This is a genomic window from Pseudorhodoplanes sp. (assembly GCF_050250235.1).
In the GTDB taxonomy this organism is placed as follows: domain Bacteria; phylum Pseudomonadota; class Alphaproteobacteria; order Rhizobiales; family Xanthobacteraceae; genus Pseudorhodoplanes.
Map to the genome: position 1 here is coordinate 1 of NZ_JBFWPA010000042.1, position 54458 is coordinate 54458.

Here is a 54458-nt window from a genome sequence, read left to right on the forward strand (position 1 = left end):
TCGCGGCCCTCAGAATGCAGAAAGAGGCCGCTCTGTCGAGGCATTCCCTTGCCTTGACAAAGCGCGACCCCCATGCGCTTTTCCCGCGCCTCCAGCCCACATTTGCGCGCCCACACGACCCGAAAGAGCTGCCATGCACCGTTACCGCTCCCATACCTGTGGCGCGCTCCGCGAGAGCGACATCGGGGCCGAGGTGCGCCTGTCGGGCTGGGTCCACCGGGTCCGCGACCATGGCGGCGTGCTGTTCATCGACCTGCGCGACCATTACGGCCTGACGCAAGTTGTGGCCGACCCCGATAGCCCGGCCTTCAAGGACGCCGAGAAGCTGCGCTCCGAGTGGGTGGTGCGGGTAGACGGCAAGGTGCGGGCGCGTCCCGCCGGCACCGAGAACCCGGACCTGCCCACCGGGCTCGTCGAGGTGTTCGCCAACGAGATCGAGGTGCTGGGGCCCGCCGGCGAATTGCCGATGCCGGTATTCGGCGACCAAGAATATCCGGAGGACATCCGGCTTCGCTATCGCTTCCTCGATCTGCGCCGCGAGCGGCTGCATGCCAACATCATGAAGCGCGGCCAGATCATCGATTCGATCCGCCGCCGGATGAAGGAGGGCGGCTTCTTCGAATTCCAGACCCCGATCCTGACCGCGTCCTCGCCCGAAGGCGCGCGCGACTATCTCGTTCCCTCGCGCATCCATCCCGGCAAGTTCTATGCGCTGCCGCAGGCCCCGCAGCAATTCAAGCAGCTGATCATGGTGTCGGGCTTCGACCGCTATTTCCAGATCGCGCCATGCTTCCGCGACGAGGATGCGCGCGCCGACCGGTCTCCCGGCGAGTTCTATCAGCTCGACATCGAGATGAGCTTCGTCACCCAGGACGATGTTTTCAACGCGGTCGAGCCGGTGCTGCGCGGGGTGTTCGAGGAATTCGGCGGCGGCAGGCCGGTGACGCAGAAGTTTCCGCACATCGCCTATGCCGACGCGATGCGGCTCTATGGCACCGACAAGCCGGACCTGCGCAACCCGATCAGGATGGCGAATGTCACCGATGCGTTCCGCGGCTCGGGTTTCAAGATTTTCGCCAACATGATCGCGAACGATCCCGCGGTCGAGGTGTGGGCGATCCCCGCCAGGACCGGCGGCAACCGCGCCTTCTGCGACCGGATGAATTCATGGGCGCAGGGCGAAGGCCAGCCGGGGCTCGGCTATATCTTCTGGCGCGAAGGCGAGGAGGGTGGCGCTGGCCCGCTCGCCAAGAATATCGGGCCGGAGCGGACCAAGCAGATCGCGGATCAGCTCGGGCTCGGCGTCGGCGATGCCTGCTTCTTCGTCGCCGGCAAGCCGAAGGATTTCGTGAAGTTCTCAGGCCTCGCCCGCACCCGCGTCGGCGAGGAACTGAAGCTCATCGACACCGACCGCTTCGAATTCTGCTGGATCGTCGACTTCCCGATGTATGAGTGGAGCGAGGAGGACAAGAAGATCGACTTCTCGCACAATCCGTTTTCTATGCCGAACATGCCGGTCGAGGCGTTTCTGGCGCTCGACCCGAGCGATCACGACAAGATCCTCGGGATGAAGGCGATCCAGTACGACATCGTCTGCAACGGCATCGAGCTGTCGTCAGGGGCGATCAGAAACCACCGTCCCGACGTCATGAAGAAGGCCTTCGCGATCGCGGGCTACGACGAGAGCGTGCTGGAGGCGAAATTCGGCGGCATGCTGCGCGCACTCTCGCTCGGCGCGCCGCCGCATGGCGGCATCGCGCCCGGCATCGACCGCATCGTCATGCTGCTGTGCGGCGAGGAGAATCTCCGCGAGGTGGTGCTGTTCCCGATGAACCAGCGCGCCGAGGACCTCTTGATGGGCGCTCCGTCCGAGGTCACCCCGAAGCAGCTCAAGGAACTGCATATTCGGCTCAACCTGCCGCAGAAGTGACCCGCACCGCTCGCGGAATCCGGCTTTCCAGAACGGCGAGATCATTCGGCTCCGGTAGCGTGCGGCGGCCGGCGCGCAACACCATGTCGAGATGCCGCGCGATGTGCTTGCGCTGCGCCTCGTCGCCGAGTTCATAGAGATCGCCCAGCCGTTCCGCGAGCCGGATCAGCACGGAGGCGCTTCCCTCGCCATATTGACGGAGCATGTTGAAACTCGCGTCGATCAGACCTTCGAAATCCGAACGCGTGGCGATCAGGCGCAGGTCGCCGTTCTTGTCGCACCATTGCGTCTGCGCCGCCCCGCGCCGGCTGATGCGCGCAAGGGAGAGAGAGAGCCGGTCGATCGTCACCAGCGCCGTATAGGGATCGTTGACTCCGGGCGACAGCGCTCGCACCCCGACCTCGACAATCTGCCGGATCGAGAATTCGAGGTCCTGGACCGAGGTGCGTCCGCGCCCAAGTATGAAGCCGCCGGCGACAGCCTTCGCGAATTCTGCCGTGGCGGCTGTAGAGGGCCATACTTTGCCGACCGCGATATCCGGGATCAAAAGATGTCCGGCCCGCACACTGATCTCGACCACGGCTTCGGCTTCGCGCGCGGCCTCGACGATCTGCCCATGGTCCAGGGCCTGGATATAGCCTTCGCCGCTCAGCCGCAGGTCGGCCGGATCGCCGGACGGACGCGGCCGGTAACGGGCTTCATCATCGGTCATTTCCGGCAGCAGACGTGCGGCGCTGCCATCGATTTCCCTGCCGACATCGTCGATGACGTTGTCGGCGATGATCGAGCGTCCGAGATGATGCACGAAGATCAGCAGGACCACGGTGCTGAGGAGGACAAGGCCGGTGCCGATTGTCACCGCGAGGTTGGGCACGGTATCGCCATAGACGCTGCGCATTACGAGCAGCAGATAGACCACGGTCGCCACGAACAGGCCGAGCATGGCCTGGGTGCGAAGATCGCTCATGAAGATGCGGATGAGGCGGGGCCCGAGTTGCTGCGCCGCCAGCGTCAGTACAACCATGGTAATCGAGATCGCGAGCGTCGCCAGCGTGATCGTTCCAGTCACCAGATTGGACAGAAAGCCCGGTGCGTCCTTGGCGGCGCCGCTATAGAGGAACCAGACCGGATCCTCGCCGACCTCGATGGAAATCCCGGTCGCGAATACGGCCGCGACGGCGGCGACCGCGATCATGGTGATCGGGAGAGCCCAGAGGCTGGACCGGATGTTCTCCCAGATCGTCAACAGGCGCGGCAGCATGTTATTTCTCCCGCTGAATCGCAGCGTCCCAACTAACATTCGCATTCGCGCGATAAGTTCCATAGAAAGTTCGTGGGCGCCCCATCGCGTCGGGACGCCGGAGGAAGTCTGAAATGCCGTCCGTGATGTCCAACCTGTCCGACGACCTGAAAAATCAGGCGCTCGCCTATCACCGTTTCCCGAAGCCGGGAAAGCTCGAGATTGCAGCGACCAAGCCGCTCGGCACCCAGCACGATCTGGCGCTGGCCTATTCGCCGGGCGTCGCCGCCGCCTGCGAGGCGATCGCGGCCGATCCGCGCGAGGCCGCCGAACTGACCGCGCGGCAGAATCTCGTCGCCGTGATCTCGAACGGCAGTGCCGTGCTCGGGCTCGGCAATATTGGGCCGCTGGCCTCCAAGCCGGTCATGGAAGGCAAGGCGGTGCTGTTCAGGAAATTCGCAGGGATCGATGTGTTCGACATCGAGATCGACGCGCCGGATGTCGAGCGAATGGTCAGCGTGGTGTCGGCGCTGGAGCCGACCTTCGGCGGCATCAATCTCGAGGACATCAAGGCCCCGGAATGCTTCGACGTCGAGGCGAAGCTGAAGGAGCGGATGAAAATTCCGGTCTTCCACGACGACCAGCACGGCACCGCGATCATCGTCGCCGCCGCGGTCACGAATGCGCTTTATCTGGGCGGCAAGACCATCGAGAACGTGAAGATCGTCGCGTCGGGTGCCGGCGCGGCGGCGCTGGCCTGTCTCAATCTGCTGGTGGAGCTTGGTGCGAAGCGCGAGAACATCTTCATCTCCGACATCGAGGGCGTGGTCTACAAGGGCCGCCCGAAGCTGATGGACCGATGGAAGGATGTGTACGCGCAGGACACCGAAGCGCGCAAACTCGGCGACATCATCGGTGGAGCGGACATTTTCCTCGGCGTGTCGGCGGGCGGCGTGCTGTCCGCCGACATGGTCAAGCGCATGGCGGCTCGCCCGCTGATCATGGCGCTTGCCAATCCAACGCCGGAAATCATGCCGGACGAGGCGCGCGCGGTGCGGCCCGATGCCATGATCTGCACCGGCCGTTCGGATTACCCGAACCAGGTCAACAACGTCCTGTGCTTTCCCTATATCTTCCGCGGCGCGCTGGATGTCGGCGCCACCACGATCAACGAGCCGATGAAGCGCGCTGCGGTCGAAGCGATCGCAGCGCTGGCGCGCGAGGCGCCGTCCGAAGTGGCGGCGCGCGCCTATGGCGGCGAGGCGCCGACCTTCGGAACCGGATCGTTGATCCCCAATCCGTTCGATCCGCGGCTGATCCTGAGAATCGCACCTGCGGTCGCGCGGGCGGCGATCGAATCGGGGGCGGCGACGCGCCCCTTCGGCGATTTCGACGCCTATCACGAGCGGCTGAACCGCTTCGTATTCCGCTCCGGGTTCATCATGAAGCCGGTTTTCGCGCGCGCCAAGGAAGACCGCAAGCGCATCATCTATGCCGAGGGCGAGGATGAGCGCGTGCTGCGCGCCACGCAGGTCGTGGTGGAAGAGGGGCTTGCGCAGCCGCTGCTGATCGGACGGCCGAGCGTGATCGAGACGCGGCTCGAGCGCTACGGCCTGTCGATCCGGCCGGGCCGTGACTTCACGCTGATCAATCCCGACGACGATCCGCGCTACCGGGAATATGTACAGGCCTATGTCGAGGCTGCGGGCCGGCGCGGCATCACGCCCGATGCCGCGCGCACCATCGTGCGCACCAACGCGACGGTCATCGCCGCGCTTGCGGTGCGGCTGAAGCTTGCGGACGCCATGATCTGCGGGCTCGAGGGCCGCTACATGGCGCATCTGAAGAATATCCGCGACGTGATCGGGCTTGCGCCCGGCGTCGACGAGTTCGCCGCGCTGTCGCTCGTCATCACCAACAAGGGCGCCTATTTCCTCGCCGACACCCAGGTGACGCCGGAGCCGAGCGCAGAGGCGGTCGCAGACATGGCGGTATTGGCGGCGGCGCATGTGCGGCGCTTCGGACTCGATCCCAAGATTGCACTGCTGTCGCATTCGGACTTCGGCTCCTACGACACCGCGTCTGCTGCCAAGATGCGTGCCGCGCTGCGGCTGTTGCAGGATCGCAACCCGGAGCTCGAAGCCGAGGGCGAGATGAATGGCGACACGGCGTTGAACCCGACGATTCGCGAGCGGGTGTTTCCGCATTCGCGCCTGAAGGGCGAAGCCAATGTTCTGATCATGCCCAATCTCGACGCCGCCAACATCGCCTATCAGATGACCAAGGTGCTGGCGGATGCGCTGGCGGTCGGACCGATCCTGATCGGCGCGGCGATGCCGGCGCATATCCTCACGCCGTCGGTCACCGCGCGCGGCGTCATCAACATGACCGCGCTTGCGGTCGTGGAAGCGCAGGGTGCGCGGGCGTGAGCGTCATTGCGAGCGAAGCGACTCAATCCAGATGTTCAGGTGAGATGGATTTGCTTCGTCGCTGACGCTCCTCGCAATGACGATCACCGACTCGGATCGGCCGCGCCTCAGAACTGGTTCGCCAGAAACGTCTCCAACGTGACAGGATCGGCCTTGAGCAGCGGTTCGGCCGGTTCGACGCCTTCGAACAGCGTTGCGTCGAAGAACCAGCCGCGCGTTGCCGGCAATCCCCACAATTGCGAGCGGCTGGTATTGGTCAAATCCCACCGGATCGGCGGCACGTCCGGATCGATCGCCTGATAATGGGTGTTGAACAATTCGATCCGATGTCCATCCGGATCGCGGAAATAGACGAACAGCGCGTTGCCGATGCCATGCCGTCCGGGCCCCCGCTCCATGCGATTCGCGTAGCCCATGCTGGCCGCGACGTCGCAGGCGTGGATCAGGTCGCGCACTTCGGGAACGGTGTAGGCGAAATGGTGAAGCCGCGGCCCGCGCCCATTGCTGAATACGATGTCGTGCGGATTGCCCTTCCGTGCAAGCCACACGCCCCACAATTCGTCGGTGCCGTCTCTGGCGGTATACTCCGTCAGCCGGAAGCCAAGCGCCGCATAGAAATCGAACACGCGCTGGATGTCCGACGCTGCAACCTGCACGTGGTCAAGATGCTGCGGGCTGCCGCCATGAAACCTGTCGAAGGACTGCATCAGGCGCGGGACGATATCCATCTTCGCGCAAAGTTCGATCGGCGCGCCCGATCCGTCCGAAAAGCGCAGGGTGCGGCCCTGATATGGCACCTCGATCCAGTTGCTCTCCGCGCCCCGACGATCGAGCCAGTCCTTCGCCGTGTCGAGATCGGCGTCGGTGAGCACGCGAAAGCCGATTGTCTGACACACCGGCGTGCTGTCCGAACGGCGGATGACCAGCGAATGGTGGCTGGCCTCCTCCAGTCCGCGCAAATAGAGCGCGTCCTTGTCGGAATCACTCACCACGAGGCCAAGCACATCGCTGTAGAAGCGGCGGCTGGCATCGAGATCGCGGCTCGTCAGGACGACGTGGCTGACGCGGGTGATGTTGAACGGCGGATCGAGAACAGGCGCGGGCAGGGACATGATGAAAGTGTCTGGATGAAGGATCAGGCTCGGCCGCCGGAGCGGGCCATGCACCATATGGGTCGTGAGGCCTGCGTTCAATTCCCGCGCGGCTCCGTCATCGCATTGCGGTCATGGTTCGGTGTAAACTGAACTGACGGCCCAACGATGATTGGGCATTGAAAGTGGGACACCCGCACAGATGAGCTTCTTTCCAGGTCAGGATCCGGCACCGGGCGACCGCCAGTCCTGCGATGCGCTGGAGCGCGTGATCGTGCCGCGGACCACCGATCTCGGCGACTTCGAGGTGCGCCGAGCGCTGCCTTCCGCACAGCGGCGCATGGTCGGGCCGTTCGTATTCCTCGACGAGATGGGGCCGGCGGAATTTCGCGCCGGCAAAGGCGTCGATGTGCGGCCGCATCCGCATATCGGACTGGCCACCGTGACCTATCTGTTCGATGGCGAAATCACCCACCGCGACAGTCTCGGCACCTTCGTTGCGATCCGGCCGGGCGAGGTGAACTGGATGACGGCGGGGCGCGGCATCGTGCATTCCGAGCGCACCGCGCCGGAGCGCCGCGTCAACGGCGATACGCTGCATGGCCTGCAATGCTGGGTGGCGCTGCCGGCCGACAAGGAGGAGATCGATCCGTCGTTCTTTCATCGCAATGCGGAAGATTTGCCACTGGTCAGCGACAACGGCTTCACCGCGCGTGTGGTGGCGGGCCAGGCCTTCGGCGCGCGCTCGCCGGTGGTCACCGCATCCGACACGGTCTTTGCCGATGTCGTCATGGAGGCGGGTACCATGATCCCGCTCGATCCCGATTACGAGGAGCGCGCGATCTATATCGTGGACGGCGAGATCGAGATCGCGGGCGACCGCTTCACCGGGCCGCGGCTTCTGGTCTTCCGGCCGGGCGACCGCATTGCCGTGCGTGCCGTCACCGCGAGCCATATCGCGATCCTCGGCGGCGCGGCGCTCGAAGGGCCGCGGCACATCTGGTGGAATTTCGTGTCCTCGCGCAAGGAGCGGATCGAGCAGGCCAAGGAAGACTGGAAGGCCGCGCGCTTCGACATTGTGCCGGGCGACGAAGCGGAATTCATCCCGCTGCCCGAGCGCTAGGCCGGTGGCGCGTCAGAGCCCGAAAATCTCGATCCGCTCCGCCATGCCGGCCGGCAAGGCCGGGACATCCCGCCGCGACCAACTCAAAACATCGTGGGTTCGCTCGGCCTACGCCAATCCGTGATAATCTCGCGTCCGTTCTCGAAACGGGTCTGCACATGGCCTCCATGCGACTTCGGCGGTATTTGTGGCTTGCTGTCGCGTTCGCCGCTGCCGCGCCGGCGGCGGCGCAGGACCGCGTGGCGCTTGTTATCGGCAATGCGAACTATGTTCATGCCGGGGCGCTGGCCAATCCGGGCAACGATGCGCGCGCGATTGCCGGCGCGCTGCGCGAGGTCGGTTTCGAGGTGACGGAAGGCTTCGACCTCGGCCGCGCCGGCATGGAAGACCGCATCCGCATCTTCCTCAATCGCGCGGCTGCGGCGAAAATTGCGCTGCTGTTCTACGCCGGCCACGGCATGCAGATCGACGGCCGCAACTTCCTCGTCCCGGTCGATGCCAGGCTCGAAACCCACAACGACGTCGTATTCGGCACGGTCGATCTCGACCGGGTCATGAGCGGACTGAGCGATCCGGCGCGCGCCAGTATCGTTGTGCTTGACGCCTGCCGGGACAATCCACTGGCGCGCAGCTTTGCGGCTCGCACGCGCTCGTCGGCGGTCGGCACCGGCCTCGCGGCTTACAGCACGGTCGGCACCGGCACGCTAATCGCGTATTCCACGGCGCCCGGCAAGGTGGCAAGCGACGGCCCGCGGGGCAACAGTCCATTCGCCGAAGCGCTCGCGAAACACCTGCGAACGCCTGGACTAGAGGTGCGGCAGATGCTGACGCGGGTGCGCAACGACGTTGCCGAGGCGACGAAGGAGCAGCAGGTGCCGTGGGACAATTCCTCGCTCCGAGGCGACGTCTATCTTGCCGCGCGCCAAGACGATTCCGCGCGAGCCGATCCGCGTCGGATCGAAACCCGGCCAGTCCAGCCGCCGGTTGAAGCCGAGCCGGTCGATCAGGGCAGGCAGGCAATCGTGCCTCCGCCACGCGGGCGATGGACCGAGGACGCGATGCGCGAATCCTTCGCGGTCAGCGGACCAGGCACGATCATGACGGGACAGACCGTGGTCGTCACCGCCCGCGACGGCCGCAAGATGACATGCATCGGCGGCAGCATCGCGCAGAGGCTTCCGCGCCGCTGCGCGTGGCATTGACGCGACGCCGCGGCCGCATGCGGCGGTTCATCCTTTCACTGCCGGCCGGCGCGCCAGGATGGTCTGGTGCCAGGAATCGCGCAACAATCGTCCGCCCGGCAGTGGACCCCAGGCATGCTCGATGCGAAAGCCCGCCGCGCGCAGCATGGTTTTCAACTCGGCATGAGAATACACATTCTGCCTGAATCGTTGCCGCAGGACGCGTGTCTTCGCGCCGCGCGCATCGATGATGATCCATTCGGCGTTGGTTTCCTTGGTGACCTTGTCATAGCGCGCCCGGTCGATCATGAAGACATCCGGCACAGGTTCGCTGCCGCGCTCCATAGGAACACGCAAGCGTGCTGCGACGCCGCCGGCATGCAGCGTATTGATGACGAATGCGCCGCCGGGTCTGAGGATGCGGTAGACTTCCTTCAGTACGCGTTGGTCGTCGCTGCGTTTTGCGAAATATCCGAAGCTGTTGAACAGCGACACCACGAGATCGAAATGCTTGGTTTCGAAATGAGCCCGCAGATCGCGCATGTCGCCATGAACAAAGGCGACAGGAAGTTTTTCCCCGGCTGCCGCCCGCCGCGCCTCTCGCAGAAAATCGTCGGAATAATCGAGCCCGGTTACGGCAAAGCCGCGCCGCGCAAAAGCGATGCTGTGGCGCCCGGCGCCGCAGGCAAGGTCGAGAACACGCGCCGGTGGCCGCAGCTTCGAAGCCCTGAGGACGGTCAGGACCTCCTTTTCCGCGACCGGCTTTCGGGCGGCGAACATCACCTCTCCCACGAGCGGACCGAAAAATCTGCGCCACCAGGCGCCCGGAATTCGGGCTCTGCGTTTCCGGTTCGTCATGTCCGACCGCTTGCCGTCCGCTTGAACAGCCGCCTCGCGTTTCCATTCGCGATCCGCTCCGCCTGCTCGCGCGGGAGTTGACCGAGCCATCCGCGGTATCCCCTCATGATCGCGTCGTAGGAGAACCATCGTTCATTGATCCAGGTATCCGACCCGATCAGAAAGCGGTCGGAATGCCTGGCAAACAGGTCACGCCATTGCTCGCTGAGCCTGCCATCCTTGCCGGTGATGCCGCTGCGATAGGACAATTCGCCCCACAGATCGGGATAGGTCGCGAACAGTTCGAGAATCCGGGCGGGCGGGGTCGAAAAGCCGGTATGCGCCCAGATGATCTTGGTCTTCGGATTGTGCGAGAGCAGGATCAGGAGCGCCTCCTCGTCGCAATGGGCATGCAGATACAGATCGCGCTCGACGGCAAAATCCACGATTTTCTTCACCCATTCGCTCGCGGCGGTCTTACCGTAGATGTGGAATTCTCCGATCCCGCGATAGGCGCCACGCTCGTATTCGGTCTTCACGAGTTCGAAGATCGCCGGGTCATTGAACCAGGTCTGGATATCGGGACGGGTGCGGTAGGGCCGGATGAAGGGGACGACCCACAGGCCGGGCGCCCTGGCGTCGGTCAATTGGTGCGTGCCCTTGTTGGGCCGGCTGGTCGCCAGAATTCCGGTGACGCGGTTGCGCCGGAAAATCTCAAGGACCTGATCGAGCGAATAGAGCGGATTGGGCTCCTGATTGTAGTGCAGGTGCGCGTCGAAAATCTCCAGCGGCAGGGGCTCCTGGGCGCCGGCTGGCGCTTGTGCGAACAGCAGCAGCGCACCGCAGACGAGTGCGCCGATGTGTGGCGTTAACCTGCACTTAACCATCCGCCGCTTCCCTCGACCTTCGATCCTGCCAGTCATCGCGGTGCAAGTGTACGGTTAAACCACCCTTTACGCGAAACCGGCAACTTGGACGCAACTGCGTCGCTGAGGGGCGTCCTCCTTGTCTTCCAAGTCCAGAAAACTGATCGCAATCGCGGTCGGCCTCGTGCTTGCGGGTGCGCCGATCGCGGGCCTCAATTTCTGGGTCGACAGCCTGCTGGTGCGGCAGAGCGCGAACGATGTCGAAACGTTCGCGCGCCGCTCAATCCATCTCGCGGAGATCCGCCTCGATTCAGCGATGATGGAACTCGAACGCCTCGCCGAGCGGGGCGTCGATGGCTGCCGCCCGGACCAGGTGGAGGCGCTCAGAAAAGCCAGCCTGAGCGCGGCCTGGGTCAAGCAATTTTCGGTTGTGGGCGCTGCGGGACAGCCATTATGCGGCGATATCAACCTGCCCGGCCTGGTGAAGGTCCTTGCCGCGCGCCCGGTTCGCGGCAGCACCACGGAGCTCGAGGTCATCCAGCTCGGAGATCAGCCGGGGCGGCTGGTCCGATTGCGCCGGCCGGTCGGGCCCGGAGGCGCGACGAGCCTCTCGGCATTGCTGCTTCCGGACGTTCTCGTCGCAAGGCTCGGATTGATCAGCCGCGATCTGAAAGGCTACGGGCAGCTTGCGCTGGTCGACGGAACGATGATCACCGAGACCGGTACGCGCCCCTCCGACAGCGAGGGGCTGTCGGCCGTCAGCAACAATGCGCGCGTTGACGATCGTCTTGGACTGCGCGTCACCACCTCGCATCCGCAAACCGAGGGCGAAGTGTCAATCGGCGATCTGCGCGAGCTTGCGATCACGATGACCGGGATATTGTCACTTGCGCTTGTCGCTATTGCGCTGATCCTGCGCCAGCGGCGGGGCGACAATCCGGTCGCCGAGATCGAGCGCGGATTGCGGCACAAAGAGTTCGTGCCCTATTATCAGCCGATCGTCGACATCACGAGCGGGCGGCTGCGTGGTGCCGAAGTGCTGATGCGATGGAAAAAGAGCGACGGCACGGTATTGCCTCCCGCGGCATTTATTCCGCTCGCCGAATCGAGCGGCATGATCCTCGCGATGACCCGCAGCATGATGCGTCAGGTCGTAGCCGAAATGGGGCCGGCCTTTTCGCTACGTCCCAAGCTGAAGCTTGGCTTCAACATGACCGCCGAGCATTTCTCGAATGAGACCATCGTGCGCGACTTGCGGACCATTTTCGAACGCTCAAGCATACGGTATTCGCAGATTTTCCTCGAAGTGACCGAGCGCCAGCCGCTGGAAAACCTGAGCCGGACCCGCCGCGTAATCGCGACCCTTCAGGACCTTGGAGTGCGGATCGCGATCGACGATGTGGGCGCGGGACATGGCGGCCTTTCCTATATCCTGAAACTGGGTGCCGACATCATCAAGATCGACAAGATGTTCGTCGACGCGCTGGGCAGCGACAACCATTCGAGCACCATCATCGAAACGCTGGTCGATCTGGCCGAAAGCATGCGGATGGACATTATCGCGGAGGGTGTCGAGACCTTCGAACAGGTGGTCGCGCTGCGCGAGCGCGGCATCCGCACCGCGCAAGGATTTGTCTTCGCGCCGCCGCTTCCGGGATCGTCGTTCCTGAAACTGGTCGAGGCGATCGATCCGCAGAGGGGGCCGGAACTTGCGCTCAAGCCGGGCCCGCTGCGCGCCATAACGGGACGCAGACAACCATCGGCTGCCTGACTTCGTTGAAGCGTCGCGGCGACCGATGCTATGCTTCCTTTCGAGCATGGAGAGAGGGAGCATCACCATGATTCGCACCATGACCGGCACAGCGCTGCTTGTACTGGCCTTCGCCACCCCGCCCCAGCAGGCGGCATCCCAGGAAGGTCTGATCGGCGGCGCGATCTTCGGCGGCGCTGCAGGCGCGATCATCGGGGGCGCGGCGGGCGGACGCGGCGGTGCCGCAGCCGGAGCGATCATCGGTGCGGCCACAGGCGCCGCCCTCGGGGCGCAGATGGAACGGCGTCGAACCGGGTATTACTGGTACAATGGCCGCTGCTGGCGGCGCGATCCGGGCGGCAATTATCACCTGGTGTCGCGCGGTTTCTGCGGCTGACGGGGTCTTGCGAGACGATCAGGCACGGGTGTCTCTGCCTCACGATTGCCATCGCGGGCACGCAGGACGGCCGGGAAATCCACCGAGCGAACCTCATGAAAATTCCGGTCCTTGCCCTCGCGCTGTCAATCCTGCCGGCGTCAATCGCCTGCGCACAGAATGCGCCCGCAGCGCCGCCGCCGCTGCTCGAAAACGAGCAGATCAAGGTGCGCGAGATCCGTCTCGCGCCCGGCGCCAAGCAACCGGCGGTGCCGCGGCCAAACACGTTTCTTTATGCGCTGACCGACGGCTCCATCGTTTTTTCCCCGCCCGGGCGCAAGGCCTATGAATTGTCGTTCAAGGCCGGCGAAGCGCTGTGGTTGCCCTCGCAGGAGACCGCGACCTCAAATGAGAGCGACAAGGAAGTCCGCGCGCTGATCGTGGAGATCAAGTCGCGCGCGCCCGCAGCCCGGAAAGGTCGCCCGGCGAAGGGAAAGAAAAGTCCGAAAAAGGGTGCCAAGAGTTGAGCGCCCCAGACGCGCAATCACGATAGGCTGCCGATTCCGATGGCGGCGCCGTCAGGTTTTTTTGGGAGATTATTGTCATGAACGGTCTGCTGGTTCTCGGACGCATCCTGTTTGTGCTCGTATTCATTCTGTCGGGCGCGCAGAAGCTGATGGACATTCCGGGCACCGCCGATCAGATCGGGGCCAAGGTGCTGCTGCCGGAAATCGTCACCGCCTATACGCCACAGCTCGAGGCCGCGAGCGGAATGGCAACGCCGACCCTGCTTGCCATCCTGGTCGGCGTGATCGAGATTGGAGCCGCGCTGATGATCGCGGCCAATATCGGTGCCCGCGCCGGCGCGGTGCTGCTGATCCTGTTCACAATTGCGGCGACCTGGTATTTCCACCCATTCTGGACCATGAGCGGACCGGATCGCGACGCGAACATGATCCAGGCTTTGAAGAATCTTTCGCTGATTGGCGGCCTGCTGGTGATCTTTGCGGTCGGACGCTGGCGCCCCGGCTATGCCGACCCGTCAGCGCAGCGCGTATGATAGGTGCAGGAAAAGGAGACCTGGCATGAGGACGATACCGGGGCTGGCGCTCGCGATTGGCGTGCTGATCCTGCCGGCCTCGCCCGCGGCCGCGCAGCGCTACACTTACGACATCCAATATTGCTCGCGGATCGATGGAGCGATGGAATGCGCGTATTTCACGCTGCGGCAATGTTTGGCGGCGGTGTCTGCGACCGGTGGAGACTGCGCGGTCAATCCGCGGTTTTCCGGCGATCCGGTACCGCGCCGAAGGGGATATCGCGGTTTCCGCTGACCGTGCGGCGGCTCGCTCGTTTGCAAATCTCGCTTGCTTGCAAATAAAGGGGCGGCCAATCGAGCCGCCCCAAGTTTGATACGCCACGCGGGAGGAACCTCTGCGGAGTCGGCCCCCTCTACCGCCGGCCCCGCGTGACCAAAGAAAAGAATCGAATCGTCATTCGAGATACACATTGCCTGAAATTACGGCGGCGTCACCCGTATTGTCCTACCGGGGCGACGCATTGATCCCGGACGTTGCCAGCGGACCACACCAGGTCACGACGTGGACCCCGCGTTCCGCATCGAGCATGCGGGCTTCTCCGGGCTGAAGCCCCGTCGCGGCAAGCACCGCTTCCGGTGTCCGGTCCGGCACGCCGGGAAACACCGGCCGGCCGCCGGGGAGGCGTGCATCCGAGGCGCGGGTCAGGTGAAATACGTCGTATTTTGACAAGAACAGGCCGAAAATGTCGGTTCCGCCGATGATTGCCACATTGCCGTCCGCAACTCCCAGCCTGGCGAGAGCGGTCTCCACCGGCACACCCTGCGGGTTCCAGTGCAATGCATGCGGCTGGCCGGCAACCGGTTCCGCGGTTGCAACCTGACGCGTGGCGATCAGCCTGCGCCGCACGGGGGAGGTTGGCTGCTCCGCCGAGTTCCGGCCGTGCACAAGGGCTGCGGCTGCATCGAGGCCCCGCATGAAAAAGTCCTGATCCGCCTTCACGATCAGCGCAGGGGGGATCGTTCCGCCCGCATCGGCGAGCATGCCGTCTTCCGAGACAATGGCATAACCAATGAAGCGATAGGTCATACGCGCGGCGACAACGGCTAGGGTTGCGAAGAGGCGCGGAACATTGTCACGCTGCGACCGCGCCGGGCTGCACGGGGCCGAAAACGGAAATCGCCGGGGCATGGGGCCCCGGCGATTTCATCCCTGAACGATATCGTGTTGCGCGTCACTCGACGGTACGCACGACGCTGGCGGTCGGACGCTGATCGACGGTCGGAAGCTTGGCTTCCTTCTTCATCATCTCGTCGTATTTGGCCATCGACTTCACGGTGCCCTTTGCACGCATGTGCACCACCTTGTAGCCGCCCTCCTTGAGCTGCTTCAGCAGGTCCGGAACGGCGTCCGCAGTGTGGGCCTGGAAGTCGTGCATCAGCACGATGCCCTTGCCGAACTTCTTGAGCTTGTTCATCACCGCGTTGACGACCTGCTCGGGCCGGCGCGCCTTGAAGTCGAACGAGTCCATATCGGTCGAGAAAATCGCGATGTTGCGCTCGCCCAGATAGGTCACGAGTTCCGGCGGATGCCGCAATGCCACAAAGCGAAAGAACGGCGCCACCTCCGAGCCGAGCGAGATATTGGCCGCACTGATGCCCTTCTCGATTTCTTCCTTGGCCTGGTCGGGCGTGATGTTCTTTCGCCCCAGATCGGCATGACTCCAGGTGTGAGTGCCGATGGTGTGGCCGCCCTCCGCCACCTGCTTCAGGATTTCAGGATAATAGGTCGAGTGCTTTCCGATCACGAAGAAGGTTGCCTTCACGCATTCCTCGGCGAGCGCCGCCAGCACCTTCGGCGTGGTCGGCCACGGGCCGTCATCGAAGGTCAGGAGCACTTCCTTGTTGCGCAGGAAGTCGTGCTGCTTGAAATGCTCGAAGCCGAAACCGGGACCGCCGGTGGTGTCGATTTCGACGGTCCGGGATACGCCGAGCGCGTTGGGATTGGCGCATTTGGTAGCGGCCGGTGCGGTGCCCGGCGTCTGCGCAAAGGCCGCACCGCCCGCCAGCGATGCAGAAACCAAAATAGCGCACGCGAACGAGTGGCGCATGGTGAACCCCCTCATGAACCGCGGACCGGCACGGCCCGCATGACATTGGTATGGCATGGAAAACCCGCTCTGCCACAAGAGTCAACGAATCCTCCCATGGATACCGGTGGGGATCGGGGATTAAGGTTATCTGTGGTGACTGCGACACGCGAAAATGCGCCGCAAGTTAGGATTTGTGACGAAATCTGGCCGATTTCGGGACATCGCGGCTAAATCGCGGCGTTCGGCTTCAAGGCGGTCAGGCGCGAGGCAACTCGCGTTCGATCGCGGCGACGACAAGCTGATCGGTCGGTTCCACCGCGGAGGCGAAGCTCGCGACAAGCGTGCCATCCCGTCCGATCAGATATTTGTGGAAGTTCCAGCGCGGCGTTTCCGTCGGTTTCTGAACCGCGGCCCAGCGGAAGAAGGGATGCGCCGCGGCGCCCTTTACGGCGACCTTTTCCGTGAGCGGGAATGTGACGCCGTGCCGACTCGCGACGCTGTGAATCTCGGAGGCGCCGCCCGGCTCCTGGCCGCCGAAATCATTGGACGGGACCCCGATCACCAGAAGGCCGCGGTCCCGATAGCGGGTCCACAAGGTCTCGAGCCCTGAATATTGCGGTGTGTAGCCGCAGAGCGAGGCGGTGTTCACGATCAGCACCGGACGGCCGGACTGATCGGCGAGGCGAATGTCGGCGCCGTCCAAACTCCTGAATGAAAACAGATGCGCCGTGGCTCGGCTCATCGCCGTTTGTGCCCCCGCATCACGCAGGGCTATCGCCGCCGCCGCAGCGGCACCAATCCCGGTCAGCATGTGCCGTCGGTTCATCGGTGAATGGCTCCTTCGCTCTTCCTATCAGCGGATCGAAACGAGCCAAAGCCACATGGCTGTGAGGTGGCAGCTCCTGAAGAGGAACCGCGGCCGGGTTGCTTCGTTCTCCCTCCACAGGAGCCCGGATGACAAAATTCAACCCGTTTCGTGTGTCGTTCGACAAGCCCCTTGGTTCGGGCGAGCGTCGGCGCGCGCAGTTCGCGGCGACCGTGGTTGCCGGAACCGCCATCCTTCTCGGCGTGACCAGCGCGTTTGCATTGCTGAATGCCAGTTCCGAGAAACTGGGCGACTGGTCGAACGCAAGTGAGCCGCCGGACGTGCGCATGCTCGCACGTGAAGGCGAGGACCCGGCCGGCAAGCCCTGCGATGCTCAGACCTGGCCGTATATCGAGGCGCGCTGCCTGAAACTTGCCCATCCGAAGGCCACCGCGCGAACGACGCCGAAGCAGGGACTCGGCTCTCAGCAAGTTTCGTTGCCAAACCCTCCCGCGGCGCCAACGACGGCGACCGCGCCGGCAGCGACCGCGGGCACGACCGGAGCGGCATCGGACGACGCTCCGGCCGCGGACGTGACGACGCTGCGTCCCGCGCGCGAGCCGGTGCGAAACACGAGTTCGATTGTCTTGCCGGAACCGGATCCGCGAGGAGAGGTGGTCAAACCTCGTGATGAGGCCAAGCCCCGATTGTCGCCGCGCGAGCAACGCCGCCTTGATCGCGCCGAACGGATTCGCCTGCAGCGCGAGCGCCGTGCGGAAGCGAAACGCGCACGGCAGGAGCGCGCCAAGGCTCGCGCCAAGGCACGGGCCGAAGCGCGCGAAAATCGACGCCGGGCACGAAGTGGAGAGCGGATTGTCCGGCGCTGGACCGAATACACCTATGAATCGCCGTCCGGTGGCAGCCGCCGTGTCATCGTGATCCGACAGGGATCCCCCGACGACGAATTCTTCCGCACTATTCGCTGACAACTTCACCGCATCTTGCGGAAACGACGTCACCGGCCGCATCGCTGCGGCCGGTGATCATCCTCTGCGGGAAGCTTAGTGGCAGGTCGGGCCGCGTTTGCCGTACCCTGCATATCCGTACGCCTTGCGGACCGGGGGAGCGAATTTCGGCTCCACGAATTTCACCACCGGCTTGGCTTCGATTTTCGGAACCGCCACGATGATCTTCGGCTCCGGCTTCGGCGCAGCCTGGGGGGCCTCCGCCTCGGGGGCGGTGTCGGCAGCCGGCGCTTCGTTTGCCGGGGCTTCGCCTTCGACCTTGGCCGGAGCCGGATCGGCGGCAATCGCGGGAGCCTGCGCCTGCTTCACCGGCGCCGGCAGAACCTGGATTTGACGGGTCGGACCCTGCTGGGCCTGGGCGGACACGGCCATAACGGCCAGGATCGCGGCGGCGAGGGCGGTTTTCGTGATGGTCATGGCTCGTGTTCCCTGAAGGTGAATTGCTGATGGCCATTCGTCGCGCCGCCCGGAATGGTGGTTCAAAGGTGGCTGCAAGATTTTCCGGTCCGGCCGAGCGGCGAAGGTGGCGATCCAATCGCAGCCGGCTTTATTCAGGTCCGGTGACGCCCGGCTAACCAGTTCCAGACGCGCCCCCGAACGTCCCGATGGCCGGCGGCCACGAACCTCCGTGCGCAGCTTTCCACAAGGACTTTCGGCCATGCCTCCGGCGGAGCGCTTTGTTCTGATGACGGGGTTGTTACTGGCGCTGGCCGGCAGCCTCACGCTCTGCGGGATCGCCTATGATACAATTCGAACCGGAACCGCGGGGCGCGCGACCACAACGGGCTGCGTTTCGAAATGGAACGGTGCAGCCCGAACGCTGTTTGGGCAATGGTCTGCGGGCGGTCCCGGCGGCCGGGATTGCGGCCCGCAAGCGAGCAACCAAGTCGGAGAAATCAACATGAAATTCCTGACCGCCGCCGCCCTGATCGGCGCAACCCTGCTTACGGGCGTTGCCCCGGCGGCAGCCGAGGTCAACTACCCCTGGTGCGTCATCACCGGCGGGCGAGAAGGCGGCACCATGAGCTGCGGATTTGTCAGTTATGGGCAATGCATGCAGACCCGCATTGGTACCGACATGTGCGTGGTCAACCCGCGTTATCAGGGACCCCGGCGCTAAGGACGGCACATTCGGCCGTCAATCCCTACTGTCCGTCGCCCGCATCACTATCTCTTCGGCGAACCCGGAGGCAGGTGGATGCGAGCGGCGGCTTTGCGCGTTGTTTCGGTCGCGGTGGCGGCCATGGTCTCTCTTGCGGCTGCCGTTGCGGCGGACGATCCGGATCTGATCTTCAAGCGCTCCACGGTCTTCAAATGGATGTCGCCGAACGACAAGCTGGCGACCTACGGGCTTGATGATCCCGACGTTGAGGGGGTCGCCTGCCATTTCACGGTGCCCGAACGCGGCGGTTTCAAGGGCTGGCTCGGAGTCGCCGAGGAGGTGTCCGACATCTCGCTTTCCTGCCGGCAGATCGGTCCGATTCGTTTCAAGGCGAAATTCGAACAGGGCGAGGATGTTTTCCGCTCGCGCCGTTCGCTTCTTTTCAAGAAGATGCAGATCGTGCGCGGCTGCGACGCGAAGCGCAATGTGCTTGTCTATATGGTGTTTTCCGACCGCCTGATCGAAGGCTCGCCGAAAAATTCGACCTCCAGCGTCCCGATCATGCCCTGGGGCATGCAGGGCGACGTGCCTCGATGCGCGGACTATGTCGAGAAATGAGTGCTGGAAGGGCAACGGCGCTGCTCGTTGCAGCGCCGCCGCGCCTTCAGGCCGTCATTGATCAGTACCGGCCGTAGCCGCCACCGCCGTAGCCGCCACCGCCGTAGCCGCCACCGCCGTATCCACCACCGCCGTAGCCGCCACCGCCATAGCCACCTCCACCATAGCCGCGGCGGTAATAGCCATCGTAACGCGGACGGTAGCCGTATTCGCGGTGGTAGCGGGGCTTGGGCTTGTGGCGCACGACCGGTTTCTTCTCAAGCAGCACCGGTGGCGGCGGACCTTCCTTGACCAGCTTCTGCGGCCCGCCCTTGCCGGGTGGCGGTGCACCTGCGGGCGGTGGCGCGCCGGCGTTATCGTCGGCGGGAGGCGGGCCGGCATCCGGGGCAGGCGCGGCCTGCTGCAGCGGACGGCCCGGTCGTCGCCGCGGCGGAGCCGCCGGCTCCTGGGCCGGGGCCGCATTGGCATTTGCCGCATCTGCGTTTGCGCCGTCGGGCGCATCCACGGCTGGCGCTGCAGGTGCCGGCGCTCCTTCTCCGCCGGGAGCGGGCAGAACCTGGATTTGACGGGTGGGACCCTGCTGGGCCGATGCAACGCCGATCGAAGCCGCCATCAGGGCGACCGCGAGTGCGGACTTCAACGATATCGACATGGCCTTCTCCTTCGTGAACGGAAAGACGGTCCTTGTCAGTCGCGCGATGGACGGTTCGCGTTCAGGCTTCGTCGCGTGGGTTCTGACGCGTCCCCGACCGGTCCTGAATTCGTCACTGTCGGACCGGCCGGGCAGCAGCGCAACGCAAATCTTCTTCAGCGTGCCGTGATCAACGGCTCCGGCTCACGCTCCCGACGCTGCAGATAGAGCAGCCCAAGGCCCATCGCCGGGATCAGCAGATCGGTCCAGAAGATGATGCCGGCATTGCCGGGAGCGAAATTTCGCGCCGCGATCATCTGGTAGACGTGGCCTCCGGCGGCGCCGAGGAGAAAGAGCGACGGCCCGACCACGGCGGCTGTGCGCAGGCCACGGTCGCCGCGGAAGGCCAGCAATCCGACCACGGCAAATCCGAGGCTTGCGAAGCCGACCTCGGTCTGAAACGGGCTGTCGGCCCAGCCGATGAAGCGCGCGGCCATTTCCCCGAAGAACACATGCATCACGAAATTGTAGAAAAAACTGACGCCGATCGAGAACAGCAGGAAGTAGGCGAACAGCGCCTCGATCAGTTGGGCGCGTGTGCGCGGCGCAGGCCTCGCCGCGTAGGCGATGCCCGAGGCGATCAGTCCGATCAACAGGAAGGTGAGGGTGAAATTCGACAGCACGAAGCGGATCGTGGTCTCAATCATTGTGGCTCATCCGGATGCAGGGGCGGACAAGGAGGCGGACTTGGAGTGCGGACTTGGCAGACCGCGGCCGAGGGACCATATTTGACGCATGAACGACAGCGACACCAAGGTCTATCCGGTAACACGCAGCGATGCCGAATGGCGTGCGCTTCTTTCGCCGGAGCAATATTACATCATGCGGCAGCACGGCACCGAGCGGCCGGGAAGTTGTGCCCTGAATTACGAGAAGCGCGCCGGCTCGTTTGAATGCGCCGGCTGCGGGCAACCGCTGTTCCGGTCCGGCCGGAAGTTCGAAAGCGGCACCGGCTGGCCGAGTTTCAATGATCCCGAACCCGGTGCTGTCGAGACGACCGTCGACAGAAGCCTGGGCATGGTGCGCACCGAAGTGCATTGCAGCCGGTGCGGCAGCCATCTTGGTCACGTGTTTCCCGATGGTCCGCCGCCGACCGGCCTTCGCTACTGCATCAACGGCGTAGCGATGAACTTCAAGCCGGCCGCCTGACGCCGTTCCCAGCCTCGGTTTGGCACGCTATGCTTGTGCCTTCGATCGCTGACCGGAGGCCGCATCGATGCTGGACCAGGGCGCGCGTGAGGTCGGCCGCGTCTATGCCGCGCGCGGCCCGTGGATCGACGACGTGACGCCCGGCGATCCGGCCGACGACGCGCATTTCGAAAGCCGCCCGATTCCCGAAGATGCCTGGAGTGCGTTTGAAGGTTCGGCGCTGTGCGAGCGTCTGCACGGTCTGCCGCATGATGGCATCATCGGCAGTTACGAGGAATTTTCCTTCAGGCCCGAACAGCTTGCCGCTTTTGTCGCGCTGATCGAAACCGAAGGTCCGCGGGCGCCGGCCCCCGCGCGGGGCTGGCTCGCCGAGATGGTCCGCTTCTCGCGCCGGGCGCAGGAGCGGGGCGTCGGGGTGACGTTCATCGTCAGCGGGTGAGGCGGCACTGCCGAAACGAAGCGCGGGGCTTCTGATGTACCGGCGCGGCGACCGCGGCGCCGTGCAGGTGCTGCTGGTGCATCCGGGCGGGCCGTTCTGGGCAGGCCGGGACGCCGGAGCCTGGTCGATCCCGAAGGGCGAATACGGTGCTCACGAGGATGCGCTGACGGCGGCGCGTCGCGAGTTTGCGGAGGAACTCGGAAGCGTGCCGCTCGGCGAGTGTCTGCCGCTCGGCGAAGTGAAGCAGAAGGGCGGCAAGATCGTCACCGCTTTTGCGCTGGAAGGCGACCTTGATGTTCTGTCGATCGTCCCGGGCCGCTTCGAGATGGAATGGCCGCCGCGAAGCGGCCGCATGCAGCGGTTTGCCGAGGTGGACCGGGCGGAGTGGTTCCCGGTCGAGGTTGCGCGCGCGAAAATCCTGCCGTCGCAGGCCGCGTTGATCGACCGCCTGCTTGCGTTCCTGCCCCGCGCGAAACCGTGATCGCCGGCCGGGGTGCCGGTTCCGCTCTCGTTGCCGTATGATGGAGAAGTTCCGACCCGGGAGGCTGCGATGCCCGAGCCGATCGTCAAGACCCGCACGAAAACCAGGACCAGGACGGCGCGCCCGCCGCTCTACAAGGTGATCCTGCTCAACGACGATTTCACGCCGCGCGAATTCGTGGTGCAGGTGCTGAAGGCGGTGTTTCGCATGGGCGCCGAGCGGGCTTATGCGGTGATGATGACGGCGCACCGCCGCGGCGCCTGCGTGATCGCGGTCTATACGCGCGACGTGGCGGAGACCAAGGCGAAGGAGGCGACCGAACTCGGCAAGCAGAACGGCTATCCGCTGTTCTTCACCACCGAGCCGGAAACGTAAGCCGGGCGGACTTGAGGCGCGCTTGTGACGAGGCGGGCTTCCGGCGGGCTTGGCGCCCGCACGCCGCGGGCCTATAGACGGGCGAGCGGGTTCCGGGACACGGAGTTCCGATGGGGGCATGGATGCGTGCAGGGGGGATCGCTTTGGCAGCGGCATGGATCGCGGTGGTCGCCGTTGCGGCGCCCGCGCAGGGCTGCAACGCCATGTCCGGCAGTCTGAATTGCGACGGTCCCACCGGTTTCCTGCCGGGGGTCGGCGAGGGCGGATATCGCGACACCGGCACGCGCCGCGGCGGCTCGATTTCGCCGATGAGCACGCTCGGCGGCGACCTCACCGGCACATCGCAGCCCGGCACGTTCGGCGCCATCACGTTCGGGCGGGACGGCCGCAAATGCAGCGGCATGTTCCGTTCGGTGAATTGCTGACGGGGTTTCGAGCGGCGCGCGAACGATGGGTGGGAGACAATGACGATGACGGCTTATCGTTTGCGGCTGGTGGTGGCGGGCTGCGCGATGCTGATGACCGCGCCTGCCGTCGCGCAGGAGAACAAGGACAAGATGCCGGATTCGGGCGACCGCAGTGTCGAGCAATATGCCTGCAAGGACGTGATGCGCGAGAGCGGCGGCAATCGCGATGTCGCCATCGCCTTCCTGCACGGCTTCATTCTCGGGAAGACCGGCGGCAGCGGTTTCAATGTCGAGGCTCTGCGCAAACAGACCGACGCCTTCATCGAGCGCTGCCTGGACAATCCCGGCCTCAAGGCGATCGAGGCGATGACCGCGGCGAAGAAGTAAGCGCGAACAGCAGGGCACGCGGAACGCTGCGGCGCGGGATTTCGGCAAGGCTCCGCCGTCCCTGATTTTTTGGCCGGCGCGGGCGCGCCCGTATTCCAAGACCCGTGGCCCTTGTTTCGCTGGCATATCGGACAGGCCGATATGCCAAGGGGCGCGCGGAACGCCGGGCTTTCAGCCAGCCCATGGCCCCATGCGCGATGTATGAAAGCGCATGAGCGATAGTCACCACGGACCGCCGAAAACGTCGGCGTTCCGCGCGCGGTGTTTGAGGGTCTGCTCCATCGTCCCCGGTGGACGTTCCTCCACCGAAACGCCGGCAGCTAGCACGGCGGGACGCGGCTTGAACCTGCCGCTGCAGTTGCCACGTCTTGACGCCCGCAACGGCCACCGCATCCCGCCCCGCGTCTCATGACGCTGATCAGACGCCCCTTGGACGGGACGGGATGCGGTGGAATAGATCAGGGGAAGATGGCGGAAATGAGGAATTTGGTCCTATAAATGCGATGGCGATTATCGGACGATCGGATCCAACAACGACCCAGCGTCATAGCCGCGCAATCGCCCGTGCAGACCAACTGTTTCGCGCTCAGTCATAGAGCAAAGACAGTCAGCGATTGCTCTAACTTTCGAAGTTTGATCTTCGAAAAGATATGAAAATCTTTTGGGCAGATACGATTTCGCATCGAGGTCCCTTAAGTCCTCGAACAATTCGCGCAACATTCGAGCCTGACCGTGTTGCTGAGCTGCGAGCGCTGGAATGTCAATGATGTAGTCACGCGTGATTTGCTTGAGAATCGCAATCTGCGCTCTGACTTCTGGTGATATGTCGATACACGGCTCGGATTCATTCGAGGGCAATCGTAACCGAGTTGCTTGAACGAAGTGCCCGATAAACTGCGAAGTTACTACCCGGACGGTGACGCGTTGCTCGCGCGTACCTTCATACGGGTCGTATAATTCGGCTCCAACTACGCCTTCAATGAAGGCTCTCATTTGTTCATGTGCTACGATTAGTTCCGATCTGGACAAGTCCGATCCCTTTGAGATGACGTTTGACACAAGCTTGTCCCGCCCGGTTTCACTTAAGATTTCTCGCCACGGCAGCAGGCGGCAACGGTGAAAGTCTTCCAAGTCGTGAACGGAGTAAGCGATGTCATCTGCCCAGTCCATGAGCTCAGCTTCGGCAGTTTTCCTTATGGACTGAGACTTCATGCGAGCGAAGTCGAAGTCCTCTCGCTCAGATGCATAAACTCCCCATTTTTTGCTGTGAGTTGGGTGATCGGCGTCTCTTGGCCACGGATATTTTATGCATGCAGCCAGAGTTGCTCGAGTTAAATCGAGACCCATACAACTCTCGAATCTCGCGGCTAGCCGAGTCACCGTTCGAAAAGACTGCGCATTTCCTTCGAACCCGTCAGGATTATCCTGAATTACTAGTTCATTTAAAACCTTCTCTCCGTGGTGGCCGAAGGGAGGGTGTCCGAGATCGTGCGCGAGACATGCCGCCTCAACGACCTCTGGATGAACTCCTAATGTCGAAATTTCTTCGGGTTGACGGTCGATGACGAACTCGGCGACGCGTCGACCGACCTGGGCAACCTTTAATGTATGGGCAAGGCGTGTGTGAAAGACATCTGCCTCGCCCGCCCGCGCAATTTGCGTAATGCCAGCCAATCGCCTTAAAGCAGAACTGTAGAGGATCCTATCGCGATCACGCTGAAAGGCGCTACGCTGATCGCTCAAGGTAGCGTTGTGACGACGATCACTGCGTTCCGCAGCAGAGATGATCAAGCAATTCGAATCCTTATTGCGCGTGCAATTCGGTGGCCTTACGCAAATTCAAATCTGGGCCGACGGAGAACTTCCCTTTCTCCAACAATAATAGCAACAAACGTCTAACTACCGCCGGGTCCACATTTCGCTCTTGGGATATCTTCGTAACTAATTCCGTTGCCGTCATTCCACTCGGCCGCCCGTTTAGGACGCTAAGCACCAATGACTGCAGGTCATCATCGCCGACGGTCATTATGATTCTCGGTTCGGAACTGGAATCTAATCTCCAGACGGAGAAACGATGCCCCGCCACTGGACAGCTAACATTAGTTGGATAAAAAATTGAAAAATCAAGACTTGAAATATTGAAATGTTTTGTACGCGCGATACGCGACAAATGAGTCTTTGGACCTTTCGCGACCCACCATGGTTTCAATAAACGGAAATCAAGTGGCTTCGTGATGAGGCACGAAGCCACCCGAGCTAGCGGAACGATAACTTACTTCAGCGTCAGCGCCATGCCGTTGAGATCGAGGTTGACCATCAGGCCGGTCTGCGTGCCGGCGAGCGACATCACCGCGCCGCGCTGGTTGGTCAGCACCACGGCCTGCGGCCCGCGGATGATCGCGGCGCCCGCCGCGCCCGCGCCATAGACCCCCTCGATATCGCGCGGCGAATTGATGTTGCGCACGGTGCCGCGTAGGTTGATCGCCGCGCCCCCGAAGGTCAGCCCGTAGGACAGGCCGCCGATCGCGAGCGGATAGCGGCGGCCGCGGAACGTGAGCGTGCCTTCGCCGATGGTGCCGCCGATCACCCAGCCGCCCTTCAGGAAGCGGATATGCACGGTACCCTGGTCGGCATGGGCGGTGGGGGCGAAGGAAAGCGCGACAAGCGCGATGAGGGCAAGGGCAAGAACGCGAAGGCGGGTGAAGGTCATGTGTGTCCCCGGATGTTGGTGCTGCGATGCCGGGCGTCCCGGCCTAAGCGATGACGCGAACGGCGCTATCAGTATCTGATTCGGGGGGCGCCACCGGCAGCCATCCAACACCGCTCATGCCCGCGCAGGCGGGCATCCAGCAACCACTGATCATCGGCGCGATGACTGGATCGCCCGCCTTCGCGGGCGATGACAATATCGAGGGATAGCGGGGAGAGCAGTATTTGAAGCGTGCCCGGTGTGTTGCGAACACCTGCCGTGCAGCCACGTGTCGCACTTCAGCTAGAGCGGATCACCGTCTTGAAATCCATCGCCGATAAATCCGCAAGTATCACACAAGACCTTGTTGGCAATGGGCAAAAGCGTTTGCTGATGACAAGTCCCGCATAAACTATCCAAGTACACGACCTTTTTTGGGGTCGAATTTCCAGACAAGATTGCTCGGGTCTCATCGGCTAACTTTCTGACACGCTCCGCTGATTTGGAGCGCTCCAATTTCTTAGCTAGCCTTTCAAAGCATATTCTTGCTGCCTCAAGACTCACCAAAAATTCGACCGAAATTTCTTCGGCGCCGCGCATCTTGGCAGCATCGTCATCATGTATCAGAAATGCGGCCGCAAATATCTTTGCTTGATGCTCTGCCGACTCGTACGCTTTCTCTTCGGCTAGCTTCGTTGAACCAGTAGCGTTTAGAAGCCGAAACAGCGGTGTTCCATGATGAAACACTGCATGGCCGAGTTCGTGAGCTAGCGTCATGCGATCACGACCTGAGCCCGCTTGGGCTCTGTCGCGTACGCCGCGCTTTGCGGTGATCGTAACCACGCCCTTTGCAAACTCGGTCTTCGCGGCTGCGTCGCCCAACTCCGGGTCGTCGTCTTCGACGATTCGAAAGACAAGTTTCTTTCGACCGTAAATGGTGGGAACCGAGCCTGACTCAAGACACCGAACGATATTGACGGGACGGCGCCGTGAAACGCCGTACTCGCTCTTTGCGTTCTCAGCGATTCGGCGGACCTCCTCATCGGAGCGTCCAGTTACGCGCCTATCCTCTGACACTAACAAACTCCGCTTTTCTTACGAACACCCCGTCGTGCTTCCACACGTGTCGCATTTCATGCAGGTGCCGTTGCGCACCAGCGTGAAGTTCTGGCATTCGCCGCAGGCTTCGCCCTCGTAGCCGCGCGCCCTGGCTTCGGCGCGTCGCTCGGAGATCGCGGCCTTCGGCTGGAGCTGCACCTTCGGCTCGTCCAGCATCGCACGCATGCGCTCGGCCACCGGGTTGAGGTCGAGCGCGGGCGCCGCGCCGGACTTCAGCGCCACCGCACCCGCCGTATGGAAGGAGGTGACGTTGGTCGCGGCCTGCTGCGACGCCCCGCCGGTGGTGCCGCGGGCGTCGCCCGCGATCACGCCGAGCTTGTCGGTGCGCGAGCGGGTCAGGCCCTTCGACAGATATTTCGCGGCCGGCGGCACTTCCGGTGCCTTGCCTTCCTCCACGCCCTTGCCGAGCGCGTCGAACCCGCCTTCGCTTGGGTCGACATGGGCGAGATCGAAGCGCGAGAGATAGGACACCGCCAGTTCGCGGAACACGTAGTCGAGGATCGAGGTCGCGAACTTGATCGAGTCGTTGCCCTGCACCGGACCGGACGGCTCGAACCGCGTGAAGGTGAAGGCGTCGACATATTCCTCGAGCGGCACGCCATATTGCAGGCCGAGCGACACCGCGATCGCGAAATTGTTGATGAAGGAGCGCAGCGCCGCGCCTTCCTTGTGCATGTCGATGAATATCTCGCCGATCCGGCCGTCGTCATATTCGCCGGTGCGCAGATAGACCTTGTGGCCGCCGACCACCGCCTTCTGGGTATAGCCCTTGCGGCGGTCCGGAAGCTTCTCGCGCTCGCGGATCACGGTGATGCGCTCGACCACCTTCTCGATCACCCGCTCGGCCAGCTGCGCGGTGCGCGCCGCCTGCGGCTTGTCGAGGAAGGCCTCGAGTTCGTCGTCGTCCTCATCTTCATCCGCAATGAGCTGCGAATTGAGCGGCTGGGAGAGCTTGGAGCCGTCGCGATAGAGCGCGTTGGCCTTGAGCGCCAGCTTCCAGGAGAGGAGATAGGCGTTCTTGCAATCGTCGACCGAGGCCTCGTTCGGCATGTTGATGGTCTTGGAGATCGCGCCCGAGATGAAGGGCTGCGCCGCCGCCATCATGCGGATATGGCTCTCGACCGAGAGATAGCGCTTGCCGGTGCGGCCGCACGGATTGGCGCAGTCGAACACGGCATAATGCGCCGGCTTCAGATGCGGGGCGCCTTCCACCGTCATGGCGCCGCAGACATGGATGTTGGCGGCCTCGATCTCGCGCTTGCTGAAACCGAGATGGGCGAGAAGATCGAAGGTCGGATTGGCGAGGTCGGCCGGCGAGACCGACAGCGCATCCCGGCAGAACTGCTCGCCGAGCGTCCATTTGTTGAAGGCGAACTTGATGTCGAAGGCGGTCGGCAACGCCTTCTCCACCAGCGCGATGGCCTCATGGGTGAAGCCCTTCGCCTTGAGCGTCGAGTGGTTGATGCCCGGCGCCTGGGCAAGATTGCCATGGCCGACCGCATAGGCCTCGATCTCGGCGATCTCGGCTTCGCTGTAGCCGAGCGTGCGCAACGCTTCGGGCACGGCGCGGTTGATGATCTTGAAATAGCCGCCGCCCGCGAGCTTCTTGAATTTCACCAGCGCGAAGTCCGGCTCGATGCCGGTGGTGTCGCAATCCATCACGAGGCCGATGGTGCCGGTGGGCGCGATCACGGTCGCCTGCGCGTTGCGGTAGCCGTGCTGTTCGCCGAGCGCCAGCGCCTTGTCCCAGGCGAGCCTGGCATGTTTCACCAGGTTTTGGTCCGGGCAATGCGCGGCCTCGATCGGCACCGGATTGACGCCGAGCTGCTCATAGCCCGCAGCTTCCCCATAGGCCGCACGCCGGTGGTTGCGCATCACCCGCAGCATGGCCTCGCGGTTCCTGGCATAGCCCGGGAAGGCGCCGAGTTCGGCCGCCATCTCCGCCGAGGTGGCGTAGGAAATGCCGGTCATGATCGCGGTCAATGCTGCGCCGATGGCGCGGCCGGCATCGGAGTCATAGGGGATGCCGGACGACATCAGAAGGCCGCCGATATTGGCGTAGCCCAGGCCCAGCGTGCGGTATTCGTAGGACAGCTGCGCGATTTCCCTCGAGGGGAATTGCGCCATCATGACGGAGATTTCCAGTACCAATGTCCACAGCCGCACGGCGTGTTCGTAGGATGCGACGTCGAATTGCTTGGTGTCCTTGTCGCGGAAGGTGAGCAGGTTCAGCGACGCCAGATTGCAGGCGGTGTCGTCGAGGAACATGTATTCCGAGCACGGGTTGGACGCGCGGATTTCGCCCGAGGCCGGGCAGGTATGCCAGTCGTTCACCGTGGTGTGGAATTGCAGGCCGGGATCGGCGCAGGCCCAGGCGGCGTAGCCGATCTTCTCCCACAGATCGCGGGCCTTCAGCGATTTCGCGACCGTGCCGGTCTTGCGCCAGGTGAGATTCCAGTCGCCGTCGGTCTCGACCGCTTTCAGGAAATCGTCGGTGATGCGCACCGAATTGTTGGAATTCTGGCCGGAGACCGTGAGATAGGCCTCCGAATCCCAGTCGGTGTCGTAGATCGGGAAATCGATGTCGGTATAGCCCTGGCGCGCGAACTGGATCACGCGCTTGATCATGCTGTCCGGCACGAATGCCTTGCGGGCAAGCCTGATCTCGCGCTTCAGCGCCGGGTTCTTGTCCGGCGAGAAGCAGTCGTCGCCGGAGCCTTCGCAATTGACGCAGGCCTTGAGCACCGCGCGCAGGTGCTTCTGGTTGATCTTCGAGCCGGTGACGAGCGCGGCGACCTTCTGCTCCTCCTTCACCTTCCAGTCGATATATTGCTCGATATCGGGATGGTCGGCGTCGACCACCACCATCTTGGCTGCTCTGCGCGTGGTGCCACCGGACTTGATCGCGCCCGCGGCGCGGTCGCCGATCTTCAAAAACGACATCAGGCCGGACGACCTGCCGCCGCCCGAGAGCTTCTCGCCTTCGCCGCGCAGCCGCGAGAAATTGCTTCCGGTGCCGGAGCCGTATTTGAACAGGCGCGCCTCGCGCACCCACAGATCCATGATGCCGCCTTCGTTGACGAGGTCGTCGTTGATCGACTGGATGAAGCAGGCATGCGGCTGCGGATGTTCGTAGGCTGAATCCGACTTCTTCAATTCGCCGCTGGCATGATCGACGTGATAATGGCCCTGCGAGGGACCGTCGATGCCATAGGCCCAGTGAAGGCCGGTGTTGAACCATTGCGGCGAATTCGGCGCGCACATCTGCATCGCGAGCATGGTCCGATGCTCGTCGAAAAAGGCCTGCGCGTCGGCCTCGGTATCGAAATAGCCGCCCTTCCAGCCCCAGTAGGTCCAGGTGCCGGCCAGCCGGTCGAACACCTGCTTGGCGGAATGCTCGCCGACATACCGCTCGGCCTCGGGCAGCAGCGACAGCGCGGCATGGTCGGCGACGTGCCGCCACAGGAAGGACGGGACGGAATTCTCCTCGACCGTCTTCAGGCGCGCGGGGACGCCCGCTTTACGGAAATATTTCTGGGCGAGAACGTCGGAGGCCACCTGCGACCAGAATTCCGGCACTTCCACATTGTCGAGCCGGAACACCACCGAACCGTCGGGATTCCTGATCTCGCTGGTGGTCAGCCGGAACGCGATCTCCGCGTAGGGAGACTGGCCGTCCTTGGTAAAGCGCCGCTCAATTCGCATTCTTCTCGCCCCGTTTGTTTTTCCGGCGGCTTTGCGCCGGTCGGTTCCGTGGCGAGGGCCCGTCCCGCCCTGGCGCCATTCGGCTCAAGTTCTTGTTCGACGCCCGCTCACTTTAACGCCCGGGGGCGGCTGATCGCACCCCGTTGAAGAATCCCGCCGGCAGAGACGCAAAACCCACCCCCCGCCAAGGGCTTCGAATCTGGGCGGGGTGCTGCCTCTCAACACTGTCGGAGGGGCCGGCGGAGACCACAAACACACCCGCGCCGACCAGAGACTAAAACCTATGGACTACCGACCGGCGCGTCAAGCTCTAGTGGCCAAGTCTCAACGAAACCCTAAAGCTTGTGTCCCCTGTTGAGAATTGCGGGGATTACTCACGAACCGGTGAAGTCAGTTTGGGAGCCCTTTGCGGATTCGCCAAGCGGAAATCTGGCTGCGACGAAGTGCTCCGGTCATGGTGCCGTCGCATGGTCCGAAATAGGCTTGGTTCAAGAGATTCGCTGTCAAGCGTCGCGTGGGAGGACGCTCAGGGGAGGGCTGCGGAATGGTGCCCAGACACCGTCCGCGGCCCTCCCGACAATCGCAAAGCGCAGCGATTCTCATAAATGACTCAGAAGCTTAGAGAGACGATAACCGACAAGGTCGCGTGGCATCGAGGCTGGCCACCACCATCCGAATAGCGTACCGAGCACCGCAGCGCTGAGTGCCAGCCGCTTGGCGCTGTCGGAACCCGTCGAAACAGCACGCTTCTCAACGCTCCGCTGGTGCGACCTGGACATCCCGGTGTCAGCCGAGTGGCGGCTCGAACTGGAGTTTTCCGTCCGGCATCGCTGCAATTGTCGCGATCGCCTCAACCACTTCCTATTGCAAGCCGGATACACACGACGCGCAGGAGGGGTCCCATGCGCGCCGCCGTTCTTTCCATTGGCATTTCGCTGGCCTTTGCCGCGACTGTGCCATCGATCGCCGCTGCCCAGGGCATCGTCGATCTCAGCAAACCGCAGACTGGCAAGTCCCGCTTCGTGCTCAATGCCGACATGACGCCGGCCGATCTCGGCCGCGCCAAGGACGAAAAGACGGATCCGGTCGTGGCGACCGTGTCGCGGGTGCCGGCCTGCGGCCAAGGCTGCAGGATGGAGCAGCCCGACGTGCCGAAGGAGTCGCGCGGCGGCGGCTTTATTGCGCTGCCGGGATACTCGCCTTTCGATCAGGAGCGGACCCGCGCCTATATCGCAGACAACGCGCTCAAGATTCACAACGCGTCGAAGAATGAGCGACGGAAATTCCGCCGCCGGCGCTGATCCCTTATCCGGCGAATTCCGGAATCCCCCGCCTGCGGATCGAGCCCGGCCGGGCCGCACTCGATCCGGTCGCGGATACGGCGCATGCTTCAGTCCTGAAGGATGAAGGTCACCTTCAGATTGACGCGGTATTCGTCGATCTTGCCCTTCTTGATCACGCAGGTCTGGTTGGCGACCCAGACACCTTCGACATTCTTCAGCGTCTTCACGGCGCGCGAGACGCCTTGCTGGATGGCGTCCTCGAAGCTCTTCTTGGAAGCGGCGATCAGTTCGGTCACGCGGGCAACGGCCATTGCGATCCTCCCTTGACTTTCAGAGCCCGTTCGAGCGGCTCCGCGATCAAGCGTAGGGGGCCGGGCGGTGCGGTCAAGCCATCTTCATGCCATGGCTCAGGGCGCGCCGATCCGGGCGCGCATCCCGCGGCCCAGTCCAGTCGCCCGGGTGAGCGCGGCTGAAATTGATCCATGTCCTTTGCGGGCCATCCGCCACAACGGATGCTCCACCGGACGGGAGGAACGGCAATGAAAACCCAAATCTGCATCATCGGCGGCGGCCCGTCCGGCCTGCTGCTGTCCCAGCTTCTGCATCTAAAGGGCATCGATACGATCCTGCTGGAAAGGCACAGCCGTGAATATGTGCTCAGCCGGATTCGCGCTGGCGTTCTCGAGCATGGCTTCGCCGCGCTGATGCGGGAGGCGCAATGTGGCGACCGCATGGACCGTGAGGGCGAAATCCACGAAGGCTTCTTCATCGCCCATGACGGCCGGCTGGATCGCATCGATCTGCACAAATATTCCGGCGGCAATTCGGTCATCGTCTATGGCCAGACCGAACTTACGCGCGATCTGTACGAAGCGCGGGAGCGCATGAAGGGCAACGTCATCCACAATGTGGAAGACGTGCATCTCAACGATCTCGCCTCCGACGCGCCATACGTGACCTATCGCGACGGCGACGCCATCATTCGGATTGATTGCGACTACATCGTCGGTGCCGACGGCTTCCACGGCGTTAGCCGCAAGGCGATCCCGAAGGACGTGCTGCGGGAATACGAGCGGATTTATCCGTTCGGCTGGCTCGGCGTGCTGTCGCGCACCAAGCCGGTGTCGCCGGAATTGATCTATTCGAAGCACGAACGCGGTTTCGCGCTGTGCTCGCTGCGGTCACAAATATTGAGCCGTTATTACATCCAGGTGCCGCTGGAAGACTCCGTCGAGGATTGGCCAGACCACGCGTTCTGGGCAGAACTGCAACGCCGGTTGCCGGACGAGGTCGCCGGGCGCCTCGAGACCGGGCCGGCGATCGAGAAGAGCATCGCGCCGCTGCGCAGCTTCGTCGCCGAACCGATGTGCTACAAGCGGCTGTTTCTGGCCGGCGACGCCGCCCATATCGTGCCGCCGACCGGTGCGCGCGGTTTGAACAGCGCGGCGTCCGACATCTACTATCTCTATCACGGCCTGGTGGATCACTATCGCAACGGCGACGACGCCAGGCTGGACGGCTATTCGGACAGGGCACTGGCGCGGGTGTGGAAGGCGCAGCGCTTTTCGTGGTGGATGACGACGCTGCTGCATCGCTTTCCCGCCAATAGTCCGTATGAAAACAAGCTGCAGGAGACCGATCTGCAATATCTGTTCTCGTCCGAACTGGCGAAAGGGTCTCTGGCGGAAAACTACGTCGGCCTGCCGTTCTGAGGGTTCGTCACAGCACCACGATGCCGGCATGCTTGGCCTTGTCGTCGGGCTCGACATGGATCGAGATGAGCGCGTCCTGCACCTGCGTCTTGATGGCCCGTTCCAGCCGGTCGCAGATGTCGTGCGCCTCGGTGACGCTCATTGAGCCTTTCACCACCAGGTGGAAATCGACGAAGGTCATGCGCCCGGCATGCCGGGTCCGCAGGTCATGCGCCTCGATCGCACCGTCCGCGTTCTCCGCGATGATGGCGCGGATGCGGGCAAGGTCTTCCTCCGGCACGGCCTCATCCAGCAGCCCGCCGACGGATTCCTTCATCACGTGCCAGCCCGCCCACAGCACGTTGAGGCCGACCAGCGCGGCCAGGATCGGGTCGAGGATGAGGTAGCCGGTCAGGGCCGCCAGCGAGACGCCGGCGAAAACGCCCGCCGAAGACACCACATCGGTGAACAGGTGCCGGCCATCAGCGACCAGCGCCGGCGACTTCCGGCTGCGGCCCTGCGTGATCAGGACATAGCACCACGCTGCGTTGATCGCGGTGGCCACGCCGTTCACCGCAAGACCGGTCCACGGGGCTTGCGTGATGCGAGGCGCGAACAGCGCCGACCACGCCTCGTGAAAGATCGCAATAGCGGCGACGATGATCAGCGCGCCCTCGACCACCGCGGAAACATATTCGGCCTTGTGGTGGCCATAGGGATGGTTTGCGTCGGCGGGCTGCGCCGCAAACCGGATTGCGACCAGCGCCGCAATCGCGGTCGCGACATTGACGATGCTCTCGATCGCATCCGAGAGCAGCGCGACGCTGCCGGTCAGGTACCAGGCAAGATATTTCAGCGCGAGGACGACGAGTCCGACCGCGATGCTGACAGCGGCGAGAAGCTGGACCCGTTTCATGGCGCCCGTTTTTGATTGCGCCCGCGGTCTAGGGTGGCCGGTGCGCCGGCGCAAGCGCTTTGATTTCAAATGCAAATCGGTTGCAAAAAGCGGAGTCGGATGATGCGGTCAATTTTTGCGGCGACGGTTCCGGGCGAGGCGGGATCGTTCAGTCCGATCGCTAAGATTGTCTCGAACATGACAAAGGGAAACTCAGATTGAGCGATTATTGATGCGCTGAGATCGGGATCGCTATCCATGCGGATTGACGTGCCAACCTTGATGCTGGCGGGCGCCTTTGTCGCGTCGTTCTGCGCCGCCCTGCTTCTGGTCGCCTGGTATCAATACCGGGAAACGCGCGCGGCCCTCTGGTGGGCCGGGGCCGACGCAACGCTCGCCTGTGCCGTTGCATTGATGGCCGTCGGCTCCGCGGTTCAGCGCGACCGGCTTTATCTTTTGGGCCTGACGCTCTTGTGTGTTTCCGCGGCGCTGACCTGGGCCGGCGCCCGTTCCTTCGATGGACGCCGGATTCAGCCCGGATTTCTGGTCGCGGGAAGCCTGCTCTGGATTGCCGTGCACGCGTTCGCGCTCGCGACCATCACCGTTTCGCTGGTCCACACCGCGATCATGGTCATCTACTACGCGGCGGCGGCGTTGAGTCTGCAATACCGCAACGGCGATGCGCAGCGGGCACGGCTGCCCCTGGTTGTGCTGCTGTCCGTTCACGCCATGACGCTGATGATCGCCATACCGGCGACACTGACCATGAATTTCGTGCCGGGCGAACCACCGCCGGTAGGAAGCTGGTTCGGCGTCATTCATTTCGAAGCGATCGTGTTCGTGGTCGGGACGGCGATCTTTCTGGTCGCGATGATGAAGGAGCGCAGCGAGCGACGACACATCGAGGCGTCGCGGACCGACATGCTGACCGGCGTGCTCAATCGCCGCGGCTTTCTGATGAATGCAGAACGCATTCTCGACCGTTGCCGGCATGAGGCGGCCCCGGTCGCCGTCATCGTGTTCGACATCGACCGGTTCAAGTCGATCAATGACCGGTTCGGGCATGCGTTCGGCGATGAGGTGCTGCGGCTTTATTCCGGGGTGTGCCGGAAAATGTTGCGTCCCGGCGACGCGGTCGGCCGGATGGGCGGAGAAGAATTCGCGGTGATCCTCCCGGGTACCGGCGTCGAAGCGGCCTATGCCATTGCCGAGCGCTTCCGAAAGGCGTTCGCGCAGGCGGCGAAGTTCATCGAGGGCCATGCCGTCAACGTGACGGTCTCCGGCGGTGTCGCGGCTGACGACGGCTCCAGGGACATCCTCGATCTGCTCGCGGATGCGGATGCCGGGCTTTATCGCGCCAAGGACCGCGGTCGCAATCGCGTCGAAATCGGAGATTCCGACCAGCCCCAGGACACGCCGAACATTGCCCGCATTGCGTGAGTGTCCCGGGCAAGTGCTGCATGGACAGCTGGTTGCGCCCGTGGCACACACGGGCGTCTCACGGACCGGCGGCCCCCTCATGAAAACCTTTTTCCTCCGTGTCTTCACCTGGTGGAACGGCCAGACGCTGAACACCCAGATCTGGACCTGGCTCTATGGCGAAGTCGTGGGCGAGGACGAGTTCGGCAACCGCTATTACCGCACCAAGGGCGGCAAGATCGATCCGGTGCTCGGCTTCGAGCGGCGGTGGGTGATCTATAACGGCTATGCCGAGGCTTCCATGATTTCGCCGGCCTGGCATGGCTGGATCCACCATACGGTGGACACGCCGCCGACCGAGGAAAAATACAGGCCGCGCCCCTGGCAGAAGCCGCACCGGCCGAACTTGACCGGGACGGCGGGCGCCTATCGGCCGTCGGGCTCGACGCTGGCGCAGGGGCGAAGGCCAAAGGCGACCGGCGATTACAAGGCGTGGATTCCGGGGCGCTGAGGTATCGCTTCGTCATTCCGAGGCAGGCGCGGAGCGCTTGAGCCCGGAATCCATGTTAGCGGCGCTCGCAGTCATGACCGGTTTCCGGGTTCGCGCGTTTTCACGCGCGCCCCGGAACGACGCATGGAGTGAGCTTACATCGAGCCCTGCAATCCGAGCTTGCGGACCAGCGCACCCCACTTCTCGCGCTCGCTGGTGAAGTAGGCCTGGATGCCGTCGACCGACGGCGTGTCGACCGGGAGCAGGCCGATCTTGCTGGCCAGCTTCTTCATTTCCGGATCGCCCATGATCTTTTTCATTTCGGCATGCAGGCGATCGACGATGGGCTTCGGTGTGGCCGCAGGCGCAAGCAGGGCATGCCAGGACACCGCCTCGAAGTCAGGCGCGTTGGCGGCTTCGGCGAAGGTCGGCACATCCGGGAGCGACGGCAGGCGGGTCTGCGAGGACACCGCGAGCGCGCGCAGCTTGCCGTCCCGGATCAGCGGCAGCGAGGCGCCGGCCTCCGCAAACGACATCGCGACATGGCCGGCCACGATGTCGGCAATCGACTGCGGCGAGGACTTGTACGGTACGTGCGTCATGTCGAGCCCGTAACGCTGCTTCATGTACTCGGACGACAGATGCAGCGCGGTCCCGGCACCGGAAGACGAAAAGGTGAGCGGGGTCTTGCTTTCCCTGGCGTACTTGATCAGTTCCGGAACCGATTTGATCGGCAGCGCGGGATTGACCACGAGGATGAAGGGCGATTTCGCATAGAGCGAGATCGGCACGAAATCCTTCTCGTGATCGTAGTTGAGCTTCTTGTAGAGCACCGGGTTGATGGCCATCGGCCCGCTGGTCGATACGAGCAGCGTGTAGCCGTCGGCGGGCGCGGTCGCGACCGCCGCAGCGGCGAGCATCAGAGCGGCACCCGGCCGGTTTTCGACGACGACGGGTTTGCCGAGCACCGATTGCAGCTTGTCGGCATAGAGCCGCACGAGCGAATCCATCCCGGTTCCCGCCGCGAGCGGCACCATGATCGTGATGGGCCGCTCCGGATAGCCTTGCTGGGCCATGGCGGATGCGGGTTGCAGCATGGCGCATGCAGCGAGCGCGAGCAGCGCCCGGCGGCCGGTGACGAACGGCATGGTCATTCCTCCCTGTGATCCGGCGCCTTGGTGGCGCTCTCGGGTTCCCAGCATGCAGGGCGGCGAAGAGCCCGGCAAGCGCTCTGGCGGCCCGGATCGCCCTTTCGCCGCCGCATTCGGCATGTTAACCGGAGCGGTGCATGATCGCAGGGGCGGTGCGATTGCTGATTCCGGGGCCTTGATGAGGGTCGTTTCGATACGACGGAGTGCTGCGCTGCTCGTCGCTGCGGCGGCGGGCACGGGAATGCTGTGCTTTGCCGCGCCTGAGGCCGCAGCTCAGTTCGGTTCGATTTTCGGCGATCCGCCGCCACGTCCGCCTGCGAGTGTTCCGGGGAGCCGGCAGCCAGGGGTGCCCCAGCCGTTTCCGCAGCAGCAGCAGCGTGTACCGCAACCGCAATTTCCGGACCGATTGCCTCCCGGGCCGCCGCCGAGCGCACGCCGTCCGCCTCCCCAGATACAGAGCGAGCCATTGCCTCCGCCCGGGGGGTCGCAGCAGGCGGCTCCCGCGCCAAGCCTGCCGCCGGGCGTTCGTCCGCCGCGCGGAACCCCCGTGCCGGCCAATACCGCACCGCAGCCTGGCGACGAGGTGGTGAGCGCGCCGCCGACGCAGAAAATTCCGAACCAGAACGCGGTATTTTCCGGCCTCGACAAGATCACCGGGCGCATCATCACGTTCGACGTGGCGATCGGCGAGACCGTGCAATTCGGTGCGCTGCAGGTCGTGCCGCGGGTCTGCTACACGCGGCCTCCGACCGAATCGCAGGCAACCGACGCTTTCGTCGAAGTCAGCGAGGTGACGCTGCAGGGCGAGGTCCGCCGCATCTTTTCCGGCTGGATGTTCGCCGCCAGCCCGGGGCTGAACGCGGTCGAGCATCCGATTTATGACGTGTGGCTTACCGACTGCAAGCAGCCCACGGTCAACGTGGCCGAACAGCCGGCACCGCCCCAGCTCGGACTGCAGGGCTCGGCGGCGCAGGCCGAACCGGAGCCGGTACAGGACGGCGAAGACCCTCAGGCGGCGGCTGCGCCAGCGCCGCGGCCGCGTCCGCAACAGGCGCAACAGCCACAGCGTCAGCAGCCGCAGCAGCAGCAACCGGCGCAGCGCCCGCGCCCGCCGCAGGCCCAGCAGCGGCCGCGCCCCACACCACAGACGGGCAGCGCGAATCCGTTCCCGACACCGATCCGCTAGGTCTGTTCGACGGCGCCGAGCGCGGCGAGCGCGGCCGACCCCGGTACCGGATCGGGATCGAGCGCGAAGAAATCCGCTTCTCCTTCGAGGGCGCGCTCCAGCAGGCGATTGTATTGCCGCTTGCTCACCTCGATCGCGCCGAAGCCGGATAGATGCGAGGTGACGAATTGCGTGTCGAGCAACGCAAAGCCGCCTGCGCGCAAGCGGGCCACCAGATGAACCAGCGCCACCTTGGAGGCATCGCGCTCGCGGTGAAACATGCTTTCGCCGAAGAAGGCGCGGCCGAGGCGCACGCCGTAAAGCCCGCCGGCGAGTTTGCCGTCGCACCAGGCCTCCACCGAGTGGCAATGGCCGATTTCATGCAGCTTGCAATAGAGCGTGCGGATACGCCGGTTGATCCAGGTCCGGGAGCGTCCCGCGGCCGGCTCGGCGCAGCCATCGATGACCGCCTCGAAGTCGCGGTCGACGAAAATCTCGAAGCGGTCGGCCCGGACGGTGCGCGCGAGCCGCTTCGGCAGATGGAACTCGTCGAGCGGTATCAGGCCCCGCATATCGGGCTCGAACCAGTAGAGCGAGGGGTCGTCGGCATTCTCCGCCATCGGGAAAATACCGCAGGCATAGGCCTTCAGGAGCACCTCGGGGGTGATCTCTACGAAACCCGTCTCGCGTGCGGAATCGCGGCTCGCCATACGATTAACTTAACGCCTCGTTATCCCTCAGCCCGTTAAATTTTCGACACTTTGCGAACAAAAGCGAAGGCCAAGCTTTGCCCGCCCGATGTGATGCGTAAAGAGGGGTCACCATGAAGCAGAAAGCCTCCAAACGGAAGGCCGCGGACCGCAAGGCGAAGCCCGAGATCGCCGAAACATCCGCGCAGCGGCGCAGTTGCGTGCTGCTGGTCGAGGACGAAGGGCTGATCGCCGAGATCATCGGTGAGGCACTGACCGATTCCGGCCATACGGTGCATACCGTTGCCAATGCACAGGAGGCGATCGCACATCTGGCCAACGGGGCTCCCGTCGATCTGCTCTTCACCGACATCAACCTGCCCGGCGAACTCGATGGCGTCGGACTTGCCGAGCGCGCGCGCGCTGCCAACCCGCTTCTGCCGATCCTGTTCGCGTCGGGCCGCTGGTGGCGGCTCGAGGAACTGCAGAAGCTTCCGAACGCGGCGACGCTGCGCAAGCCCTACAGCCCGGCGCGTGCCTGCGAGGCGGTCGAACTGCTGCTCGCCGAGCAGGGTACCGGACCGGACGACAGCGGGTCGGAGCGCGAGGCCGCTCTAGCCCTTTAGCTTGTCGAGCAGGTTCATCGGCAGCGGCAGCACAATTGTGGACGTGCGCTCGCCCGCAATATTCTGCAGCGCCGACAGGTAGCGAAGCTGCATGGCTTCCGGCCGCTCGGCGAAGATCGCGCCGGCATCGGCGAGGCGCTGCGCCGCCTGGAATTCGCCCTCCGCATCGATCACCTTGGCTCGCCGGATACGCTCGGCTTCGGCCTGCTTGGCGATGGCGCGGATCATGCTCTCGTTGATGTCGATATGCTTGATCTCGACATTGGCGACCTTCACGCCCCAGGCATAGGTCTGCTCGTCGAGAATCTTCTGGATGTCGGCGTTGAGCTTGGTGCGCTCCGACAGCATCTCGTCGAGGTCGTGATGGCCGAGCACCGAGCGCAAGGTGGTCTGCGCGAGCTGGCTCGTCGCCTCGTTGAACAACTCGACCTGCACGATCGCCTTTTCCGGATCGATGACGCGGTAATAGACGACGGCGGAGACGCGCACCGACACGTTGTCGCGCGAGATCACGTCCTGCGGCTCGACGTCAAGCACGCGGGTGCGAAGGTCGACGCGCACCATCTGCTGGATGAAGGGAATGATCAGGATGAGGCCCGGACCCTTCACCTTCCACAGCCGGCCCAGCATGAACACGACGCCGCGCTCGTATTCGCGCAGGATACGAAACGAGTTCAGCAGCACGAACAGAACGACGATGACCGGGATCAGGAGCGCGGACCACGCCGGAAGATATCCAACCATGTGTGTCTCCCACTAGACCGGTTCGACCAGCAGAACGAGGCCGTCGCGGCTCTTGACGCGCACGCCGTCGCCCGGAGCGAGCGGCCGTTGCGCCCGCGCGGACCAGACCTCGCCGTGAATGCGGATCGTGCCCTGGTCGCCGGACCAGTCGATGACGGTGCCTTGCTCCGACAGTAATTGCTCCGAGCCGGTCGCCGTCGGCCGCTGGCGCGCCTTCACGGCGGCGCCGACCACGAAAAAGATCAGCCCGGCGCTCGCCACCGCCGATCCGAACAACAGCGGCATGGAAACCCGCATCTCGATCTGCCCGGCCGGCGTATCGAAGAGGTAATAGCCGCCGGCCACGAAGGCCATGAATCCGAGAAGCCCGAGAATGCCGAAACCCGGCGTGAAGGCCTCCGCCGTCATCAGAGCGATTCCTGCGAGCAGCAGCGCCAGCGCGCCATATTGGACGGGCAGCGCCGACAGCGCGAGTGCGGCGAGCGTGAGACAGATCACCCCGATCAGGCCGGGCAGGAAGGTGCCCGGATTCGCGAATTCCAGCAGCAACGCGTAAATGCCGACGATAAGCAGAACAAAGGCGGCATCGGGGTTTCCGATCGATTCAAGAATGACCGCCACCGGCTCGCCAAGCGTCTGTGCATCCGCCGCGGGGCTCAGGATCAGCACCGGCCCCGCGGCGATTACGGTGCGACACGCCAATCCGGAAAATGCCGCTCTCATGAGAGCGACATAGGCAGAGATTCGCAGTCACGCAATGGCGCCTTGCGCCTCGCCGCGGGGCGGTCAGGCAGGCGGTGGCGCGCTGCACTCGAATGTGATGACCACGCGGGTGCCGCTATGGGCCGCGTCGTAGACGACGTTGGCCCCCAGCCGGGTCGCCATGGCGCCGACGATCGAGCGGCCGAGGCCGGTCGAGCGCGGCACGGTCTTGATGTCGTGGCCGATCCCGTCATCCTCCACGCTCAGCATCGCACGCTTGCCGTTGACCCGTTTCAGGCCGATCCGGATCGGACCCTTTTCCTCGGGATAGGCGTATTTCATCGCATTCAAAACCAGCTCGTTGACGATCACGCCGATCGCGACGGCGCGGTCGGGATCAAGGTCGATCGGCTCGGCGGCAAGACTGAGAGCCGGCGCCTCGGAGGTATCGGTCTTGGCGAGATCCTCGACCAGGGCGGCGAGATATTGATCCACCGAAACCGACTGGACATCGTTGGAGGTGTAAAGCCGCTTGTGGACCTGCGCGACCGCCATGACGCGCCGGGTCGCATCGGTCAGCGCGGCCTTGACCGGCGCACTCTTGGAGGAGCCGGCCTGCAATTGCAGAAACGCCGCGATCAGCTGCAGCGAGTTGCCGACGCGATGATTCACCTCGCGCAGCAGCATGGCGCGCTCCGCGGCGAGTTGCTCGAAGCGGTCGCGCTGCTCGCGCAACTCGGCTTCCGCGGTTTCCTTGGCGCGCCGCATCCGCATCGCATCGGCGGCGCCGGTCAGCGCCGCCAGCAGCAGCGGGATGAACTGCCCGGACGCGTCCTTCAGCACATAGTCGAAGGCGCCGGCTTTCAAAGCGGCGACCGCGGTCGCGGAATCCTGCTCGCCGGTGACGATGATGACCGGCGGATGGTTCGGCATGTCGTGAATGCGCTGCAGCGCGCCGATGCCGTCGAGCCGTGGCATGTGATGATCGAGCGCGACGACGTCGAACTCCTCACGCTGCAGCCGCTCGACGGCCGCGAGGCCATCCTCGACCGCGACGACCTCAATGCCCTGTGCGGTGAGCCCGCGCTCCACCAGCCGGCGGAGCCCGGGTTCGTCGTCGGCGTACAGGACCTTCTTCGGCATGGTGTCGTCGTCTCAGGCGGTGGCCGGGACCTGGATAACCGAGAAGAACAGGCCGAGCTGGCGAATGGCGTTGGCAAAACTCTCGTAGTTCACGGGCTTCGTAATGTAGACATTGGCGCCGAGATCGTAGCAGCGCTTGATCTCTCTCTCGTCGTCGGTGGTGGTCAGCACCACGACCGGCGTAAGCTTCATGTGTTCGTTCTCTTTCACTCGGCGCAGGATATCGACCCCGCTCATGTCCGGGAGGTTGAGATCGAGCAGGATCAGCATCGGGCGGCCATGGCTCACCCCGCCAGAGCCGTCAGCGCCGAACAGGAATCGCACCGCTTCGGTGCCATTCGCAAACGGAATGATCTCGTTGCTGACGCCGGCCCTGCGGATGTTGCGCTCGATCAGCTTGGCGTGGCCCTCGTCGTCCTCGATCATGATGATGGTGACGTGTTCGCTCATGCTGCCTGTCTCTCGGATTCCTGTATGCGGCGCGGCAGCGTGACGATGAACGTGCTGCCCTCGCCGAATGTCGATTTGAGCGACATGTACCCGCCCAGCCGCCGCACCAGGGCGCGGGTATGGGCAAGCCCGATGCCTTCGCCCGACTGATCCTGCTCGCCGGCCCGGCGAAACAGATCGAACACACGCTGGTGGTCTTCGGGCGCGATCCCGCGACCGTTATCCTCGACCTCGTAAACGGCCTGTGTGTTTTCTATCCGGCCGCGGATGCGGATATGGCCAGGGCGGCCGGGCAGGGAATATTTGAGCGCATTGTCAACGAGATTGGAGAAAATTTGTTCCAGCGCCAGCCGGTCGCTCTTCAGCGGGGGCAGCGGCTCGACCACGAGTTCGGCGCCCTGTTCCGCCGCCTGGTGCGCCACCGCATCCGCAATTTCCCTGATCAACTGGTCCATGCTGACATACTCGGGCTTGAACGTCCGCTGCCCCTCGCGCGACAGCTTCAGGATGGAGTTGATCAGGCGATCCATCTTGCCGATCGATCCCTTGATGAACGAAAGCGATTCATCAAAATCCTGCGACAATGCTACCGTCTTCCGCGCCTCTTCGGTATCGATTTTCTGCATGGCCGAAAGTGAATCGAATATGTCTTTTTTTATAGACTCGATTTCGGCGGTGAAGCCCATGATGTTCACCAGCGGCGAGCGCAAATCGTGACTCACGATATAGGCGAAGCGCTGAATTTCGTCATTGGCCTCCCGCAGCTCGACGGTGCGTTCTTCAATTCGTTTTTCGAGATTTTCGTTCATGTCCTGCAGCGCCCGACGGGCGTGCTCGCGCTGGCGGCTGCTGCGTTGCACCAGATAGACCGAAATCGCGCCGATCAGCACGATCACGGCAGAGCCCAGCAGCGTCAGCACTAGCAGATAGGAGTAGGTCCTGCGCGCCTCCTTGCGACGGGTTTCCAGCAGCGCGCGCTCGGTGTTGTACATGTCGATGATTGCCAGGCGCACGGTCTCCATTGTCGTTCGACCATGGCCCCCCCAGATCAGATCGGCCGCTTCCTTGGTTTTTCCGGCATCGTGCAGTTCGACCACCCGTTGCATCTCGTCGAGTTTGAGCTGCACCAGAGGCTCGATCTTGCGGAATGCCGGCTCCAGGGCGGGATCGTCGGCGACCGCTTCCGCAGCATTGCGGACCGCCGGAAGCGTATTGTTCGCAGCTTCACGATATTCGGCGCGATAGGGTTCCTGTCCCGTGATGATGTAGCCGCGCTGCGCGGATTCCGCCCGGCGCAAATTCAGCAGGACCAGCGACAGCCGGTTCTGGACATCGAAAGTCGTGACAACTTTCTGCGCGTCATCGCTGGCGCGGTTGACCAGCCAGAAAGATGCCGCGCTGATCAGAACGAGGATTAGAAAGCCCAGGGCCAGCAATGCGGGTTGCGCGCCGGGCGACCGGGGGAGACCGGTCGTCGCGACAGAACTCATGACGGTGAAAATGCTCCGGTTGGAAGCGATGACGACAAACGCGGAGCGGGCGGGAAGGTTCCCGCCCGGCGCAGGATTTCAAATGTCCATTCCGCCTTTTGCCAGAAATTTTTCAAGCCAGTGGATGGAATAATTGCCGTCGATGATGTCCGGATTGCGCACCAGCGTCCGGAACAGCGGCAGGGTGGTTTCGACGCCGTCGACCACGAACTCGTCCAGCGCGCGCTTGAGACGCATCAGGCATTCCTGCCGGGTCTTGCCATGCACGATCAGCTTGCCGACCATGGAGTCGTAATAGGGCGGGATGGTGTAGCCCTGATAGGCGGCGGAATCGACGCGCACGCCCAGCCCTCCGGGCGGATGGTAATGCAGGATCTTGCCCGGCGAGGGGCGGAAGTTGATCGGGTTCTCCGCGTTGACGCGGCATTCGATGGCGTGGCCGTGGAAGCGCAGATCCTGCTGGCGGCACGGCAATTCGCCTCCGGCGGCAACGCGGATCTGTTCGAGCACGAGGTCGATGTCGGTGATCATCTCGGTGACGGGATGCTCGACCTGGATACGGGTATTCATTTCGATGAAATAGAATTCGCCGTCCTCGTAAAGAAATTCGACGGTGCCGGCGCCGAGATATTTCATCTCGCGCATCGCCCTGGCGCAGACTTCGCCGATGCGTTCGCGCTGTTCGGTGTTGAGCGCGGGCGAGGGGCTTTCCTCCAGCAGCTTCTGGTGACGCCGTTGCAACGAGCAGTCGCGTTCGCCGAGATGGATGGCGCCGCCGCGGCCGTCTCCGAGAATCTGGATCTCGATGTGGCGCGGCCGCTGCAGGTATTTCTCCAGATAGACGGCGTCGTCGCCGAACGCGGCCTTCGCCTCCGACCGCGCGGTCGAAAGCGCGACGCTCATCTCCTCCTCGGTCTGCGCGACTTTCATGCCGCGTCCGCCGCCGCCGGCCGCGGCCTTGACCAGAACCGGATATCCGATCTCGCGGCCGATCCGGAACGCCTCGTCGTCGGAGGTCACGCCGCCTTCGGATCCTGGGACCACGGGGATTCCAAGTTTCTTGGCGGTGCGCTTGGCCTCGATCTTGTCGCCCATGGTGCGGATATGCTCCGCCTTCGGGCCAATGAAGCCGATATTGTGTTCGGCGAGAATTTCGGCGAAGCGCGCATTCTCCGACAGAAAGCCGTAGCCCGGATGCACGGCGTCGGCGCCGGTGATCTCGCAGGCCGCCAGCAGCGAGGGAATGTTGAGATAGCTGTCGCGCGCCGGCGGCGGGCCGATGCAGACACTCTCGTCGGCAAGGCGCACATGCATGGCGTCGGCGTCGGCGGTCGAATGCACAGCGACGGTGTGGATGCCGAGTTCCTTGCAGGCGCGCAGGATGCGCAGCGCAATCTCGCCACGATTGGCGATGAGGATTTTTTCAAACATGTTTGGCTCGAAGGCGCGAACGAAATGTCAGCGAATAGCAAATAGCGAATAGCGAATAGACCTTTCTCGCCACGCCGCTCACCTTGCTCACTATTCGCCACTCCCTATTCGCTATTCGCGATTTAGCTATTCGATAATCATCATCGGCTCGCCGAATTCGACCGGCTGGCCGTCCTCGACAAGGATTTGCGTGACGATGCCGCCGCGCGGCGCCGGAATCTGGTTCATCGTCTTCATGGCTTCGATGATCAGCACGGTGTCGCCGGCCTTCACGGACTGCCCGACATCCACGAACGGCCGTGCGCCGGGTGACGGCGCCAGATAGGCGGTGCCGACCATCGGCGAGGGTACCATGCCGGGATGCTTGGCCGGGTCGGCGGCGGTCGCGGGCGCGGCCACAACCGGTGCGGCGGCCATCGCCGGCGCTGCAACGCTCACCGCACGCGCGGCGCGCCCGATCCGAATCCGCTGGCCGTCGTTCTCGATCTCGATCTCGGTCAGCCCGGTCTCGTCCAGCAGTTTCGCGAGCCCGCGGATGGTCTCTTCGTCATAGGCCGCCCGGCCTTGCGTTTTCTTGTCCTTGTCAGACGCCACGTTTCAGCCCTTCGATGGTGTGAGCATGGCCGCGAGCCCGTCGATGGCGAGCGAATAGCCATTGATCCCGAAGCCGCAGATCACGGCTTTCGCCGCCCTTGAAACATACGAATGCCTGCGAAAGTCCTCGCGCGCATGCACGTTGCTGATATGCACCTCGATCACCGGCAGACTGCCCGCGAGCAGGGCGTCCAGAATTGCGATCGAGGTATGGGTATAGCCGGCCGGATTGATGACGATACCGGCGGCGCGTTTCGCGGCCGCTTCCTGGATCCAGTCCACCAGCGCGCCTTCGTGGTTCGACTGGTGGAATGCGATCGCGAGGCCATGCCGCTTGCCGGCCTCGCGGCACATTGTCTCGACATCCCCGAGGGTAGCACGGCCGTAGGTCTCCGGCTCGCGGGTACCGAGCAGGTTCAGGTTCGGGCCGTTCAAGACATAGATCGTCGTCGCCATCGGGGCTGTCGTCGCGCCGTCAGTTCATGCGGGAACAAGAGGGCGCGGGCGCCCGGCGGCCTCCTTATAGGCGGGACTTCCGGCAAGGAAAAGCCCGGAGTCAGCAGGTCGGCTTGCCGCAGCGGGCGTAGCCAATGCTTTTGCGCAGTTCCGCCAGACCGACGGCGCCGACGATCAACTGGTCATTAACAAGGTAGCTCGGCGTTCCGTGGATACCAAGATCCTGTGCCAGCTTCAGGTTTTCTTTCAACATGTCCGAGACCGCCGATCCTGCGCTTTCCTTCTCCACTCTCGCCCTGTCTGCGCCAACTTCCGAGACGACGCTCAAGGCTCGCGCCCTGTCAATTTTGCCCCGGCTCGCGTACATCTTTTGATGAAAGTTGAAGTAGCGCTTGCCGGAAGCGTCGTGCATCGCGAGCGCAATTGCAATCCGGCCAACATCGGTACTCGCGGGACCGAGAATGGGAAGGTCCTTGAGCACGACCCGCAAACCAGGATCGGTTTTCAGCAGTGTCGTAAGGTCTTCGACGGCCCGCCGGCAATGCTCGCAATTGTAGTCGAGGAACTGCACCAAGGTGACGTCGCCGTCCGGATTTCCCAACGTGACCTGCGCCCTCGATCGGAAAAGCGCGTCCCGGCTGACCTCGATGACGGAAGCAACACGCTTGGTGGTGAGCTTGTAGATTTCGTCATTGGCGCGATCGACGAGGGGCCCCGACTTGAAAAGCTGCGTGAACGCTTCCATCGCTTCCACCGTCCCGACCGACTTCGCATGATCGAAGGCGATCTGCGCCGGGTCGACGGCAGCCGCCGGTGGCGTAGCGTCAATTGAAGGGGAGCGTGCGGGTGGACCTGCCGCCGGCAGCCCGGCGAGATAGATGCGTCCGCCGCGCGTCTGGTCGTAATAGGCCGGCGTCTGTTCGTGCGGAAGCGGTGAGCCCTGTTCGTCCCGCGCCCGAAGCGCAAGCGCCGCCACCCGTTCGCGGACCTCGATCGCGATCTCGCCCAGATGCATGCCGGGCTTGGCGAGATATTCCACAAGCACGCGGGTGAACACCGAATTGCGGTCCCGGTCGTCCTGCTGCAGGCGGTCGAGCGCCGATTGTCCGATGCCCGCAGAATAGAACGTGAAAATTCCGCGCCCCTGTGTCGGCTCGGCCAGTCCGCGAGCGAGCCCGACAGACCGAGTGCCGACCCGTGGAAACGGGTTATCGCGGCATGCGTCGAGCACCATGACGGACACGCGCGGATTGCGCGCCTGAATTTCCGCGATGACGTCGGGTTCGGAAATGGCCGCGCCCCGTAGCCTCGATTCAGCGGCACCGGACAGTTTTGGCACGTCGACCGGCACGAGATAGTTCACGCCGCCGATCGAGACGCCGTGTCCGGCATAGAAGAAGAGCGCCGTATCCTGCGAACCGATCTGGCTCGTGAAGTCGGCCAGCTTGTCGATGATCGCCTGCCGCCCGAGATTCTTCCCTCGAATCACCTCGAAGCCGAGGCGGGCGAGCAGATCACCCATGGTGTCTGCGTCATTGACCGCCTTCTTCAACTGCTGATCGGCCGAAAGCGTCGGATAGACATCGTTGCCTATGACGAGCGCGAATTTTCGCGCGGCGTATGCATCGGCCGCGCCAGACAGAAATAAGGCAATGCCAAAGAGCGCAACGCAGCCCAGACGTGCCATGACGCCCTCTCCGCTGACCGCCCGGCAGGCGACCGACGCAGTGTAGCAAGAAACCTAGCCCACCAAGAAACCTAGCCCACCAAGAAACCTAGCCTAGCACGAAGCCTTGCCGCAACGCGCCTTGTTGATCTTGGCCTGCAACTCGGCGACGCCGACCGCGCCGACCACGGCCTCGTTGCCGATCACATAGGAGGGGGTGCCCTGGAAACCCAGCGCTTCGGCGAGCTGATGGCTTTCCTGAAGCGCCGCCTTGACCTGCGGCCCCGCCATGTCCTTTTCGATCCGCGCCATGTCGGCGCCGACCTCCCTGGCGACCGCGAGCGCGCGCGCCTTGTCGGCCTGGCCGCGGCCGCTCAGCAGCTTCTGGTGGAAGTCGACATAGCGCTTGCCGGTCTTGTCCTGCATCGCGACCGCAACCGCGACCATGGCCGCATCGAGGCTGCCCTGGCTCAGCACCGGCATTTCCTTCAGCACGACGCGCAGGTTCGGATTGTTCTTGATCAGCGTCATCATGTCGTCGAGGGCGCGTTTGCAGAAGCCGCAATTGTAATCGAAGAACTCGACCATGGTGACGTCGCCGTTCGGATTGCCGAGCGTCACATGGCTGGGCGAATGGAACAGCGCCTGCTTGTTCTCGGTGATGACGCGCTTCAGCTTTTCCGCCTGGGCCAGCGCCTGGAGTTCCTCGATCATCTCCGGATTCTTGATGAAATAGTCGCGGATGATGCTCTCGATGTCGCTGCGCTGCTGCTGGGTGAAGCCCGGGCCCTGACTGGTGCCCTGGCTGGACGGTGCGGCGGCGGGTGGCGGAACCTGCTGGACCAGAAGCTTCTGGATGGACGGATCCGTGCGGATCATCTCCGATACCAGGGGTCGAAACAGACCGGGATTCTGCACGATCGATTCGCGCACCATGTCACGCAGCTTGCCGTCATCGATGGCGACCGGCGCGGGTGTGCTTCTGGCAACCACGACCGTACCGCGCTTCTTGGCCGCGACCGCGTTGCGCTTCTTTACGACCACCACCTTGCGCTTTCGGTCGCTGCGCCAGGCAGGAGCTTTCCTCGGATTGAACGTGTCCGCAATCAACCGCTCGAGGTCGCTCGGCCGCTGGACGGAGCGGGTATCGGCGGCGGCAAAACCGGTTGCGGCGCCGAGCACCAGAATGGACGAAATCAGCGTTCCAAAGACGTTTCGCATGGCAATCCTTGAGTTTAACGGCTGGTGGGTCCGGCCGGGACCTTGGCGGCAACGATGTCGTCGGCCCGCACCCATCCGGGTGAGCCGACCGGCAGGCGGGTCTTGGCGCGCGCGGCGAGTTCGCGCGCGGTCTTGAAGTCGCCGCGCGTGAAGGCGGCCTGCGCTGAGGCGAGATCAGCCTGCGCGATGTCGCCCTTGCGGCCATAGGCCATCGCAAGCTGCTGATAGCCGTTCGGCGTGTCGGGTTCGCGTGCGAGCCCGTTGCGCAGGATCGTGATCGCCTCGTCGGCAAGTTTCGGGTTGTTGGTCGCCACCAGCGCCTGTCCGAGCATGATCTGGATCAGCGTCGGATCGGGTGCGAGCGACACGGCGCGGCGCAGCGGCGCGATGGCATCGATGGCGCGCCCGTTTTCCAGCAAAGCCTGTCCCTTCAATTCGTGGAAATACGGGTTGTTGGGCTGGATGGCGATAAGCGCGTCGATCTGCGCGATCGCGGCGCGAATGTCGGAATGGCGATAGGTCGCGATGGCGCGGGCATAGCGCGCGGCGAGGGAGGTATCGGACGCCGGATAGCGGCGCGCGACGGTCTGCGGGGCGTCCATGAAGCCGGACAGTTTGGCGCGCATCAGATCGTGCCGTGCCTGCAGGTCCGGCGAATCCTTCTTGTCCCAGTTCGGGCTGGTCCGCGCGATTTCGGTCAGCGCGGCCATGCGCTCGTTCGCCATCGGATGCGACTGCGCGTAGGGATCGGCATAGCGCGCAACGAACATCGACTGGTCCGCCATGCGCTTGAAGGTCTCGTACATCCCTTTCGCCGACTGGCCGGTCGCGGCCAGAAACTTGACCGCGGCGCGGTCGGCCGCTTCCTCGTGGGCGCGCTGATAGGACAGCAGACTGCGGGTCGCGGCATGCTGGCTGGCATGGATCGCCGCCATGCCGGCCTGTCCCGCACCGGCGGCATTGCCGCTTGCTGCACCCGCGGCGAGCGCCGCGGCACCGAGAAGCATGCCGACCAGTGCTGCGGTCTGCACATTGGCGAGTTCCTGGCGCAGCTTGGACAGGTGGCCCCCGGCGATGTGGCCGGTCTCGTGCGCCATCACGCCGATGATCTGGTTGGGCGTCGTCGATTCGGCGAGCGCCCCGGTATTGACGAAAATGCGTCGCCCGTCGACGACGAAGGCGTTGAAGGCGCGGTCGTTGATCAGCACGATTTTCAGGTTGGCGCGCGAAAGGCCTGCCACCTTGAAGATCGGATGGGTGTAGTCGCGCATCAATTGCTCGATCTCGGCGTCGCGGATCAGCGGCAGGCCGCCGCGCTTCTGGGCGGCGGCGGGCAGCGGCGGGCAAGCCAGTGCAACCGCGACGAGGGCGGCGACCACGCGCGCGAGCGGCTTCGCGGCCATGGACCTGATCGTGGGCGTGCCGGACATGGCCTGGGATATCGCTCGAATCATGACGCTCTGATTGCTTCGCCAATGGCGCAAATCTGGTCCGGCGGACATGACCTTCCTACAAGCATTTGCGGCACGTCCATCGCAGATCCAAGATGCACCGGAGAGATCGAGTTAGCAGTGTCCTTTCGGCTCCGACACCTGTAAAAGCGTTCTGCTGCGAGGTGAAACACGGGCCCGAGCCGGGACACTAGGTGAGACCGCCAGAGGCGGTCAAATCACGCCACGGGCATCCTTCTAAGGCGTCGCAGGCAATCCCGCGAATGCGGCAGGAGCGGGGCACATGCGCGAACAAATGCGCGAAACGGGTGTCTGAAACCGATGCTGGAACGGGCCCGGCACATTTTGTCGCCATCGGCGCGCAGCGATGTTCCGCCCTTCATGGTGATGGACGTGATCGTGGCGGCGACCCGCGTCGAGGCGGCGGGCCATCACGTCGTCCACATGGAGGTTGGCCAGCCGGCAGCGCCGGCGCCGCGAACCGCGATCGATGCTGCCAGGCGCGCGCTGGATGGACCGCTCCGCTATACCGAGGCGCTCGGCATCGGATCGCTGCGAGCCCGCATCGCCCGCCATTACGGCGAGACATATAATGTCGATCTCGACCCGGCGCGGGTGATCGTCACCACCGGCTCGTCGGCGGGCTTCATCCTGGCCTTTCTGTCCATGTTCGAGCCGGGTGACCGGGTCGGAATCGCCAATCCCGGCTATCCGCCCTACCGCCACATCCTGAAGGCCCTCGGCTGCGAGCCCGTGCTGATCGAAACCGGCGACGCGACCCGCTGGGCGATGACACCGGAATCCGTGCTCGCGCTTCACCGCAAGACCCCGCTCGCGGGCCTGCTGGTCGCGAGCCCCGCCAACCCGACCGGCACCATGATGCGGCCCGAAGCGCTCGCCGACCTCATTCGCGCGACCGGGGAGGCAGGAATCCGCTTCATCTCCGACGAAATCTATCACGGGCTCGATTATGCCTTCCCGGCCGAGACCGCGCTTCGCATCTCCGACCAGGCACTGGTGATCAATTCCTTTTCGAAATATTTCTGCATGACCGGCTGGCGCGTCGGCTGGATCGTGGCGCCCGAGCCGCTGGCGCGGCCGATCGAGCGGCTGCAGGGCAATCTCGCGATCAGCGTGCCGACGCTGTCGCAGATCGCGGCCGAAGCCGCGTTCAACGGCCGCGACGAGATGGATGGCGTCAAGCACGGCTACGAAGTCAACCGCCGCATCCTGATCGAGGGCTTGCCGAAGGCCGGGCTCGAAACGTTTCTCCCGGTCGACGGCGCCTTCTATCTCTATGCCAACATCGCGCGCTTCTCCGATGATTCCTGCGATTTCGCCAGGCGCATGCTGGAACAGGCCCATGTGGCGGCGACGCCGGGCGTCGATTTCGATCCCATCGACGGGCGCCATTATCTTCGCTTCTGCTATGCGCAATCGCAGGCGGACATGCACGAGGCGGTGAAGCGTATCGGCGCGTGGCTGCATCGGCAATGAGCGCGGAAGCAGGACCCGCGCCGCTGCCGCGCGCCGTTCCGCCTTTGCTCAGTCTGGTTGCCGGCTATGTCGACACCATCACCTTCCTTGCTCTGTTCGGATTTTTTGCCGCTCAGGTGACCGGCAGTTTCGTGGTGGCCGCGGCCGAATTGGGGGTGGAAGATCGCGGCGTTGCGGCCAAGATGCTGGCGATCCCGTTCTTCATGCTCGGCGCCGGCACCGCCGCCGCAATCATCATCGCGCGTCGCGGCAGGAAGCGATCCTCGCTGCCGCTTGTGTTCGCGCTGGAGGCGGTGCTGCTTTCGGGCTTCGTCGCGCTGATGGTCTATTCATGGCCGGTCACCGATCCGGATTCATGGCTTGGCGCGGCGGCCGGGCTTCTGTCGGCGGCCGCCATGGGCGTGCAATCGACGCTGGTGCGCCTTCTGCTGCGCGGGGTGCCGCAGACCAACGTCATGACCGGCAACTCAACCCAGCTTGCGATCGACGCGACCGAACTGATCTATGCGCGATTGCGCCCGTCGCGCATGGTCGCCGATCCGGCTTTGGCGGCCGAAGCCCGCAGGCGCTTTGCGACCGTTTTCTCCGTGCTGGCAGGATTTCTGGTCGGCGCGCTCGGCGGCGCGCTGGCCTATGCGCTGGCTGGACCCTGGAGCGCAAGTCTTGCCATAGTGATCGTGGCCGGGCTGATTGCATGGTCCGCGACACGCGGCGGCATCGATCCGGTGTGAGGGCGTGTAGCGGCGCATGGACGGGACACTCATTCTGACGATCGCGCTTGCAGCGCTGGTCTATGGCGTGGTTGCCTATATTCTTCTGCCGATGGCCTGGCATCATCACGAGCATCAGCCCGGTCTCGCGAAGCATCCGATGGTGACGCAGACCAAGCAGGGGATTCCCGGCGACGCGCTGAATGTCGGACTGGTCGGCGAGCGCGACACCATCATCCGGGCCATGAACGACGCGGGCTGGTTTCCGGCCGATCCGGTTACGCTGACGTCGAGCGTCAAGATCATCGGTTCGGTGCTGCTCAAGCGACCCTATGAGCATGCGCCGGTCAGCCCGCTGTTTTATTCCGGGCGCGTGGAGGACCTGGCTTTCGAAAAGCCGTCCGGCAAGAGCGCCGACCGCCGGCACCATGTGCGGTTCTGGCAGGTGCTCGACAAGGGCGTGGAGGAGCGGCCGGTCTGGCTCGGCGCGGTGACGTTCGACCGCAGCGTGGGACTCAGTCACTATACCGGGCAGGTGACCCATCACATT

The 54458-nt window shown here is 63.8% G+C and carries 57 protein-coding genes; 27 read left to right on the forward strand and 30 right to left on the reverse strand.

All coding sequences use genetic code 11. The features are described 5' to 3' along the window. Positions 1-133: 133 nt before the first annotated feature. Positions 134-1930 carry an aspartate--tRNA ligase gene (gene aspS / locus AB7F49_RS18475; RefSeq protein ID WP_428524959.1) on the forward strand — a complete coding sequence of 599 codons (1797 nt, stop codon included), beginning with the start codon at positions 134-136 and terminating at the stop codon, positions 1928-1930. On the opposite strand, the gene AB7F49_RS18480 is transcribed toward aspS, so the two are convergent. After that, complete coding sequence (locus tag AB7F49_RS18480; RefSeq protein WP_428524961.1) at positions 1911-3191, reverse strand: DUF2254 domain-containing protein; 1281 nt, start codon at positions 3189-3191, stop codon at positions 1911-1913. The two genes, aspS and AB7F49_RS18480, sit on opposite strands and share 20 nt — an antisense overlap. Positions 3192-3304: 113 nt before the next feature. Between AB7F49_RS18480 and AB7F49_RS18485 the strand changes: the two genes are divergently transcribed. Then, complete coding sequence (locus AB7F49_RS18485) at positions 3305-5599, forward strand: NADP-dependent malic enzyme (RefSeq protein WP_428524963.1); 2295 nt, start codon at positions 3305-3307, stop codon at positions 5597-5599. Positions 5600-5706: 107 nt separating this feature from the next. On the opposite strand, the gene hpaD is transcribed toward AB7F49_RS18485, so the two are convergent. Then, positions 5707-6792, reverse strand: a complete 1086-nt coding sequence (gene hpaD / locus AB7F49_RS18490; protein WP_428524965.1) for a 3,4-dihydroxyphenylacetate 2,3-dioxygenase — start codon at positions 6790-6792, stop codon at positions 5707-5709. 100 nt (positions 6793-6892) lie between these two features. Between hpaD and AB7F49_RS18495 the strand changes: the two genes are divergently transcribed. Together AB7F49_RS18495 and AB7F49_RS18500 are read left to right on the forward strand one after the other, a co-directional pair. Then, on the forward strand, positions 6893-7813 hold the full coding sequence (locus AB7F49_RS18495) for a pirin family protein (protein ID WP_428524967.1): 921 nt from the start codon (positions 6893-6895) through the stop codon (positions 7811-7813). Between the two features lie 158 nt (positions 7814-7971). Continuing rightward, entirely contained in the window at positions 7972-9015 is a 1044-nt protein-coding gene (locus AB7F49_RS18500) for a caspase family protein (protein WP_428524969.1), read from the forward strand. A gap of 27 nt (positions 9016-9042) precedes the next feature. Here the strand turns inward: AB7F49_RS18500 and AB7F49_RS18505 are convergent, their stop codons facing one another. Together AB7F49_RS18505 and AB7F49_RS18510 are read right to left on the reverse strand one after the other, a co-directional pair. Beyond that, a complete protein-coding gene (locus tag AB7F49_RS18505) occupies positions 9043-9774 on the reverse strand; it encodes a class I SAM-dependent methyltransferase (RefSeq protein WP_428524971.1) in 732 nt (243 codons plus the stop codon). A gap of 74 nt (positions 9775-9848) precedes the next feature. Then, positions 9849-10718 carry an amidohydrolase family protein gene (locus AB7F49_RS18510; RefSeq protein WP_428524973.1) on the reverse strand — a complete coding sequence of 290 codons (870 nt, stop codon included), beginning with the start codon at positions 10716-10718 and terminating at the stop codon, positions 9849-9851. A gap of 118 nt (positions 10719-10836) precedes the next feature. On the opposite strand from AB7F49_RS18510, the gene AB7F49_RS18515 reads away from it, so the two are divergent. From AB7F49_RS18515 to AB7F49_RS18535, 5 genes are all read left to right on the forward strand, one after another. Next, positions 10837-12468, forward strand: a complete 1632-nt coding sequence (locus AB7F49_RS18515) for an EAL domain-containing protein (protein ID WP_428524975.1) — start codon at positions 10837-10839, stop codon at positions 12466-12468. Positions 12469-12535: 67 nt separating this feature from the next. After that, positions 12536-12844, forward strand: coding sequence for a glycine zipper domain-containing protein (locus AB7F49_RS18520; protein ID WP_428524977.1), 309 nt, complete (start codon positions 12536-12538; stop codon positions 12842-12844). 95 nt (positions 12845-12939) lie between these two features. Next, positions 12940-13350: a hypothetical protein gene (locus AB7F49_RS18525; protein ID WP_428524979.1), complete on the forward strand. Its 411-nt coding sequence runs from the start codon at positions 12940-12942 to the stop codon at positions 13348-13350. Between the two features lie 77 nt (positions 13351-13427). Next, entirely contained in the window at positions 13428-13883 is a 456-nt protein-coding gene (locus AB7F49_RS18530) for a DoxX family protein (RefSeq protein WP_428524981.1), read from the forward strand. Positions 13884-13908: 25 nt separating this feature from the next. Then, a complete protein-coding gene (locus AB7F49_RS18535) occupies positions 13909-14157 on the forward strand; it encodes a DUF3551 domain-containing protein (protein WP_428524983.1) in 249 nt (82 codons plus the stop codon). A 210-nt stretch (positions 14158-14367) separates the two neighbouring features. Here AB7F49_RS18535 and AB7F49_RS18540 read toward each other — a convergent pair whose 3' ends face one another. From AB7F49_RS18540 to AB7F49_RS18550, 3 genes are all read right to left on the reverse strand, one after another. Further along, a complete protein-coding gene (locus AB7F49_RS18540) occupies positions 14368-14949 on the reverse strand; it encodes a dihydrofolate reductase (protein ID WP_428524985.1) in 582 nt (193 codons plus the stop codon). 145 nt (positions 14950-15094) lie between these two features. Next, complete coding sequence (locus AB7F49_RS18545; RefSeq protein WP_428524987.1) at positions 15095-15970, reverse strand: polysaccharide deacetylase family protein; 876 nt, start codon at positions 15968-15970, stop codon at positions 15095-15097. 238 nt (positions 15971-16208) lie between these two features. After that, on the reverse strand, positions 16209-16778 hold the full coding sequence (locus AB7F49_RS18550; protein ID WP_428524988.1) for a glutathione peroxidase: 570 nt from the start codon (positions 16776-16778) through the stop codon (positions 16209-16211). A 128-nt stretch (positions 16779-16906) separates the two neighbouring features. On the opposite strand from AB7F49_RS18550, the gene AB7F49_RS18555 reads away from it, so the two are divergent. Continuing rightward, positions 16907-17743 carry a hypothetical protein gene (locus AB7F49_RS18555; protein ID WP_428524990.1) on the forward strand — a complete coding sequence of 279 codons (837 nt, stop codon included), beginning with the start codon at positions 16907-16909 and terminating at the stop codon, positions 17741-17743. 75 nt (positions 17744-17818) lie between these two features. On the opposite strand, the gene AB7F49_RS18560 is transcribed toward AB7F49_RS18555, so the two are convergent. After that, a complete protein-coding gene (locus tag AB7F49_RS18560) occupies positions 17819-18199 on the reverse strand; it encodes a hypothetical protein (protein WP_428524992.1) in 381 nt (126 codons plus the stop codon). Positions 18200-18683: 484 nt separating this feature from the next. Between AB7F49_RS18560 and AB7F49_RS18565 the strand changes: the two genes are divergently transcribed. Both AB7F49_RS18565 and AB7F49_RS18570 read left to right on the forward strand, forming a co-directional pair. Beyond that, complete coding sequence (locus AB7F49_RS18565) at positions 18684-18902, forward strand: DUF3551 domain-containing protein (protein ID WP_428524994.1); 219 nt, start codon at positions 18684-18686, stop codon at positions 18900-18902. Between the two features lie 78 nt (positions 18903-18980). Further along, positions 18981-19502, forward strand: a complete 522-nt coding sequence (locus tag AB7F49_RS18570; protein WP_428524996.1) for a CreA family protein — start codon at positions 18981-18983, stop codon at positions 19500-19502. Positions 19503-19563: 61 nt separating this feature from the next. On the opposite strand, the gene AB7F49_RS18575 is transcribed toward AB7F49_RS18570, so the two are convergent. Next, entirely contained in the window at positions 19564-20154 is a 591-nt protein-coding gene (locus AB7F49_RS18575) for a hypothetical protein (protein ID WP_428524998.1), read from the reverse strand. Between the two features lie 155 nt (positions 20155-20309). Next, positions 20310-20840, reverse strand: coding sequence for a DUF6790 family protein (locus AB7F49_RS18580; protein WP_428525000.1), 531 nt, complete (start codon positions 20838-20840; stop codon positions 20310-20312). 88 nt (positions 20841-20928) lie between these two features. Between AB7F49_RS18580 and msrB the strand changes: the two genes are divergently transcribed. The 6 genes from msrB (at position 20929) to AB7F49_RS18610 (ending at position 23431) form a co-directional block, all read left to right on the forward strand. Continuing rightward, positions 20929-21342, forward strand: coding sequence for a peptide-methionine (R)-S-oxide reductase MsrB (msrB, locus tag AB7F49_RS18585; RefSeq protein ID WP_428525002.1), 414 nt, complete (start codon positions 20929-20931; stop codon positions 21340-21342). Between the two features lie 67 nt (positions 21343-21409). Then, complete coding sequence (locus AB7F49_RS18590; RefSeq protein ID WP_428525004.1) at positions 21410-21781, forward strand: hypothetical protein; 372 nt, start codon at positions 21410-21412, stop codon at positions 21779-21781. Positions 21782-21788: 7 nt separating this feature from the next. Continuing rightward, positions 21789-22262, forward strand: a complete 474-nt coding sequence (locus AB7F49_RS18595) for an NUDIX domain-containing protein (RefSeq protein ID WP_428525066.1) — start codon at positions 21789-21791, stop codon at positions 22260-22262. A gap of 69 nt (positions 22263-22331) precedes the next feature. Further along, positions 22332-22637 carry an ATP-dependent Clp protease adapter ClpS gene (gene clpS / locus AB7F49_RS18600; RefSeq protein WP_428525006.1) on the forward strand — a complete coding sequence of 102 codons (306 nt, stop codon included), beginning with the start codon at positions 22332-22334 and terminating at the stop codon, positions 22635-22637. A 110-nt stretch (positions 22638-22747) separates the two neighbouring features. Beyond that, positions 22748-23062 carry a hypothetical protein gene (locus AB7F49_RS18605; protein ID WP_428525007.1) on the forward strand — a complete coding sequence of 105 codons (315 nt, stop codon included), beginning with the start codon at positions 22748-22750 and terminating at the stop codon, positions 23060-23062. Positions 23063-23107: 45 nt separating this feature from the next. Further along, positions 23108-23431, forward strand: coding sequence for an HdeA/HdeB family chaperone (locus AB7F49_RS18610; protein WP_428525009.1), 324 nt, complete (start codon positions 23108-23110; stop codon positions 23429-23431). Positions 23432-23941: 510 nt separating this feature from the next. Here the strand turns inward: AB7F49_RS18610 and AB7F49_RS18615 are convergent. The 4 genes from AB7F49_RS18615 to AB7F49_RS18630 form a co-directional block, all read right to left on the reverse strand. Then, complete coding sequence (locus AB7F49_RS18615; RefSeq protein ID WP_428525011.1) at positions 23942-25222, reverse strand: deoxyguanosinetriphosphate triphosphohydrolase family protein; 1281 nt, start codon at positions 25220-25222, stop codon at positions 23942-23944. A gap of 481 nt (positions 25223-25703) precedes the next feature. Beyond that, positions 25704-26141 carry a hypothetical protein gene (locus AB7F49_RS18620; protein WP_428525013.1) on the reverse strand — a complete coding sequence of 146 codons (438 nt, stop codon included), beginning with the start codon at positions 26139-26141 and terminating at the stop codon, positions 25704-25706. 282 nt (positions 26142-26423) lie between these two features. After that, positions 26424-27002 (reverse strand): ImmA/IrrE family metallo-endopeptidase, encoded by a 579-nt coding sequence (locus AB7F49_RS18625; protein ID WP_428525015.1) that lies wholly within the window; start codon positions 27000-27002, stop codon positions 26424-26426. A 213-nt stretch (positions 27003-27215) separates the two neighbouring features. Further along, complete coding sequence (locus tag AB7F49_RS18630) at positions 27216-30944, reverse strand: vitamin B12-dependent ribonucleotide reductase (protein ID WP_428525017.1); 3729 nt, start codon at positions 30942-30944, stop codon at positions 27216-27218. 902 nt (positions 30945-31846) lie between these two features. Between AB7F49_RS18630 and AB7F49_RS18635 the strand changes: the two genes are divergently transcribed. Continuing rightward, positions 31847-32245, forward strand: coding sequence for a hypothetical protein (locus AB7F49_RS18635; protein WP_428525019.1), 399 nt, complete (start codon positions 31847-31849; stop codon positions 32243-32245). Positions 32246-32334: 89 nt separating this feature from the next. Here AB7F49_RS18635 and AB7F49_RS18640 read toward each other — a convergent pair whose 3' ends face one another. After that, positions 32335-32538 (reverse strand): dodecin family protein, encoded by a 204-nt coding sequence (locus AB7F49_RS18640; protein WP_428525021.1) that lies wholly within the window; start codon positions 32536-32538, stop codon positions 32335-32337. 228 nt (positions 32539-32766) lie between these two features. On the opposite strand from AB7F49_RS18640, the gene pobA reads away from it, so the two are divergent. Continuing rightward, positions 32767-33939: a 4-hydroxybenzoate 3-monooxygenase gene (gene pobA, locus AB7F49_RS18645; RefSeq protein ID WP_428525023.1), complete on the forward strand. Its 1173-nt coding sequence runs from the start codon at positions 32767-32769 to the stop codon at positions 33937-33939. Between the two features lie 7 nt (positions 33940-33946). Here pobA and AB7F49_RS18650 read toward each other — a convergent pair whose 3' ends face one another. Together AB7F49_RS18650 and AB7F49_RS18655 are read right to left on the reverse strand one after the other, a co-directional pair. Beyond that, positions 33947-34834 (reverse strand): cation diffusion facilitator family transporter, encoded by an 888-nt coding sequence (locus AB7F49_RS18650; protein WP_428525025.1) that lies wholly within the window; start codon positions 34832-34834, stop codon positions 33947-33949. A gap of 65 nt (positions 34835-34899) precedes the next feature. Continuing rightward, positions 34900-35073: a hypothetical protein gene (locus tag AB7F49_RS18655; protein ID WP_428525027.1), complete on the reverse strand. Its 174-nt coding sequence runs from the start codon at positions 35071-35073 to the stop codon at positions 34900-34902. Between AB7F49_RS18655 and AB7F49_RS18660 the strand changes: the two genes are divergently transcribed. Further along, positions 35072-36253: a diguanylate cyclase gene (locus AB7F49_RS18660; protein WP_428525029.1), complete on the forward strand. Its 1182-nt coding sequence runs from the start codon at positions 35072-35074 to the stop codon at positions 36251-36253. The genes AB7F49_RS18655 and AB7F49_RS18660 overlap by 2 nt on opposite strands. A 79-nt stretch (positions 36254-36332) precedes the next feature. Continuing rightward, the gene (locus AB7F49_RS18665) at positions 36333-36743 is read left to right on the forward strand and encodes an NADH:ubiquinone oxidoreductase subunit NDUFA12 (RefSeq protein WP_428525031.1); all 411 of its coding nucleotides are present in this window, start codon (positions 36333-36335) and stop codon (positions 36741-36743) included. A gap of 134 nt (positions 36744-36877) precedes the next feature. Here AB7F49_RS18665 and AB7F49_RS18670 read toward each other — a convergent pair whose 3' ends face one another. Next, on the reverse strand, positions 36878-37870 hold the full coding sequence (locus AB7F49_RS18670) for a Bug family tripartite tricarboxylate transporter substrate binding protein (RefSeq protein WP_428525033.1): 993 nt from the start codon (positions 37868-37870) through the stop codon (positions 36878-36880). Positions 37871-38420: 550 nt separating this feature from the next. Here AB7F49_RS18670 and AB7F49_RS18675 point away from each other — a divergent pair. Next, positions 38421-39059 carry a DUF2155 domain-containing protein gene (locus AB7F49_RS18675; RefSeq protein WP_428525035.1) on the forward strand — a complete coding sequence of 213 codons (639 nt, stop codon included), beginning with the start codon at positions 38421-38423 and terminating at the stop codon, positions 39057-39059. On the opposite strand, the gene aat is transcribed toward AB7F49_RS18675, so the two are convergent. Beyond that, on the reverse strand, positions 39056-39748 hold the full coding sequence (gene aat, locus AB7F49_RS18680; protein WP_428525037.1) for a leucyl/phenylalanyl-tRNA--protein transferase: 693 nt from the start codon (positions 39746-39748) through the stop codon (positions 39056-39058). The two genes, AB7F49_RS18675 and aat, sit on opposite strands and share 4 nt — an antisense overlap. A gap of 113 nt (positions 39749-39861) precedes the next feature. Between aat and AB7F49_RS18685 the strand changes: the two genes are divergently transcribed. Then, positions 39862-40353 (forward strand): response regulator, encoded by a 492-nt coding sequence (locus AB7F49_RS18685; protein WP_428525039.1) that lies wholly within the window; start codon positions 39862-39864, stop codon positions 40351-40353. Here the strand turns inward: AB7F49_RS18685 and AB7F49_RS18690 are convergent. The 11 genes from AB7F49_RS18690 to AB7F49_RS18740 all read right to left on the reverse strand — a co-directional run bounded on the left by AB7F49_RS18690 (position 40342) and on the right by AB7F49_RS18740 (position 51653). Continuing rightward, positions 40342-41097 (reverse strand): slipin family protein, encoded by a 756-nt coding sequence (locus tag AB7F49_RS18690; protein WP_428525041.1) that lies wholly within the window; start codon positions 41095-41097, stop codon positions 40342-40344. The genes AB7F49_RS18685 and AB7F49_RS18690 overlap by 12 nt on opposite strands. A gap of 12 nt (positions 41098-41109) precedes the next feature. Next, on the reverse strand, positions 41110-41799 hold the full coding sequence (locus AB7F49_RS18695) for an NfeD family protein (RefSeq protein ID WP_428525042.1): 690 nt from the start codon (positions 41797-41799) through the stop codon (positions 41110-41112). 84 nt (positions 41800-41883) lie between these two features. Next, entirely contained in the window at positions 41884-42942 is a 1059-nt protein-coding gene (locus tag AB7F49_RS18700) for a sensor histidine kinase (protein ID WP_428525044.1), read from the reverse strand. A 12-nt stretch (positions 42943-42954) separates the two neighbouring features. Then, a complete protein-coding gene (locus tag AB7F49_RS18705; protein WP_428525046.1) occupies positions 42955-43392 on the reverse strand; it encodes a response regulator in 438 nt (145 codons plus the stop codon). After that, positions 43389-44882, reverse strand: coding sequence for a sensor histidine kinase (locus AB7F49_RS18710; RefSeq protein WP_428525048.1), 1494 nt, complete (start codon positions 44880-44882; stop codon positions 43389-43391). Before AB7F49_RS18710 ends, AB7F49_RS18705 begins: the two co-directional genes overlap by 4 nt. Before the next feature lie 78 nt (positions 44883-44960). Further along, complete coding sequence (gene accC, locus AB7F49_RS18715) at positions 44961-46313, reverse strand: acetyl-CoA carboxylase biotin carboxylase subunit (RefSeq protein ID WP_428525050.1); 1353 nt, start codon at positions 46311-46313, stop codon at positions 44961-44963. Positions 46314-46439: 126 nt separating this feature from the next. Then, complete coding sequence (accB, locus tag AB7F49_RS18720; RefSeq protein WP_428525052.1) at positions 46440-46907, reverse strand: acetyl-CoA carboxylase biotin carboxyl carrier protein; 468 nt, start codon at positions 46905-46907, stop codon at positions 46440-46442. Between the two features lie 3 nt (positions 46908-46910). After that, a complete protein-coding gene (gene aroQ, locus AB7F49_RS18725; protein ID WP_428525054.1) occupies positions 46911-47363 on the reverse strand; it encodes a type II 3-dehydroquinate dehydratase in 453 nt (150 codons plus the stop codon). Between the two features lie 100 nt (positions 47364-47463). Next, positions 47464-49050 (reverse strand): caspase family protein, encoded by a 1587-nt coding sequence (locus AB7F49_RS18730; protein ID WP_428525056.1) that lies wholly within the window; start codon positions 49048-49050, stop codon positions 47464-47466. A gap of 93 nt (positions 49051-49143) precedes the next feature. Beyond that, positions 49144-49908, reverse strand: a complete 765-nt coding sequence (locus AB7F49_RS18735; RefSeq protein WP_428525068.1) for a DsbA family protein — start codon at positions 49906-49908, stop codon at positions 49144-49146. A 356-nt stretch (positions 49909-50264) separates the two neighbouring features. Further along, the gene (locus AB7F49_RS18740) at positions 50265-51653 is read right to left on the reverse strand and encodes a M48 family metalloprotease (RefSeq protein WP_428525058.1); all 1389 of its coding nucleotides are present in this window, start codon (positions 51651-51653) and stop codon (positions 50265-50267) included. 369 nt (positions 51654-52022) lie between these two features. On the opposite strand from AB7F49_RS18740, the gene AB7F49_RS18745 reads away from it, so the two are divergent. The 3 genes from AB7F49_RS18745 to AB7F49_RS18755 all read left to right on the forward strand — a co-directional run. Then, on the forward strand, positions 52023-53198 hold the full coding sequence (locus AB7F49_RS18745) for a pyridoxal phosphate-dependent aminotransferase (RefSeq protein WP_428525060.1): 1176 nt from the start codon (positions 52023-52025) through the stop codon (positions 53196-53198). Further along, positions 53195-53929, forward strand: a complete 735-nt coding sequence (locus AB7F49_RS18750) for a YoaK family protein (protein WP_428525062.1) — start codon at positions 53195-53197, stop codon at positions 53927-53929. Before AB7F49_RS18745 ends, AB7F49_RS18750 begins: the two co-directional genes overlap by 4 nt. Positions 53930-53945: 16 nt before the next feature. Continuing rightward, positions 53946-54458 (forward strand): LssY C-terminal domain-containing protein (locus AB7F49_RS18755; RefSeq protein WP_428525064.1); only part of this gene is annotated, 513 nt, incomplete at its 3' end.

Coding starts and splice junctions, on each gene's coding strand:
- aspS (WP_428524959.1), top strand. CDS start 134: ATGCACCGTTACCGCTCCCATACCTGTGGCGCGCTCCGCGAGAGCGAC.
- AB7F49_RS18480 (WP_428524961.1), bottom strand. CDS start 3,191: ATGCTGCCGCGCCTGTTGACGATCTGGGAGAACATCCGGTCCAGCCTC.
- AB7F49_RS18485 (WP_428524963.1), top strand. CDS start 3,305: ATGCCGTCCGTGATGTCCAACCTGTCCGACGACCTGAAAAATCAGGCG.
- AB7F49_RS18495 (WP_428524967.1), top strand. CDS start 6,893: ATGAGCTTCTTTCCAGGTCAGGATCCGGCACCGGGCGACCGCCAGTCC.
- AB7F49_RS18500 (WP_428524969.1), top strand. CDS start 7,972: ATGGCCTCCATGCGACTTCGGCGGTATTTGTGGCTTGCTGTCGCGTTC.
- AB7F49_RS18505 (WP_428524971.1), bottom strand. CDS start 9,774: ATGTTCGCCGCCCGAAAGCCGGTCGCGGAAAAGGAGGTCCTGACCGTC.
- AB7F49_RS18510 (WP_428524973.1), bottom strand. CDS start 10,718: ATGGTTAAGTGCAGGTTAACGCCACACATCGGCGCACTCGTCTGCGGT.
- AB7F49_RS18520 (WP_428524977.1), top strand. CDS start 12,536: ATGATTCGCACCATGACCGGCACAGCGCTGCTTGTACTGGCCTTCGCC.
- AB7F49_RS18525 (WP_428524979.1), top strand. CDS start 12,940: ATGAAAATTCCGGTCCTTGCCCTCGCGCTGTCAATCCTGCCGGCGTCA.
- AB7F49_RS18530 (WP_428524981.1), top strand. CDS start 13,428: ATGAACGGTCTGCTGGTTCTCGGACGCATCCTGTTTGTGCTCGTATTC.
- AB7F49_RS18535 (WP_428524983.1), top strand. CDS start 13,909: ATGAGGACGATACCGGGGCTGGCGCTCGCGATTGGCGTGCTGATCCTG.
- AB7F49_RS18540 (WP_428524985.1), bottom strand. CDS start 14,949: ATGACCTATCGCTTCATTGGTTATGCCATTGTCTCGGAAGACGGCATG.
- AB7F49_RS18545 (WP_428524987.1), bottom strand. CDS start 15,970: ATGCGCCACTCGTTCGCGTGCGCTATTTTGGTTTCTGCATCGCTGGCG.
- AB7F49_RS18550 (WP_428524988.1), bottom strand. CDS start 16,778: ATGAACCGACGGCACATGCTGACCGGGATTGGTGCCGCTGCGGCGGCG.
- AB7F49_RS18555 (WP_428524990.1), top strand. CDS start 16,907: ATGACAAAATTCAACCCGTTTCGTGTGTCGTTCGACAAGCCCCTTGGT.
- AB7F49_RS18560 (WP_428524992.1), bottom strand. CDS start 18,199: ATGACCATCACGAAAACCGCCCTCGCCGCCGCGATCCTGGCCGTTATG.
- AB7F49_RS18565 (WP_428524994.1), top strand. CDS start 18,684: ATGAAATTCCTGACCGCCGCCGCCCTGATCGGCGCAACCCTGCTTACG.
- AB7F49_RS18570 (WP_428524996.1), top strand. CDS start 18,981: ATGCGAGCGGCGGCTTTGCGCGTTGTTTCGGTCGCGGTGGCGGCCATG.
- AB7F49_RS18575 (WP_428524998.1), bottom strand. CDS start 20,154: ATGTCGATATCGTTGAAGTCCGCACTCGCGGTCGCCCTGATGGCGGCT.
- AB7F49_RS18580 (WP_428525000.1), bottom strand. CDS start 20,840: ATGATTGAGACCACGATCCGCTTCGTGCTGTCGAATTTCACCCTCACC.
- msrB (WP_428525002.1), top strand. CDS start 20,929: ATGAACGACAGCGACACCAAGGTCTATCCGGTAACACGCAGCGATGCC.
- AB7F49_RS18590 (WP_428525004.1), top strand. CDS start 21,410: ATGCTGGACCAGGGCGCGCGTGAGGTCGGCCGCGTCTATGCCGCGCGC.
- clpS (WP_428525006.1), top strand. CDS start 22,332: ATGCCCGAGCCGATCGTCAAGACCCGCACGAAAACCAGGACCAGGACG.
- AB7F49_RS18605 (WP_428525007.1), top strand. CDS start 22,748: ATGGGGGCATGGATGCGTGCAGGGGGGATCGCTTTGGCAGCGGCATGG.
- AB7F49_RS18610 (WP_428525009.1), top strand. CDS start 23,108: ATGACGGCTTATCGTTTGCGGCTGGTGGTGGCGGGCTGCGCGATGCTG.
- AB7F49_RS18620 (WP_428525013.1), bottom strand. CDS start 26,141: ATGACCTTCACCCGCCTTCGCGTTCTTGCCCTTGCCCTCATCGCGCTT.
- AB7F49_RS18630 (WP_428525017.1), bottom strand. CDS start 30,944: ATGCGAATTGAGCGGCGCTTTACCAAGGACGGCCAGTCTCCCTACGCG.
- AB7F49_RS18635 (WP_428525019.1), top strand. CDS start 31,847: ATGCGCGCCGCCGTTCTTTCCATTGGCATTTCGCTGGCCTTTGCCGCG.
- AB7F49_RS18640 (WP_428525021.1), bottom strand. CDS start 32,538: ATGGCCGTTGCCCGCGTGACCGAACTGATCGCCGCTTCCAAGAAGAGC.
- pobA (WP_428525023.1), top strand. CDS start 32,767: ATGAAAACCCAAATCTGCATCATCGGCGGCGGCCCGTCCGGCCTGCTG.
- AB7F49_RS18650 (WP_428525025.1), bottom strand. CDS start 34,834: ATGAAACGGGTCCAGCTTCTCGCCGCTGTCAGCATCGCGGTCGGACTC.
- AB7F49_RS18660 (WP_428525029.1), top strand. CDS start 35,072: ATGCGGATTGACGTGCCAACCTTGATGCTGGCGGGCGCCTTTGTCGCG.
- AB7F49_RS18655 (WP_428525027.1), bottom strand. CDS start 35,073: ATGGATAGCGATCCCGATCTCAGCGCATCAATAATCGCTCAATCTGAG.
- AB7F49_RS18665 (WP_428525031.1), top strand. CDS start 36,333: ATGAAAACCTTTTTCCTCCGTGTCTTCACCTGGTGGAACGGCCAGACG.
- AB7F49_RS18670 (WP_428525033.1), bottom strand. CDS start 37,870: ATGCCGTTCGTCACCGGCCGCCGGGCGCTGCTCGCGCTCGCTGCATGC.
- aat (WP_428525037.1), bottom strand. CDS start 39,748: ATGGCGAGCCGCGATTCCGCACGCGAGACGGGTTTCGTAGAGATCACC.
- AB7F49_RS18685 (WP_428525039.1), top strand. CDS start 39,862: ATGAAGCAGAAAGCCTCCAAACGGAAGGCCGCGGACCGCAAGGCGAAG.
- AB7F49_RS18690 (WP_428525041.1), bottom strand. CDS start 41,097: ATGGTTGGATATCTTCCGGCGTGGTCCGCGCTCCTGATCCCGGTCATC.
- AB7F49_RS18700 (WP_428525044.1), bottom strand. CDS start 42,942: ATGCCGAAGAAGGTCCTGTACGCCGACGACGAACCCGGGCTCCGCCGG.
- AB7F49_RS18705 (WP_428525046.1), bottom strand. CDS start 43,392: ATGAGCGAACACGTCACCATCATCATGATCGAGGACGACGAGGGCCAC.
- AB7F49_RS18710 (WP_428525048.1), bottom strand. CDS start 44,882: ATGAGTTCTGTCGCGACGACCGGTCTCCCCCGGTCGCCCGGCGCGCAA.
- accC (WP_428525050.1), bottom strand. CDS start 46,313: ATGTTTGAAAAAATCCTCATCGCCAATCGTGGCGAGATTGCGCTGCGC.
- aroQ (WP_428525054.1), bottom strand. CDS start 47,363: ATGGCGACGACGATCTATGTCTTGAACGGCCCGAACCTGAACCTGCTC.
- AB7F49_RS18730 (WP_428525056.1), bottom strand. CDS start 49,050: ATGGCACGTCTGGGCTGCGTTGCGCTCTTTGGCATTGCCTTATTTCTG.
- AB7F49_RS18735 (WP_428525068.1), bottom strand. CDS start 49,908: ATGATCCGCACGGATCCGTCCATCCAGAAGCTTCTGGTCCAGCAGGTT.
- AB7F49_RS18740 (WP_428525058.1), bottom strand. CDS start 51,653: ATGGCCGCGAAGCCGCTCGCGCGCGTGGTCGCCGCCCTCGTCGCGGTT.
- AB7F49_RS18745 (WP_428525060.1), top strand. CDS start 52,023: ATGCTGGAACGGGCCCGGCACATTTTGTCGCCATCGGCGCGCAGCGAT.
- AB7F49_RS18750 (WP_428525062.1), top strand. CDS start 53,195: ATGAGCGCGGAAGCAGGACCCGCGCCGCTGCCGCGCGCCGTTCCGCCT.